Origin of the sequence: Streptomyces sp. NPDC019937, from assembly GCF_040631655.1 — a bacterium.
GTDB lineage: Bacteria > Actinomycetota > Actinomycetes > Streptomycetales > Streptomycetaceae > Streptomyces.
Genome location: NZ_JBEYAL010000036.1, coordinates 1 through 57671 on the forward strand (window position 1 = coordinate 1; position 57671 = coordinate 57671).

The following is a 57671-nucleotide window of genomic DNA, read 5'->3' on the forward strand; positions in this document are numbered from 1 at the left end:
CCGTCACTTCCGTATAGTGCATTTTCAACCCGGGTGCCCTAACAAACAACCCTTCACCCCGACTGCGTGTCCCCGCTACACGGGGCGCGGGGGGGGGGCGCGCGCCCCACCGCCCGTCAGGACCCGCTTGCCTCAGCCGGTCTTGCCGGCCGGCTGCTCCGGCGCGGGCTGATCCACGGTGTCGAGCGCGTCGACGGCCGCGAGCGGCTGGGCGGCGTCCGCGACCGGGATGCCGGTCTTGGCGCGCCGGCCGCGCCGTTCGATCCAGGTGGCCAGGGAGGAGAGGGCGAGACACATCGCGATGTAGATGGTGCCACCGACGATGATCACCGGGACGTAGGGATTGTCGTCGTTGACGACGATGTTCCCGGCGAGCTGCTGGAGCTGGAACAGCAGTTCCTGGTAGGTGATGACGTAGCCGAGCGAGGTGTCCTTCAGGGTCACCACGAGCTGGCTGATGATGGTCGGGAGCATCGCCCGGACGGCCTGCGGGATCAGGACCGTCGTCATGACCTGGGTCTTGCTCATGCCGAGGGCGTAGGCGGCCTCGCTCTGCCCGCGGGGCACCGAGTTGATGCCCGCCCGCAACACCTCGGCCTGCACCGAGCCGTTGTAGACGGTCAGCCCGACGACCAGCGCCCAGAAGCCGGTGCTGTCGCCGGTGAGGCCCAGGTCGGAGCGGTAGGTGAGGAGGAGCACCCACAGCATGTAGATGGTGATCAGCAGCGGGATGGCGCGGAACAGCTCGATGAATCCGGTCGCGGCCCAGCGCACGGGCTTGTGGTCCGAGAGCCGGGCGACCGCGAGTACGACGCCCAGGGCCAGCGAGAGCACCGACGCCACGGCGAACACCTGGAGAGTGGTGAGCACGCCGTCACGGATGCTGGTCCGCACGCCCGCGTAGTTGAAGATCTCCCACATCTCCGGCGCGAACTGCCCCTTGGCGTTCAGCCGCAGGACGACGAAGACGATCAGGCCGAGGACGGCGAGGGTGCCGATGACCGAGTAGACGCGGTTACGGATACGGGCCTTGGGGCCGGGCGCGTCGTACAGGACGCTCGCGCTCATCGGGCCACCTCCAGACGGCTCTCCAGCAGTCGGAAGGCACCGCTGATGGTGAAGGTGATGACGAGGTAGCACAGGGCGATCCACAGGAAGGTCCACCCGATCGCGAAGCCCTTGTCGGTGAGCAGCTTCGAGATGTTGAACAGTTCGGCGTTGCTGAAGGCGCCCGCGATGGCCGTGTTCTTCGTCAGAGCGATGAAGATGCTGCTCATGGGAGGGATCACGGTCCGGGTGGCCTGCGGAAGGACGATCATCCGCAGCGTCTGGGCGAAGGTCATGCCCAGGCTGCGGGCGGCCTCGGCCTGGCCGAGCGGCACGGTGTTGATACCGGACCGCACGGCCTCGCAGACGAAGGACGACGTGTAGCAGCTCAGCGCCAGCATCGCGAGAACGAACGGACTCGTTCCCGGGAAGAAGATCTGCGGGACCACGAAGAAGGCGATCAGGAAGAGCAGGGTCAGCGGGGTATTGCGCAACAGGGTGACCCATGCCGTGCCGAAGGCGCGCAGCGGCGGAATGGGGGACACCCGGAAGCCGGCCATGATGATGCCCAGAACGAGGGCGAGCGCCGCACTGGCCGCCGTGAGGGCGAGGGTTCCGAGGAACCCCTCACGGAACTGGGGCAAATGATCGAGGAGTACGTTCATCGATTCTCCGCGGTAGCGGTCGGGTCAGCGGCGTGCGGAGCGCACCGGCTTCACGGGTGAACGGGGTACCGGGGCCGGACCCGCTCAGTAGCGGGGCAGCGGGGTCTTCGGCGCGACGTAGGAGGAGCCGGACTTGCCGAGCGTGCCTTCGTACGCCTTCTTGTAGTCGCCGTTCTTGATGTGCTTCTCGAGCGAGTCGGTGATCGCGTCGCGCAGCACCTTGTCGTTCTTGTTCATCCCGACGCCGTACGGCTCCTCGGTGAACGGCTTGCCGACCAGCTTGAGCTTGGAGGGGCGCTGGGCCGCGTAGCCCTTGAGGATCGCGTCGTCGGTGGTGACCGCGTCGACCTGGCCGTCGAGGAGCTGCTTGACGCAGAGCGAGTACTTGCTCAGCTCGGTGGTCTCGGCGCCGTACTTCGGCTTCTTGATCTCCTGGAGCGGAGTGGAGCCGACGATCGAGCAGACCTTCTTGCCCTTGACGCTGTCCGGGCCGGTGATGCCCTTCTCGTCCTTGCGGACCAGCAGGTCGGCGCCCGCCTGGTAGTACGGGCCCGCGAAGCCGACCTGCTTCTTGCGCTCGTCGTTGATCGTGTAGGTGCCGACGTAGTAGTCGACCTGGCCCTTGGAGATGGAGGTCTCGCGGACGTTGGTGTCGACCGTCTTCCAGGTGATCTTGTCCGCGGAGAAGCCGAGGTCGGCGGCGATCATCTTGGCGATCTCGATGTCGAAGCCGGAGCGCTTGCCATCGGTGTCCTCGAAGCCCAGGAAGGGCTGGTCGGCCTTGGCACCGATGACGACCTTGCCACGCTTCTGCGCCGCCTTCAGGGCCGGCGAGTCCAGCTTCACGTCCTTGGCGACCGTGTACGAGCCCTCATAGAGCTCGCCGCCCTTCGGCTTGTCGCCGGCGGTGCCCTTCTCGCCGCCACAGGCGGTCGCCGTCACCGCCAGCGCGAGTGCCACCGCTGCGGCCGCTGCCGTGTTACGCATCCTCATGGTGCTGCCCCATCCTTGGTTCCGTACGTCTTCGCGAACGTGGTGACTGTCCTGGCCGCATGGCTCAGTGGTGGAGGATCTTCGAGAGGAAGTCCTTGGCCCGGTCGCTGCGCGGGTTGTTGAAGAACTGGTCCGGCTCGGCTTCTTCGACGATCCGGCCGTCCGCCATGAAGACCACCCGGTTCGCCGCGGAGCGCGCGAAGCCCATCTCGTGGGTGACGACGACCATCGTCATGCCGTCCCGGGCGAGCTGCTGCATCACTTCCAGCACCTCGTTGATCATCTCCGGGTCGAGCGCGGAGGTGGGCTCGTCGAAGAGCATCACCTTCGGGTCCATGGCCAGCGCGCGGGCGATGGCCACGCGCTGCTGCTGGCCGCCGGAGAGCTGGGCGGGGTACTTGTCCGCCTGGGCGCCGACGCCCACCCGGTCGAGCAGCTTGCGTGCCTTGTCCTCGGCGGCCTTCTTGTCCGCCTTGCGGACCTTGATCTGGCCCAGCATCACGTTCTCGAGCACTGTCTTGTGCGCGAAGAGGTTGAAGGACTGGAAGACCATGCCGACGTCCGCGCGCAGACGGGCCAGCTCCCGGCCCTCCTGGGGCAGCGGCTTGCCGTCGATGGTGATGGATCCGGCGTCGATGGTCTCCAGCCGGTTGATCGTGCGACACAGTGTGGACTTGCCGGAACCCGACGGCCCGATGACGACGACCACTTCGCCGCGGGATATGGTCAGGTCGATGTCCTGGAGGACATGCAGCGCGCCGAAGTGCTTATTTACTCCGGACAGCGCGACCAACGCGTTCGCCACTGGTGCGGCGTCCTTGGTCACCGATACTTCGCTCATTCGGCTTTCCGCTCCCGTCCTCCTTGGTTGGGAGGACATTAATGAGCTGTCACGATCAGCGTCATTACATCTGAGCGGAAATTGAGGATAACGATCTGGCTTCGGCTCGCCACTCTGCGTAAAGGCCCGCCGGGGACGTCGTACCGGCTGCATAACGGAAACCTTCCTGTGACTGTATGCGTCTTGACGCATGGGCGTGGATCGGAGTGGATTCCCTGGGGCCGTGTCTTCGGTCACGTTCGGGCCGCGCGCGGCAGAAGGCGCGCACCCATGAGAGGGAAGGTGGAGGAGGGGCTGGTGAGGCTGCTGCTCGTCGAGGACGACAACCATGTCGCCGCGGCTCTGACCGCGGTGCTGTCCCGGCACGGCTTCGACATCACCCACGCCCGCAGCGGCGAGGAGGCATTGCGGGCGCTGCTGCCCGGTGCGGGCGCGCCCTTCGGCGTCGTGCTCCTCGACCTCGGCCTGCCGGACCAGGACGGTTTCGAGGTGTGCGGCCGGATCCGCAAGCTCACCGCGACGCCCGTGATCATGGTGACGGCGCGGGCGGACGTACGGTCCCGCATACACGGGCTCAACCTCGGCGCCGACGACTACGTGGTCAAGCCGTACGACATGATGGAGCTGCTCGCCCGCATCCACGCCGTCAGCAGGCGCACCCTCCCGGCCGACTCCGGCGCCGGAGGCGGGGGCGCGGCCGGCGCCGAGGAGGGCGGGGACGGCCCGCAGCCGCCGCTGCGGCTCGGTCCGGTCACCATCGAACTGCCCACCCGCCAGGTCTCGGTCGACGGCGCGACGATCTCGCTCACCCGCAAGGAGTTCGACCTGCTCGCACTGCTCGCCCAGCGCCCCGGCGTGGTCTTCCGACGTGAGCAGATCATCAGCGAGGTGTGGCGCACCAGTTGGGAGGGGACCGGGCGCACCCTGGAGGTGCACATCGCCTCGCTCCGCTCCAAGCTGCACATGCCCGCCCTGATCGAGACGGTCCGGGGCGTGGGCTACCGTCTCGTCGCCCCGGCCGGCTGAGCGGCCAGGGCTGCCCGCGTGCGCACTCGTCTCCTCCCGCTGCTGATCGTCCTCATGGCGGGCGTACTGCTCGCACTCGGCTTCCCGCTCGCCGTGAGCCTGGCCGCCCGTGAACAGCAGCGCGTGGTCGTCGACCGGATCGACGACACGGCCCGCTTCGCCGCGCTCGCCCAGTTCGTGACCGCCGGTCCGACGGCCGTGGCGAGCGAGGAGGGCAACGAGCGGCTCCATACGCTGAGTTCGGAACTCACCCGCTACCACGACCTGTACGGCATCCGGGCCGGGGTGTTCTACCGGGACGGCCTGCGCATGGCCAAGGCACCGGCCGACTGGCGGCTGCCCCGGAACGGAAACGGCGCCGAGGCCTTCGATGAGGCCCTGGCCGGGCGCCGCAGCCACGATCCGCCGCAGGTGTGGCCCTGGCAGGAGGGCAGGCTCACCGTCGCGTCCCCCGTCGTCCGGGACGGGGACGTGGTGGCCGTCGTCGTGACCGACTCGCCCACCGGCCGGATGCGCTCGCGCATCCTGCACGGCTGGCTGGTCATCGCGGGAGGGGAGTGCGCCGCGATGCTGCTCGCGGTGGGGGCGGCGTTCCGCCTCACCGGCTGGGTGCTGCGGCCGGTACGCATCCTGGACACCGCCACGCACGACATCGCGACCGGGCGTATGCAGTCGCGGGTCGCGGCCGCCTCGGGCCCGCCGGAGCTGCGCCGGCTGGCCCGCTCGTTCAACGAGATGGCCGACAACGTCGAGGAGGTCCTGGAGCAGCAGCGGGCCTTCGTCGCCGACGCCTCCCACCAGCTGCGCAACCCGCTCTCCGCACTGCTGCTGCGCATCGAGCTGCTGGGTCTCGAACTGCCCGAGGGCCATGAGGAGATCGCCTCGGTGCGCACCGAGGGCAAACGCCTGGCCCGCGTCCTGGACGACCTGCTCGACCTCGCCCTGGCCGAGCACACCGCGGCCGACCTGCGGCTGACCGACATCGCCGCACTGGCCGCCGACCGGGTGGACGCCTGGCTTCCGGTCGCCGCCCGCGAGGAGGTCGGTCTCGCCTATACGGGCCCCTCGGCCATCACCGGCTGGGCCGATCCGATCGCCCTGTCCAGCGCGCTGGACGCGGTCGTCGACAACGCGCTGAAGTTCACGCCCCCGGAGTCGCACGTCGAGGTCTCGGCGCGGGCCGACGGCGAGACCATCGCCCTGACCGTCGCCGACGGCGGCCCCGGCCTCACCGAGGACGAGCTGGCCCGGATCGGCGACCGCTTCTGGCGCAGCAACCGGCACCAGAACGTCTCGGGTTCCGGACTGGGCCTGTCCATCTCCCGGGCGCTGCTCATGGCGGGCGGCGCCACCATCGCCTACGCGCCCAACGAGCCCCGCGGACTGCGCGTCACCATCACCGTGCCGCGCGACAAACCGCAGTGAGGCGGCCGCGCCGCCGGGGCCTCAGGGCTTCTCCGAGCGGTAGTAGCGCGCGGCGCCCTGGTGCAGCGGCAGCGGATCGGTGAAAACGGCCGTCCGCAGGTCCACCTTCTGCGCGGCGTGCACCCTCGCCCCGATGCGGTCCCGGTTCTCTATCACCGTGCGGGTGACGCCCTTCGCCAGCTCCGGATCCACCCGGTCCGTGGTGACCAGGAGATTCGGTACCGCGATCGTCTTCACGTCATCCGGCTGGCGTATCTCCTGGTACGCGTCGGCGGGCACCGTCGCCGCCCGGTAGTAGCGCGTCACCCCGCCCTGCCGGTGCAGCGGTCCGGTGAGGTCGCCGAGCTGGACCAGCCGGATCGGATACTCCCGGGCCAGGGTGCGCACCGCGGTGGTCGGCAGGCCGCCCGACCAGAAGAAGGCGTCCAGCTTCCCCTTCCGCAGCAGGGCCGGCATCTTGTCGATACCGGAGCGCACGGCCGTGATGTCCTTGTCGAAGCTCAGCCCCGCCGCCTTGATCAGCCCCCGCGTGATCAGCTGCACGCCCGAGCCGTCGTCCCCGACGCCGACCCGCAGGCCCCGCAGGTCCCGCGCCGAGCGCACCTTCGAGCCGCGCGGCACGACCAGCTGCATGTAGTCGTCGTACAGCCGCGCGCAGGCACGCAGCCGCCCGGCGCCCTTGCCGTGGTAGGCGGCGACGGCGTCGGTGGCGGCGATGGCGAAGGTGGCCCGGCCCCGGGCCAGCCGCTCCACGTTGTCGGGCGACCCCCGGGTCTCCAGGAGGCTGACATCCAGATCGGGCAGGTCACGGGAGAGGTCCCGCTTCAGCATCTCGCCGTAGGTCTGGTAGACCCCGGTGGACACCCCCGTCGCGAAGGTCACCTTCCCCCGGGGCTTCTCCTCGCCGCCGACCGGCAGGAGCCACCACAGCAGCAGCGCGAGGACGACCAGGCCCGCCGCGGCGGACTGCAGGGCGCGGCGCCGGTCCGGGCGCGGAAGTTGGACGGCCATGGGCAGGATCCTGCCAGGACCCGTCCCGGGAAGGGAGGGGCGGGGGAGCGGGACGAACACGTACCCTGGTCGATTGAGATGAGTGCGAAGACTTACGAGGTGCGCACCTACGGGTGCCAGATGAACGTCCACGACTCCGAGCGCCTGTCCGGCCTGCTGGAAGGCGCCGGTTATGTCCGTGCGCCCGAAGGCACCGGTGAGGGTGAGGCTGACATCGTCGTCTTCAACACCTGCGCGGTGCGCGAGAACGCCGACAACCGGCTGTACGGCAATCTCGGCAGGCTCGCACCGATCAAGGCGCGGCGCCCTGGCATGCAGATCGCCGTGGGCGGATGCCTGGCCCAGAAGGACCGCGACACCATCGTCAAGAAGGCCCCCTGGGTCGACGTCGTCTTCGGCACCCACAACATCGGCAGCCTGCCGGTGCTGCTGGAGCGCGCCCGGGTCCAGGAGGAGGCCCAGGTGGAGATCGCCGAGTCCCTCGAGGCGTTCCCCTCCACCCTTCCGACCCGGCGCGAGTCCGCGTACGCCGCGTGGGTCTCCATCTCCGTCGGCTGCAACAACACCTGCACGTTCTGCATCGTCCCCGCGCTGCGCGGCAAGGAGAAGGACCGCCGCCCGGGCGACATCCTCGCCGAGGTGGAAGCGCTGGTCGCCGAGGGCGTCACCGAGATCACCCTGCTCGGCCAGAACGTGAACGCGTACGGCTCCGACATCGGCGACCGCGAGGCGTTCAGCAAGCTGCTGCGCGCCTGCGGAAAGGTGGAGGGGCTGGAGCGGGTCCGGTTCACCTCCCCCCATCCGCGCGACTTCACGGACGACGTCATCGCCGCCATGGCGGAGACGGAGAACGTGATGCCGCAGCTGCACATGCCGCTGCAGTCCGGCTCGGACACCGTGCTGAAGGCGATGCGCCGCTCGTACCGGCAGGAGCGCTTCCTCGGCATCATCGAGAAGGTGCGCGCCGCGATGCCGGACGCCGCCATCTCGACCGACATCATCGTCGGCTTCCCCGGCGAGACCGACGAGGACTTCGAGCAGACGCTGCACGTGGTGCGCGAGGCGCGGTTCGCCCAGGCGTTCACCTTCCAGTACTCCAAGCGGCCCGGGACGCCCGCCGCCGAGATGGACGGGCAGCTGCCGAAGGCGGTCGTCCAGGAGCGGTACGAGCGGCTGGTCGCCCTCCAGGAGGAGATCTCCTGGGAGGAGAACAAGAAGCAGGTGGGCCGCACGCTGGAGGTGCTCGTCGCCGAGGGCGAGGGCCGCAAGGACGACGCCACCCGGCGGCTGTCCGGCCGCGCCCCCGACAACCGCCTGGTGCACTTCGCTCGGCCCGAGGAGCCGGTGCGCCCCGGTGACGTCGTCACCGTCGACATCACCTACGCCGCACCCCACCACCTGCTGGCCGAGGGCCCGGCGCGGGGCGTCCGGCGCACGCGCGCGGGCGATGCCTGGGAGCGGCGGAACACGGCCGAGGAGAAGAAGCCGGCGGGCGTGATGCTGGGGCTGCCCACCATCGGCGCCCCGGCTCCCGCCCCGGTGCCCGCGGCGGGCTGCGGCTGCGACTGACGAGCGGCGGGTGACGCGCGGCGAGCGCGGCGCCGCACAGGACCGACGGGGGACGGGATTACGACGTGGTGGGGCCTGCTGGTCGAGGACTACCTCCAGATCATGGGCCCGGGGGCCCGTAACCACTCGATCACGGCGCTGGGGCATGTCCGGGGGACCCGTGAGGAGGCGCTGGAGGCCCTGCGCGAGCGCGCGCTGCGGTACGAGCCCCGGCACCCGGTGAACCCCTACCGGAAGCTGGTGTACCGGGACGGGGACGTCTTCCTGATGGTCCTGGAGGCCGCGACCGGCAACTACTGCTACCGGTTCAGGGTGGCCGAGCTGCTGTGGGACTCCGCGCCCCGCCCTGAGCCCGCCGGATAAGCTGGCGATCATGCTGATCGCCGCCGCCGTCTGTCCGTGTCCGCCGCTGCTGGTGCCCGAGCTGGCCGCGGGAGCGGCCCCCGAGCTGGACTCGCTGCGCGCGGCGTGTCTGGACGCGGTCGCGGCGCTCGCGGCGGCCCGCCCGGAGCGGCTGATCGTGGCCGGTCCGGCGGAGCACTCCGGGCGCGGGTCCCACCCGCAGGGCGCGACCGGATCCTTCAGCGGATTCGGCGTGGACGTGGAGGTACGGCTCGGGGGCGCGGCGCCCGCGTCGGCGCCGGGGGCGGACCGGGGCGGTGAGACCGGGACTCGTGAGGCCGGGGACGCGGTGACCGGGCGGCCGCTGCCGCCGTCGCTGGCGGTCGGCGCCTGGCTGCTGGAGCGCGCGGGATGGGACGTTTCGCCCGTCGAGGGGCTGGGGGTGGGGGAACCTCTCGCGGCCGAGCGGTGTATCGAAGTCGGAAGGAAGCTCGCCGCGTCGGCGGAGCGGGTCGGGCTGCTGGTCATGGGTGACGGCAGCGCGTGCCGGACGCTGAAGGCGCCGGGCTATCTCGACGAGCGTGCGGCCGCGTTCGACGCCGAGGTGGCGCGGGCGCTGGCGGCGGCCGACACCGCGGCCCTCGCCGCGCTCGACGAGGAGCTGGCCCACGAGCTGAAGGCCGCGGGCCGCGCCCCGCTGCAGGTGCTCGCGGGGGCGGCCGAAGGGGTGGGGCTGAAGGGGGAGTTGCGGTATGACGAGGCGCCATACGGCGTGGGGTATTTCGTGGCCCGCTGGGCGTAGGGCGGGCATCGCCCGGCGCGGGCGCCGCACAAGGGCGCCCCGGGGCGAACCGCTGCCGGAGCGTCGAGACGTGCGGTGGCGAGACGTGCGGTGGCGGGGTGCGGGGGCGCGGGACCGCCGCGGCCGCGAGGCATCCGCTTCGCGGCCGCGTACCGGCGGGGATCAGGCGCTGTCGCCGCCCTGGTCCTTGCCCTCGGTCCGGTTGCGGTCCTCGTTCCGGTGGGAGAGGCGGCTGAGGGCGTCCTTCGCCTTGCCCGTGCCAGTCTCGATCTTCGCGCTGTACTTGCCCTTGGTCCTGGTGTCGACCGTCTTGGCGGCCTTGTCGAGGCCCCGCCCGATCCGGGCCTCGTGCTGCTGGGCGAAGCTGCCGGCCCGGTCCTTCATGAGACCGGCCTTGGCCTTGAGATTGTCCATCAGGCCCATGGGCCACCTTCCCTTGTCGGATCCCTTATGCGCGGGCGTCCTCACCGGCCTCGCTGTCCGCCGACTCGGCCGCGGACTGCTGCTTGGGGATCGTCGCCGCCTCACCCGTCGCGGGCTCCTCCTCGCTCCCCTCCGGCTCCGCTTCGGCGGCGGGCTCGGGGGCCGGTGCCGCCGTCACGGCGTCGGCCGCGGTCTGCTCGGATGACGCCTCTTCGGTCGGACGACTCGTCTCCTTCGACGCACGACGAAACCTGGAAAACACGCCCATATCTACTCCATAGCCTACTCGTGTGGGCGAAATCCCGTGCCGCTCGGAGCGTCCCATTGCGCCGCTCGCGGGGACCGGTTTCCCGAACCGGTCCTCGGAACCTCGCAACTGGCAACGACCGCGAGCCTCCCCCGTCACGTCGCTCGTTCGAGGAGGCGCCCCGGGGTTTGCGAGACTGGGCGGGTGAATACAGCAGGCCATCCGCCGCGAGTCATCGCCGTCGTCGGCCCCACCGCGGCCGGCAAGTCCGATCTGGGCGTCGCACTCGCCCGGCACCTCGACGGCGAGGTCGTCAACGCCGACTCCATGCAGCTCTACCGGGGCATGGACATCGGCACCGCCAAACTGACGGAAGAGGAGCGGCAGGGCGTGCCGCACCGTCTGCTCGGCATCTGGGACGTCACCCAGACGGCCAGCGTCGCCGAATACCAGCGACTGGCCCGCGCCGAGATGGACCGGCTGCTCGCCGAGGGACGTACGCCGATCCTGGTCGGCGGCTCTGGCCTGTACATCCGCGGGGCCATCGACGCGCTCGACTTCCCGGGCACCGACCCCGCCGTGCGGGCCAGGCTCGAGGCCGAACTGGCGGAGCTGGGCCCGGGGGCCCTGCACGCCCGGCTGGCGGCCGCCGACCCCGAGGCGGGCCGGGCGATCCTGCCCAGCAACGGCCGGCGGGTGGTGCGGGCGCTGGAGGTCATCGAGATCACCGGCCGGCCCTTCACCGCCAACCTCCCCGGTCACGAGGCGGTCTACGACACCCTCCAGATCGGCGTGGACGTCGAGCGGCCCGAGCTGGACGAGCGGATCACCGTGCGCGTGGACCGGATGTGGGAGGCCGGGCTGGTGGACGAGGTCAGCCGGCTCGAAGCGGCCGGGCTGCGGGAGGGGCGTACGGCCTCCCGGGCCCTCGGGTATCAGCAGGTGCTCGCCGCCCTCGCCGGAGAGTGCACGCAGGACGAGGCGCGGGCCGAGACCGTGCGCGCCACCAAGCGGTTCGCGCGCCGTCAGGACTCCTGGTTCCGCCGCGATCCGCGGGTCCACTGGCTCAGCGGAGCGGCGGCGGACCGGAGAGAACTCCTGAGTAACGCGCTCGCGTTGGTTGAACGGGCGGTCACAGCCTGATCACGTGATGGCATCGGGACGCTCCGCTCGTCATGGAGGCCCCCGCGGGCATGCCATCATCAAGCTCCGATCGTGGTGTCTGGAGTTGGGAGGGCGCGTGGCGATGGAGGCCGGCCCTCGCAACGCATCGCAGCAAGCAGCGCGGGACTCGCCGCAGGGCGAGCCCGGGCCGCTGACCCCTGACGGCCCCGATGAGGTGCCCGCGCTCCCCGAGCTGTTGGGCCCGGCCCTCGACGAGGCGGAGGAGCTGGGAGAGCCGGGCGAGCCGGGCTCCGGGGAGTCCTTCCGCGAGCTGCGCCCGCCGCGCCGGATGCGGATCTGGCAGATCGCGCCGATCGTCGGCCTCGCCATCCTCGGCTCGCTGATGTTCGCCTTCCCGCTCGCCTTCGAGTTCGGCGACGGAGGCGCGGTCGTGGCCATGCTGGGCCTGCTGCTGAGCTGCTGCGCGGCGGGCTGGGGCCTGATGGCCGCCCGCCGGGTGGGCTACACGTGGCCCGGCCTGCCGCCCCGGGGTTCCGGCCGCCGCCCGGACTGGCGCTTCGTGGTGCTCTACGTGGTGATCGTGGTGCTGCTCGCGACCCTCACCTTCTGGCGCGTGGCCCGCCTGCGCTAGGGGCCTCCCCGTGCCCGTACCGCGCGGAGCGACGGCCCGTGCGGCGCGCCGTAGGATCGAGGGATGAGCAACGCGCCCCGGCTGCGGTTCCTGAAGGGCCACGGCACCGAGAACGACTTCGTCATCGTCCCCGACCCGGACGGTCGGCTGGAGCTGTCCGCCGCCGCCGTCGCCCGGATCTGCGACCGCCGCGCCGGTGTCGGCGGCGACGGGCTGATCCGCGTCGTGCGGTCGTCGGCCCACCCCGAGGCGCGGGCCATGGCCGCCGAGGCCGAGTGGTTCATGGACTACCGCAACGGTGACGGCAGCATCGCCGAGATGTGCGGAAACGGCGTCCGGGTGTTCGCCCGGTATCTGCGGCGGGCGGGGCTCGTCGAGGAGGGCGATCTGACGATCGCGACCCGGGCCGGACTGCGGCACATCCACATCGCCAAGGCCGCCGGGGAGCCCGAGGGCACCTCGGACGGAGGCGCGATCACCGTCGGCATGGGCAAGGCCGTGCTGCCCGAGCCCGGCCCCGACGGCGGTATCACCGTGGCGGTCGGCGACCGGACCTGGTCCGCCCGCAACGTGAACATGGGCAACCCGCACGCGGTCGCCTTCGTCGACGACCTCGCCCAGGCCGGGGACCTGTTCACGGCCCCCGCCGTCCACCCCGCCTCCGCGTACCCGGACGGCGTCAACGTCGAGTTCGTCGTCGACCGCGGGCCGCGGCACGTGGCGATGCGCGTGCACGAGCGCGGCTCCGGCGAGACCCGTTCCTGCGGGACCGGCGCCTGCGCCGTCATGGTGGCCGCCGCCCGCCGCGACGGGGCCGACCCCGGCGTCACCGGTCGGCCCGTCACATACACGGTGGACGTGCCCGGTGGGCGACTTGTGATCAGCGAGCGGCCGGACGGTACGGTGGAGATGACGGGCCCTGCCGTGATCGTCGCCGAGGGGGAGCTTGATCCCGTATGGCTGGACACGGCCCTCGACTGACTCGTCCCTCTCATGGGTGATCCGTTTCACTCTGGGCGAGAGCCGGTCGGCCGTGCGTGGTGGGCTCGATAGCATCAAGCACCGGCCCGGGGGAGTGCCCACGCCGGTTGACGCTCGACGCCGCCGGAGGTGCCCATGAGCGCAGAGGCCCCAGATCAAGCCGCTCTCGGCCGCAGGCGCGGCCTCCCCCGCATCGATCTGCGCAATATCCGCAGATTCGGCCGGGCCGCGCTGCTGGGACCGGCCTCACGGGACCGGCTGCCGGACGCGATCGAACACGTCGCGAAGGTGCACCGCGCCTACCACCCCGGCGCCGATCTGGACGTGCTGCGCAAGGCGTACGTCCTCGCCGAGTCCTCCCACCGCGGCCAGATGCGCAAGAGCGGCGAGCCGTACATCACGCATCCGCTCGCCGTCACGCTCATCCTCGCCGAACTGGGCGCCGAGACCACCACCTTGACCGCGTCCCTGCTCCACGACACGGTCGAGGACACCGAGGTGACGCTCGACCAGGTGGGGGAGGAGTTCGGCGAGGAGGTGCGCTATCTCGTCGACGGCGTCACCAAGTTGGAGAAGGTCGACTACGGGGCGGCGGCCGAGCCCGAGACGTTCCGCAAGATGCTCGTCGCCACCGGCAACGACGTCCGGGTGATGTCGATCAAGCTCGCCGACCGGCTGCACAACATGCGCACCCTCGGCGTGATGCGCCCCGAGAAACAGGTCCGCATCGCCAAGGTCACCCGCGACGTTCTGATCCCGCTGGCCGAACGGCTCGGCGTGCAGGCGCTCAAGACCGAGCTGGAGGACCTGGTCTTCGCGATCCTCCACCCCGAGGAGTACGCCCGCACCCGGGAGCTGCTCCAGGCCCACGCCGGCCGCCCCGACCCGCTCGCCCGCGCCGCCGAGGACGTACGGGCGGTGCTGCAGGAGGCGGGCATCACCGCCGAAGTCCTGGTGCGCCCGCGCCACTTCGTCTCCGTGCACCGCGCCGGGATCAAGCGCGGCGAGCTGACCGGATCCGACCTCGGGCGGCTTCTGGTCCTCGTCGCCGAGGACGCCGACTGTTACGCGGTCCTCGGCGAGCTGCACACCTGTTTCACCCCGGTGATCTCGGAGTTCAAGGACTTCATCGCCGTCCCCAAGTTCAACCTTTACCAGTCGCTGCACACGGCCGTGGCCGGGCGGACGGGCGAGGTCGCCGAAGTCCTCATCCGCACCCACCAGATGCACCGGGTCGCCGAAGCCGGGGTGATCGCCCTCGGCAATCCGTACGCCCCGACCGAGACGGCCGCCGCGCCCGAGGGCGAGCGGGCCGACCCCACCCGCCCCGGCTGGCTGTCCCGGCTGCTCGAATGGCAGAGCGCCACCCCCGACCCCGACATCTTCTGGACCGCGCTGCGCGACGACCTCGCCCAGGACCGGGAGATCACCGTCTTCCGGTCCGACGGCGGCACCCTGGGCCTGCCCGCGGGCGCGAGCTGCGTGGACGCCGCGTACGCCCAGTACGGCGAGGACGCCCACTCCTGTATCGGCGCCAGGGTCAACGGGCGGATCGCGACGCTCAGCACCGTGCTGTGCGACGGCGACACGCTCCAACTGCTCATGGCGGGTGACGCGGCGTCGTCCGGGCCGTCACCGGAATGGCTCGACCACGCCCGTACCCCGGCCGCGCGCATCGCCATCAACCGCTGGCTGGCCGCCCATCCGGCCGACCCGGCGCACGAGCCGCCGCAGGGCGAGGCGCCCGGCGCCGAGCACCTGCACGCTCCCGCGGAGCCGGAGCGGACCGAGCCGGGGGAGGCCGGACCGGACGACTCCGGGCCGGACGACGCCGCGCTGCCCGTGGCCCCCGTCGGCCGCCCGGAGGCGGGCATCGTCGTCGACCTGCCCGGTGTGATCGTACGGCTGGCCCGGTGCTGCACCCCCGTACCGCCGGACGCGATCACCGGCTTCGCGGTGCGCGGCGGCGCCGTCACCGTCCACCGCGAGCGGTGCCCCGCCGTGGCGCGGATGACCGCGGCCGGCCGGGCCCGGGTGGGGGTCCGCTGGTCGGAGGAGTACGACGGGGACGGGGGCGACTACCGGGTCACCCTCTTCGCGGAGGCGTTCAGCAGGCCCCATCTGCTCGCGGACCTCACCGAGGCCATCGCCGCAGAGGGCGCCGAGGTGGTCGCCGCCGCCGTCGAACCGCCGCGTGAGCAGCGGGTCCGCCATACGTACACGCTCCAGCTGTCCGACGCGGGCCGGCTGCCGACGCTGATGCGGGCCATGCGCGACGTCCCCGGGGTCTACGACGTGACCCGGGAGGGCCGCCGCGTGGCGACCGCCCGTTCCTGAACTCCTTCGGGTGGATCGGGCCCGGGTCGGACTGCGCCCCCGCCCGGGCGCTGGTAGCCGTAAGGCATGACGCATTCTCCGGGCCCCCGCCCCGGTCCCCTCCCGCGGAGGGGGCGCCGCAGGACCGCCCTCGTGGCCGTCGCCCTGGCCGCCGTGCTCGCCTCGGTCGGCCCATCCTCCGCCGCCGGGCCGGTCGGCGTAACGGGCCCGCGGCCGCTCGGCATCGGCGACCCGCTCTATCCGCGGCTCGGCAACCCCGGGTACGACGTCACGGCGTACGACATCGCCCTGGACTACCGTCGCCCGGACCGGCCGCTGGACGCCGTCACCACCATCGACGCCCGCGCCACCGCCGGATTGCGCACCCTCAATCTGGACTTCGCCCAGGGCACCGTGCGCTCCGTACAGGTGGACGGCGCGCCCGCCGCGTTCGTCACCGCGGACGAGGACCTGGTCATCACCCCGCGCACCAGGATCGAGCGGGGCGCGGGCTTCCGGGTCACCGTCCGGCACACCAGCGACCCGGGGGACGGCGCGAGCGGCGGCTGGGTCCGCACCCGGGACGGGCTGGCCATGGCCAACCAGGCCGACGCCGCCCACCGGGTCTTCCCGTGCAACGACCATCCGTCCGACAAGGCGCGTTTCACCTTCCGGGTCACCGCGCCGAAGAACCTCACGGTCGTCGCCGGCGGTCTTCCGGACGGGCGCGTCCGCGACGGGGCGCGCACCACCTGGTCGTACCGCCTGGCCCACCCCATGGCCACCGAGCTGGCGCAGGTCTCGATCGGCCGTTCCGCCGTGCTCCACCGCACCGGCCCGCACGGGCTGCCGGTGCGCGACGTGGTGCCCGCCGCGGAACGCAGGAAGCTCGAGAAGTGGCTCGCGCGCACTCCGGGTCAGCTGAGCTGGATGGAGAAGAAGGTCGGACCGTATCCCTTCGAGGACTACGGCGTGCTGATCTCCCACGCCACCACGGGCTTCGAGCTGGAGACCCAGACGCTCTCGCTCTTCGAACGCGGTCTCTTCACCGATGACGAGTTCCCGCGGTGGTACGTGGAGTCGATCATGCTGCACGAGCTGGCGCACCAGTGGTTCGGCGACAGCGTCAGCCCGCGCCGCTGGTCCGATCTGTGGCTCAACGAGGGCCACGCCACCTGGTACGAGGCGCTGTACGCGCAGCAGTACGGCAAGGCGAGCCTGGACCGCCGGATGCGGCTGGCCTACGAGCAGTCCGACGCGTGGCGCGCCGCCGGAGGGCCACCCGCCGCGCCCAGGCCCGCCGAGCCCGGCAAGCAGATCGGGCTCTTCCGGCCGGTCGTCTACGACGGCAGCGCCCTGATCCTGTACGCGCTGCGGCAGCGGATCGGCCCGGCGGACTTCGAGCGGCTGGAGCGGCAGTGGGTGGTCCGCCACCGTGACGGCGTGGCCTCGACCGCCGACTTCGTCCGGCTCGCCTCGGAGGTGGCGGGCCGCGATCTGAACGGCTTCCTGCACCCCTGGCTGTACGGGGAGAAGACGCCGAAGATGCCCGGGCACCCCGACTGGAAGACCGCCCCGGCCCCGGCCCCGGACGCGAAGCCGGGGGCCAAGGCGGGTGCCCAACAAGGGACGAAACCGGGCACCAAGACGGGCACCAAGACGGGCGCCGGGCCCGGGGCCCACTCCGCCCCGCACGGCCCGGCGGCGCGCCGGAGCGCGAAACCCGAGTGACGGCCCTGCCGCCGCGTGCGACCATCGAGGGGTCGGCGTCGCCGCCGGAGCGGTGGGGAATCCCACGGGCCCCTCGTGCGTTGTCGACAGTGACGATGTCCCTCGACGTAAGGATTCCTTTGACCCACTCCTCTTCCCTTCCGCAGGACCGGCAGCGCCTCGCCGAGAGCCTTCGGGCCGACGCCCTGATGGAAGAGGACGTCGCCTGGAGTCACGAGATCGACGGGGAGCGTGACGGCGACCAGTACGACCGCTCCGACCGCGCCGCGCTGCGGCGTGTGGCGGGACTCTCCACCGAGCTCGAGGACGTCACCGAGGTCGAGTACCGGCAGCTGCGCCTGGAGCGCGTGGTGCTGGTCGGCGTCTGGACGTCCGGCACGGTGCACGACGCGGAGAACTCCCTGGCGGAGCTGGCCGCGCTCGCGGAGACCGCGGGCGCCTTGGTGCTCGACGGCGTCATCCAGCGCCGCAACAAGCCCGACCCGGCGACGTACATCGGCTCCGGCAAGGCCGAGGAACTGCGCGATGTCGTGATCGAGACCGGTGCCGACACCGTCGTGTGCGACGGTGAGCTGAGCCCCGGCCAGCTGATCCATCTCGAGGACGTCGTCAAGGTCAAGGTGGTCGACCGCACCGCCCTGATCCTCGACATCTTCGCCCAGCACGCCAAGTCCCGCGAGGGCAAGGCGCAGGTCTCGCTCGCCCAGATGCAGTACATGCTGCCGCGGCTGCGCGGCTGGGGTCAGTCGCTGTCCCGGCAGATGGGTGGCGGTGGCTCCGGATCGTCGGGCGGCGGTATGGCCACCCGTGGTCCCGGTGAGACCAAGATCGAGACGGACCGGCGCCGCATCCGCGAGAAGATGGCGAAGATGCGCCGTGAGATCGCCGAGATGAAGACCGGCCGCGACATCAAGCGGCAGGAGCGCAGGCGCCACAAGGTCCCCTCGGTCGCCATCGCCGGGTACACCAACGCGGGCAAGTCCTCGCTGCTCAACCGGCTCACCGGCGCGGGCGTGCTGGTGGAGAACGCGCTGTTCGCCACCCTGGACCCGACCGTGCGCCGGGCCGAGACGCCCAGCGGGCGGCTGTACACGCTGGCGGACACCGTCGGCTTCGTCCGCCATCTGCCGCACCACCTGGTCGAGGCGTTCCGTTCCACCATGGAGGAGGTCGGCGACGCCGATCTGATCCTCCATGTGGTGGACGGCTCGCATCCGGCGCCGGAGGAGCAACTGGCCGCGGTGCGCGAGGTGATCCGTGACGTGGGCGCGGTCGACGTGCCCGAGATCGTGGTCATCAACAAGGCGGACAAGGCCGATCCGCTCGTGCTGCAGCGGCTGCTGCGCATGGAGCGGCGCGCGATGGCCGTCTCCGCCCGCTCCGGGCAGGGCATCGACGAACTGCTCGCGGTGATCGATGACGAGCTGCCCCGGCCGCAGGTCGAGATCGAGGTCCTGGTGCCGTACACCGACGGCAAGCTGGTCGCGCGGACGCACGCCGACGGCGAGGTGATCTCCGAGGAGCACACCCCGGAGGGCACTCTGCTCAAGGCGCGGGTGCACGAGGAGTTGGCAGCCGAGCTACGGCGGTTCGTACCGGCCGCGGCGGGCACGCGGCAGTAGAACGCAACGGCGCACGCACGGCGAAGGCCCGCCCCCATCCCGGGGGCGGGCCTTCGCCGTTGCCGACCGCGGGTGACTACCGCCCCGCGAACTTCTTGCTGACCGCGTTGTAGACGCCCTTGGCCTCGGGGCCCAGGTGCGGGCCCGCCAGCCAGGTGGCGTTGGACGGGCCGATCGAGGTGTTGGACACCAGCGCGGGCTTGCCGTCCGCACCGTTCGCGACCCAGCCGCCGCCGGAGGAACCGGCGGTCATCGTGCAGCCGATGCGGTACATGGTCGGCTGCTTGGCGTCCAGCGACAGCCTGCCCGGCTTGTCGGCGCACTGGTTCATCTTCTGGCCGTCGAACGGCGGGGCCGCCGGGTAGCCGGTGGCCGTGATCTCGTCTATGGACTTCACGGCCGGGGCGTTGAAGTCGACCGGCAGTGCGCCGCCGACCGTCTCCTCCAGCGACTTACCGCCGCTGACCTCCGGCTTCACATGCATGACCGCGAAGTCGTACGGGGCGCCCTTGCCGCCGGTGGCCGCGCCGCTGTCGATCCACTGGGAGGAGGTCTGCGCCCAGTCGGCCCACCAGACGCCCTTGGGGGCGAGTTCTTCCCGGGTGGCGTTCTCCAGCTCCGCCGCCGACTTGCCGGAGTCGTTGTACGAGGGCACGAACATCAGGTTCTTGTACCAGCCGCCGCCCTTGCCCGCGTGGACGCAGTGGCCCGCCGTCCAGACCATGTTGGACTTGCCGGGGTGGGCGGGGTCCTCGACCACGGTCGCGGAGCAGACCATCGACCCCTCGGGGCCGTCGAAGAAGACCTTGCCCGCGTAGGGAACGCGGGAGCTGTACGGGCTGCCGACCTCCGCGGCCTTCACCGGCTGCGGATCGGGGTCGGTCACACCCTGGTCGTCCGCGATGTCACTGTCGTCGACCGGCTTGTCCGGCTCCTGGGCCTCCCGCATCCGGTCCGGCTTCCACAGCCCCTTGATGATCGGGTTGATGAAGTCGCCCGCCTCGCGGAGCCAGTCGTCCCGGTTCCACTTGTTCCAGGCGCCGTTCTTCCACTGGTCCAGATCGACGCCGAGGTTCTTCAGCTTGTCGTTGAGGTTGTCGGGCAGCTTGATGTCGTCCGCGCCCCGCTGGTCCGAAGATGCGGATGCCTTGGCATCGGCCGAGTCATCCGACGATCCGCACGCGGTGGCGGTGAGCGCCAGCACGGCGGCGACGGCCGCCGTGGCGAGCGCGGGCCGGCGTTTGAAAGGCATGGGCGGGACTCCCCCTGATGATCTGAGCTGCTTCACGGCCTGTCCGGAATTGTCATGCTCCCCCCGACAGTGGGGCGATCCCCCACTATGCCGGTGCCGCCTACGACGGCTACGGGCGGGTCCCTGGTTCCCGGCGGCAAGGATCTTCGGTCAGCCCGTGATCCCGGGCCTGACCCGTCGTTGGTACGTACGGGGGACAGCCGGAGGGTGTTCAGCAGCGAGAGGACCGTGAGCCGTGGCCATGACCCAGCTCCCGCCGATGACGCCGGACCCTTCGCCGCCCGTCGTCGGCGACGGGTGCGGCGAGGACGCTCCGGCCATCCTGCGGCGCCAGTCGCTGCGGGAGTCGGCCGCCCGCACCTACGCCCGGGCGCTGCCCATCGTCCCGGTGCGCGCCCGCGGGCTCACGATCGAGGGGGCCGACGGCCGCCGCTACCTCGACTGCCTCTCCGGGGCCGGGGCGCTGGCGCTCGGACACAACCATCCGGTGGTGCTGGAAGCGATCCGCGCAGTCCTGGACTCGGGAGCCCCGCTCCAGGTCCTGGACCTGGCCACGCCGGTCAAGGACGCCTTCACGAACGGGCTGTTCGCCACGCTGCCACCCGAACTCGCCGCACACGCGCGGGTGCAGTTCTGCGGACCCGCGGGCACGGACGCCGTCGAGGCCGCACTCAAGCTGGTACGGACCGCCACCGGGCGAGACGGCCTGCTGGCCTTCTCCGGGGCCTACCACGGGATGACGGCCGGGGCGCTGGCCGCCTCCGGCGGCGCCCCTGCGGTGAGCGTGACCCGGCTGCCCTTCCCCTACGACTACCGCTGCCCGTTCGGGGTGGGCGGCGAGCGCGGCGCGGAACTCGCGGCGCGCTGGACCGAGCGGCTGCTGGACGACCCGAAGGGCGGGGCGGGCGCACCGGCCGGGATGATCCTCGAACCGGTGCAGGGCGAGGGCGGGGTGATCCCCGCGCCGGACGGCTGGCTGCGCCGGATGCGGCAGATCACCGCGGCCCGCGGTATCCCGCTCATCGCGGACGAAGTGCAGACCGGGGTGGGGCGCACCGGTTCCTTCTGGGCGGTCGGACACAGCGGCGTGGTGCCCGACGTGATGGTCCTGTCCAAGGCCATCGGCGGCAGCCTGCCGCTGGCCGTCGTGGTCTACCGGGAGGAGCTGGACGCCTGGCGGCCCGGCGCCCACGCGGGCACCTTCCGGGGCAACCAGCTGGCGATGGCGGCGGGCGCGGCCACTCTCGCGTATGTCCGCGAGAACGACCTCGCGCAGCGGGCCGCGGTCGTCGGCGAGCGCATGCTGACGCGGCTGCGCGCCCTCGCCGCTCAGTGGCCCCACATCGGGGACGTCCGCGGCCGCGGCCTCATGATCGGCCTGGAACTGGTCGACCCGGCGGAGCCGGGACCCGGTCCTGAGTGCGGTGCCGCCGCCCGTCCCGCCGCCCCGCTGCTGGCGGCCGCCGTGCAAGGGGAGTGCCTGCGCCGCGGCCTGATCGTCGAACTCGGGGGCCGCCACTCCGCCGTGATCCGCCTCCTTCCACCGCTGACCATCACCGACGAGCAGGCCGAAGCCGTACTGGACCGGCTCGCCGATGCCCTGGACGCCGCGATCCGCGCTCTCGGCGACCGCGCCGCCCATGAACTCCCGCCATCCGCCCCGCCTGTCACCGGAGGCCGCCGGTGACTGGCGGGGCGGCCGTAAGACCGCCCCACCACCGCACCATCGAAGGAGGCAGGCGCGAGGCTCCCGGCGTGAAGGCCGTGATGCGAGCGCCGCACCCACCATGCCGCACTCCCCTGGGCGAGCCCCCCTCTATCCCCAGCCGGACCCGGAGGACGGTGCCATGAGCGACCGTACGGCCCGCACTCCCGCCGCCGGGCACCCTCCAGCCGGAGGCGAGGCACCGCTCGCAGTGCCCTCCGCGGCACCAGGGGCGGCCGTGGAGACGACGACGCGCATGCCGCTCGCGACCGCGCTGCCGGAACCGCAGCCGCGGATGTCGCCCCCGGCGGCACCACCCCGGTCCACGGCCCCACCGTCCGAGCCGTCGACACCCCCGGCCGCGCCGCCGACCACCCAGCTCCCCACTGCGCCGCTCGTGCCCCAGCGGCCCGCGGCCGTCGCCGCGGGGGAGGCCGCCGGACTCCCGCCCGCGCCGCCCCGGGTCACGCCGATCCGGCCCGCGCCGGCCCAACCCGCGCCGGCCCAACCCGCATCGGCCCAGGCCACGGCACTCACACCGTCGGCGGCCTCTGCCGGGCCGCCCCTCGTCGTGACGGCCCCGGTGCCGCGCCAGGATCACAGCGGTCCTGACGCTGCCGAAAGCCTCGCCCCCACCGCCGGACAGGACCCGCTCGACCACCCCGACCCACAGCTCGCCGCGGACGCCGCGGGGGTCGAGAACCTGCTGCGCTGCTGGGTACGGGAGACCGCCGCGGGTCCCCCGGACGGCGACGTCCTGCGCATCCCCCTTCCCGCGAGCGGCACCTCCCTCCAGGTGCCCGTGCGCTACTGGTCGGCCACCGGCTGGCACCGCTTCGGCGCACCTGTGCTGGAACACGGCCCCTGGGACGCCCCGGCCGTCGGCGCGGTGGCCCTCGCGGCGCTGCTCACCCGGGAGGCGGCATACGCGGCCCGGCAGGACGAAACCGACGCGGAGGCCTCCGACCTCGTCGGCCGGGTCGCGGACTCCGTACGACGCACCGCCCGATTCCTCGCCCACCGCCGGGCCGTGCCCGCCGACCCCGGCGCCGGCACCCCCTTCCTCAGCGCGGAACAGTCCCTTCTCCTCGGCCACCCCCTCCATCCCACGCCGAAGAGCCGCGAAGGCCTCTCCGACGCCGCGTCACCTGTGTGCTCACCCGAATCGCGTGGCTCCTTTCCCCTGCACTGGCTCGCCGTCGACCGCTCCGCGCTCGCCTGCGAGTCGGCCTGGACCGAACGCGGCAGAACCGTGCCGGCCGAGAGGCTGGCCCTCTCTCTCGCGGGCAGCGGTCTGCATCTGCCCCCCGGAGCCGTGCCCCTGCCCCTGCACCCCTGGCAGGCCCACGAGATCCGGCACCGCCCGCCCGTCGCCGCGCTGTTCGACGCGGGCCTGCTGCACGACCTCGGCCCGGCCGGCGGACACTGGCATCCCACCTCCTCGGTCCGCACCGTCTACCGGCCCGGCGCGCCGGCGATGCTCAAACTCTCCCTCGGGCTGCGGATCACCAACTCCCGCCGCGAGAACCTCCGCAAGGAGCTCCGCCGCGGCGTGGAGGTGCACCGGCTGCTGCGCAGCGGGCTGGCCGAGCAGTGGCGGGCCGCCTTCCCCGGATTCCCCGGCTTCGACATCGTCCGCGACCCGGCCTGGCTCGCGGTGGACGGGCCGGACGGCGAGCCCCTGACCGGGCTCGACGTCGTCATCCGGCACAACCCGTTCGGCCCGGGCGACGACGCCGTCTGCGTCGCCGGGCTCCTCTCGCTCCGGCCCTGGCCGGGACAGCCCGCGATGCGCTCACGGCTGGCCCACCTCGTCGCCCGGCTCGCCGCCCGCACCGGTCGCTCCTCGGCGGCCGTCAGCGCCGAGTGGTTCCTGCGCTATCTGCGCACGGTCGTACGCCCCGTGCTCTGGCTGGACGGAGAGGCAGGCATCGCCCTGGAGGCACACCAGCAGAACACCCTGGTGCTGCTGGACTCGGACGGCTGGCCGGTCGGGGGCCGCTACCGGGACAACCAGGGCTACTACTTCCGAGAGTCCCGATATGACGACCTCCAGCGGCGGCTGCCCGGCATCGGCGGGCGCAGCGACACCTTCGTGTCCGACGAGGTCACCGATGAGCGCTTCGCCTACTACCTCGGCGTCAACAACGTCCTCGGAGTGATCGGAGCGTTCGGGGCGCAGCGGCTCGCCGACGAGCGCGTGCTGCTGGCCGCGTTCCGCCGCTTCCTCGCCGACGCCGCGTCCGGCCCCGGCAAACTCCGCTCGCGGTTGCCCGCCCGCCTCCTCGAGACGCCCACCCTGCGCTGCAAGGCCAATCTGCTCACCCGCCTGCGCGGCCTGGACGAACTCGTGGGACCGGTCGACACCCAGTCCGTCTACGTCACCATCGCCAACCCCCTTGTCACGTCCGCCGCTTCGACGGCATGACGTCCGTCCATCCCGCCGACCACGCCCCTCACGGCGCGTCTGAGATCCATGAGAGGAAAGCGTCGCCGTGCCGCACTCCGACTCCAGCACCGACGACACCATCGACATGCGGATGCGCCAGGAAGAGGACACCGCGCGAATCCCCGAGAACCAGCTGAGCGGCTTGGATGTCGACGGCGGCCCCGACCTCCTCGACCGCATCGCCGAATGGGGCCCCACCAGCACCCCGGTGGGGGCCTTCCAACTGGTCCCGGTCCGCATCGGGCGCGATCTGCGGCTCATCGCCCGATGGATGAACGACCCGTCCGTGGCCGCCTTCTGGGAACTCGACGGCCCGGACGACATCACGGCGAGCCACCTGGGCGGCCAGCTCGACGGTGACGGCCGGAGCGTGCCCTGCCTGGGAGTGCTGGACGGCGTGCCGATGAGCTACTGGGAGGTCTATCGCGCCGATCTCGACCCGCTCGCCCGGTACTACCCGGCCCGGCCGCACGACACCGGCATCCACCTGCTCATCGGCCGCGTCAGCGACCGTGGCCGGGGCCTCGGCGCGACCCTGCTCCGTGCCGCGGCCGACCTGGTGCTCGAACACCGCCCGTCCTGCGCGCGCGTCGTGGCCGAACCCGATCTGCGCAACACCCCCTCCGTCGCGGCCTTCCTCGGCGCCGGTTTCCGCTTCTCCGCCGAGGTGGACCTCCCCGGGAAACGGGCGGCGCTGATGCTGCGCGACCGGTCCCTGCGCCACCTGCTGTGAGCCATCGTGACCCCCTGTGATCCGCGGCGGCCTCTGAACGCCGCCTTTTCCTGTGATACACCGCTCGGCCCGTCCAGGTTCCGCCGCTACCACGGGTTCCCTCCGCGGAGGGTGATGCGGCCGTCAACGGGAGTGATGTCGGTGCCGCGGCGTAGGCTGGCAGCCCTATGACTGACACGTCCTCGCCTCCACTCGCAGACCTGCTGCACGCCGCCGTCACCGCTGTCGGTGGTACCGAACGCCCTGGCCAGACAGCCATGGCCGAAGCCGTGGCCGAGGCGATCGACGACAATTCCCATCTGCTGGTCCAGGCCGGCACCGGCACCGGCAAGTCGCTCGGCTATCTGGTGCCCGCCCTCGCCCAGGGGGAGCGCGTCGTCGTCGCCACGGCGACCCTCGCCCTGCAGCGCCAGCTCGTCGAGCGCGATCTGCCGCGCACGGTCGACGCTCTGCATCCGCTGCTGCGCCGCCGCCCCGAGTTCGCCATGCTCAAGGGGCGCTCCAACTACCTGTGCCTGCACCGCCTCCACGAAGGGGTGCCGCAGGACGACGCCGACGAGGCCGGGCTGTTCGACCCCTTCGAGGCGGCCGCGCCCACCAGCAAGCTGGGCAAGGACCTGCTGCGGCTGCGTGACTGGTCCGACGAGACCGAGACGGGCGACCGCGACGACCTGACCCCCGGCGTCTCCGACCGTGCCTGGTCCCAGGTGTCCGTCACCTCCCGGGAATGCCTCGGCGCGTCCAAATGCGCCTATGGCGCCGAGTGCTTCGCCGAGGCCGCCCGCGAGCGCGCCAAGCTCGCGGAGGTCGTCGTCACCAACCACGCGCTGCTCGCCATCGACGCGATCGAGGGCGCCCCGGTTCTGCCCAGCCACGAGGTGCTGATCGTCGACGAGGCCCATGAGCTGGTCTCCCGCGTCACCGGCGTCGCCAGCGGCGAGCTCACCCCCGGCCAGGTCAACCGGGCCGTGCGGCGCGCCGCCAAGCTGGTCAACGAGAAGGCGGCCGACGCTCTCCAGACCGCCTCGGAGACCTTCGAGCGGATCATGGAGCTGGCCCTGCCCGGCCGCCTCGAGACCATCCCCGAGGACCTGAGCTATGCCCTGATGGCGTTGCGCGACGCGGCCCGTACGGTGATCTCCGCGCTCGGCACCACCCGCGATGCCTCGGTTCAGGACGAGGACGCCGTCCGTAAGCAGGCCCTGGGCGCGGTGGAGAACATCCACCAGGTGGCGGAGCGGATCGTGGAGGGCTCCGAGTTCGACGTCATCTGGTATGAGCGGCACGACCGTTTCGGTGCCTCGCTGCGCGTCGCCCCGCTGTCCGTGTCCGGGCTGCTGCGCGAGAAGCTGTTCGACGACCGCTCGGTGATCCTCACCTCCGCCACGCTCAAGATCGGCGGGGACTTCAACGGTGTGGCCGCGTCGCTCGGCCTCGCTCCCGAGAGCCCGCAGGATCCCGAGGGCGGCGAGGAATCCGCTCCGCGCTGGCAGTCCCTCGATGTCGGCTCGCCCTTCGACTACGCGAAGCAGGGGATCCTCTACGTCGCCAAGCATCTCGCCCAGCCGGGCCGCGAGGGCAGCCGCGGCGACATGCTGGATGAGCTGGCCGAGCTGGTGGAGGCCGCGGGCGGGCGCACACTCGGGCTGTTCTCGTCCATGCGTGCCGCCCAGGCCGCCGCGGAGGAGCTGCGCGGACGGCTCGACATGCCCATCCTCCTCCAGGGCGAGGAGACCCTCGGCGAGCTGATCCGGGCGTTCGCCACCGATCCCAGGACCTGCCTGTTCGGCACGCTGTCGCTGTGGCAGGGCGTGGATGTGCCGGGCCCGAGCTGTCAGTTGGTGGTCATGGACCGGGTGCCCTTCCCGCGCCCCGACGACCCGCTGATGAGCGCCCGCCAGAAGGCCGTGGAGGAGGCCGGTGGGAATGGCTTCATGGCTGTCGCGGCCACGCATGCCGCCCTGCTGATGGCGCAGGGCGCGGGCCGGCTCGTGCGGGCCTCCGGGGACCGCGGCATCGTCGCCGTGCTGGACCCGCGGGTCGAGCGGGCCCGCTACGGCTCGTTCCTGCGGAAGACCATGCCGGACTTCTGGTACACGACCGACCGCAACCAGGTGCGCCGTTCCCTGGCCGCGATCGACGCGGCGGCCAAGGCCGACGGGGCGTAGCGCGCGGGCATACAGCAGGGCCCCGGAACCGGCGCAGTGGTCCCGGGGCCCGGTCGTGGGGCGCGCCGGGGGCGCGCCTCGGTCAGCCGGTTCAGACGCGCCGCAGCACCGCGACGACCTTGCCCAGGATGGTCGCCTCATCCCCGGGAATCGGCTGGTACGCGGCGTTGTGCGGGAGCAGCCAGACATGGCCGTCCTCGCGCTTGAAGCGCTTCACCGTCGCCTCCCCGTCGAGCATCGCGGCGACGATGTCACCGTTTTCGGCGACGGGCTGGCGGCGCACCGTGACCCAGTCCCCGTCACAGATGGCGGCCTCGATCATCGAGTCGCCGACCACCTTCAGGACGAACAGCTCGCCGTCGCCGACCAGCTGGCGGGGGAGGGGGAAGACATCCTCGACCGACTCCTCGGCGAGGATCGGCCCGCCGGCCGCGATCCGGCCGACCAGCGGGACGTAGGAGGCGGCGGGCTTGCCGGTGGTGTCCGTCGGCTGCGTGCTGGGCTGGTCCGAGCCACGGACCTCGTACGCCCGGGGCCGGTGGGGGTCGCGCCGCAGGAAGCCCTTGCGCTCCAGGGCCATCAGCTGATGGGCGACGGACGAGGTGCTGGAGAGGCCCACCGCCTGGCCGATCTCCCGCATGGACGGTGGGTAGCCGCGCCGCTGCACAGAGTCGCGGATGACCTCGATGACCCGACGCTGCCGGTCGGTCAGCCCAGAGCTGTCCGCCCGGATTCCTGGAGGTCGCCCGGGTAGTGATCGGGTCGCCTTCTGCCCCTCCGGGTTCGTGCTCGCGTCGTTGATCGCGTGGGTCTGATTCATCGCGTGCGTCTGTTCGAGTCGGCTCTGGGAGCGCTCCTGGGCGGTAACAGCGGCGCTCTCTGCGGTGGTGGTCACGACGGCCCCTCTCGAGATGTTCTCCCTAGTTGGACAACGGTAGTTGCTTTCGAAAGGTTGCGCCAAACACACGTTCGAGTGAAATATCCCAGTTGAGCTGACGTGATCACAGGCTTGGGTGTATAGGCCGGTTCCGATGCGGGCTGAGGGGTGATCTTCGGCCGTGTCGGCGGGGGTCCCAGTCTCGCACCCGGCTCCCTGTGGAGCCGGGGTCCGTGGGGTTCGCGTAGTCTCGTGCCTGCTCCCGGGGCATGACACGCCATTCGGTGCGATTGAGTGCCGGACACCAGATCTAGTGGTTTGATGGATGTCAGCCACCCACAGCTTGTGGTCCCCGGTGATTCGTTGCCGAGATCTTCGCCTATGCTTGTGGTCGCTCCGGCGGGCCCGCGCGGCCGGTCGGGGCTTATCAGTCATGCGCCGTTCTTGAGGGTGAGGGAGGGTACGGAGTCATGCACTGCCCCTTCTGCAGGCACCCCGACAGCCGCGTCGTCGACAGCCGGACCACGGATGACGGCTGCTCGATCCGCAGGCGCCGCCAGTGCCCCGACTGTTCGCGCCGCTTCACGACCGTGGAGACCGCGTCACTGATGGTGATCAAGCGGAGCGGGGTCACCGAGCCCTTCAGCCGCGACAAGGTCATCTCCGGAGTCCGCAAGGCATGCCAGGGCCGTCCCGTCACCGAGGACGCCCTCGCCAAGCTCGGTCAGCGCGTGGAGGAGGCCGTCCGGGCCACCGGCAGCGCCGAGCTGTCCACCCATGACGTGGGGCTCGCCATACTCGGTCCGCTCCAGGAGCTGGACCTCGTCGCCTACCTCCGCTTCGCCTCCGTCTACCGCGCCTTCGACTCGCTCGAGGACTTCGAGGCCGCGGTCGCGGAGCTGCGTGATCAGCAACGGCCTCCCGCGCGCGACCGCGGGCCCGGCGCCGGGGCCGCGGAGGCCCCCGCGCCCGTCACCGCCGCCGACTGACCGGCGGCCGAAGATCTGCCCGGGGCCTATCGCGCCGCCGGGTGAAAAACAGAGACACCGTGCCCGGGAAGAAATGGGCACATCAGGGCGTTTTCGCCCGTACTGGGAGGCGGAATGACAGAGACGACGAGCGGCCCCGCACGAGGCTCCCGCTCCAAGGGAAGCAAGAACAAGGGTCTGCGTATCGAGCGCGTCCACACCACCCCCGGCGTGCATCCGTACGACGAGGTGGCCTGGGAGCGTCGTGACGTCGTCATGACCAACTGGCGTGACGGCTCGGTCAACTTCGAGCAGCGCGGCGTGGAGTTTCCCGACTTCTGGTCGGTGAACGCGGTCAACATCGTCACGAGCAAGTACTTCCGCGGTGCCGTCGGCTCCCCGGAGCGCGAGGCGAGCCTCAAGCAGCTCATCGACCGGGTGGTGAGCACCTACCGCACCTCCGGTGAGGCCAACGGCTACTTCGCCTCCCCCGCGGACGCCGAGATCTTCGACCACGAGCTCACGTACGCGTTGCTGCACCAGGTCTTCAGCTTCAACTCGCCCGTGTGGTTCAACGTCGGCACCAAGCAGCCGCAGCAGGTCAGCGCCTGCTTCATCCTCTCCGTGGACGACTCCATGGAGTCGATCCTGGACTGGTACAAGGAAGAGGGGATGATCTTCAAGGGCGGCTCCGGCGCCGGCCTGAACCTCTCCCGCATCCGCTCCTCCAAGGAGCTGCTCTCCTCCGGCGGCAACGCCTCCGGGCCCGTCTCCTTCATGCGCGGCGCCGACGCCTCCGCCGGAACGATCAAGTCGGGCGGTGCGACCCGCCGGGCCGCCAAGATGGTCGTTCTCGACGTCGACCACCCGGACGTCGAGGCGTTCATCGAGACCAAGGTCAAGGAGGAGGAGAAGATCCGCGCCCTGCGCGACGCGGGCTTCGACATGGACCTGGGCGGCGACGACATCACGTCCGTCCAGTACCAGAACGCCAACAACTCCGTCCGCGTGAACGACACGTTCATGAAGGCCGTGGAGTCCGGCTCGCCGTTCGGTCTGCGCAGCCGTCTCAACGGTGAGCCCATCGAGGAGGTCGACGCCAAGTCCCTCTTCCGTAAGATGGCCGAGGCGGCCTGGGCCTGCGCCGACCCGGGCATCCAGTACGACGACACGATCAACCACTGGCACACCTCGCCGGAGACGGGCCGGATCACCGCCTCCAACCCGTGCAGCGAGTACATGCACCTGGACAACTCCTCGTGCAACCTGGCCTCGCTCAACCTCATGAAGTTCCTCGAGGACGACGACGCCGGCAACCAGCGCTTCGACGCCGAGCGCTTCGCCAAGGTCGTCGAGCTGGTCATCACCGCGATGGACATCTCCATCTGCTTCGCGGACTTCCCGACCCAGAAGATCGGCGAAACGACCCGCGCCTTCCGCCAGCTGGGCATCGGCTACGCCAACCTCGGCGCCCTGCTGATGGCCACCGGCCACGCCTACGACAGCGACGGCGGCCGGGCCCTGGCCGGAGCCATCACCTCCCTGATGACCGGCACCTCGTACAAGCGCTCCGCCGAGCTGGCGGCCGTCGTCGGCCCGTACGACGGCTACGCGCGCAACGCGGACGCCCACAACCGCGTCATGAAGCAGCACTCGGACGCCAACGCCATCGCCAAGCGCATGGACGACCTGGACACCCCGGTCTGGGCGGCGGCCACGGAGGCATGGCAGGACGTGCTGCGCCTCGGCGAGAAGAGCGGCTTCCGCAACGCCCAGGCGTCGGTGCTCGCCCCCACCGGCACCATCGGCCTGATGATGGACTGCGACACCACGGGCGTCGAGCCGGACCTGGCCCTGGTGAAGTTCAAGAAGCTGGTCGGCGGCGGCTCGATGCAGATCGTGAACAACACGGTCCCCAAGGCGCTCAAGCGGCTCGGCTACCAGCCGGAGCAGGTCGAGGCGATCGTCGCGCACATCGCCGAGCACGGCAACGTGATCGACGCGCCCGGGCTGAAGCCCGAGCACTACGAGGTCTTCGACTGCGCCATGGGCGAGCGCTCCATCTCGCCGATGGGACACGTGCGGATGATGGCCGCCGCCCAGCCGTTCCTGTCCGGCGCGATCTCCAAGACGGTCAACATGCCGGAGTCGGCCTCCGTCGAGGAGATCGAGGAGATCTACTTCGAGGGCTGGAAGCTGGGCCTCAAGGCACTGGCGATCTACCGTGACAACTGCAAGGTCGGTCAGCCGCTCTCCGCCAAGAAGAAGGAGAAGGCGGTCGAGCAGGCCGCGCCGGAGGTCGAGAAGGTCGTCGAGTACCGCCCGGTCCGCAAGCGCCTGCCCAAGGGCCGTCCCGGGATCACCACCTCCTTCACGGTCGGCGGCGCCGAGGGCTACATGACGGCCAACTCCTACCCGGACGACGGGCTCGGCGAGGTCTTCCTGAAGATGTCCAAGCAGGGCTCGACCCTCGCGGGCATGATGGACGCCTTCTCCATCGCCGTCTCGGTCGGCCTCCAGTACGGGGTGCCCCTGGAGACGTACGTCTCGAAGTTCACCAACATGCGCTTCGAGCCGGCCGGTATGACGGACGACCCGGACGTGCGGATGGCCCAGTCGATCGTCGACTACATCTTCCGTCGGCTGGCGCTGGACTTCCTGCCGTTCGAGACCCGGTCGGCGCTCGGCATCCACTCCGCCGAGGAGCGCCAGCGTCACCTGGAGACCGGTTCGTACGAGGCGTCCGAGGACGACGTCGATGTCGAGGGCCTGGCCCAGTCGGCGCCGCGGAGGCTGGAGGCCCCGAAGGCGACCACGACCGCGTCCCAGTCCGAGACGTCCGCCCCGAAGGAGGCCCACAGCTCGACCGAGCTGGTGGAGATCCAGCTGGGCCTGAACGCGGACGCACCGCTGTGCTTCTCCTGCGGCACCAAGATGCGCCGCGCGGGCAGCTGCTACCTGTGCGAGGGCTGCGGCTCGACGAGCGGCTGCAGCTGATCGTCCACCTCGAAGGGTGACCTTCGACGCGGGGCGTGGCCTTCGGGCCGCGCCCCGCTCGCGCGTGTATGGGGGGAGCAGACTGCCGACCGGTGGGAGCCCTGCTCGAGTGCAGGCGTAAGCCGGGGGACTGTAGCGGTTCCGGTATCTCCTGTCACTCGACTTCTCATACGCACCATGAAATTCGGCAACGCCCCGACTGGCGGTGGCTCGTGCGCGACGCTCTGTGCAAGCGGAGCCGCGCGTCGTGCCCAGCACGGCCCATGTGACCGAGGAGGTCTTGCTGTGACTGTCGCCGCCTTCGGCAGCACGGGTAACGCCGCACAGCTTTTCCGGGGCACCAACCACAGTCCGTCGTACTTCATGCTGAATCGCGCGGGAGTTTCAGGCGGCGGACAGGACATCGTGGATTTCTGTATCCCCTGTAATCCCTACTTCCCCACTCCGGGGATGTTCGACGAGTTGTCGGCCATGCTGCGGGACATTCTCACCTATTACCCCAGCTCCGCCGAGACGATCACGGCCGAATTAGCGCATCTGCTCGATCTCCAGCCGCAGACCATGGCGATGGGCAATGGATCGACGGAACTCATCACGTGGATCGACCATCTGCTGGTCAAGGACAGCCTGGCCGTCCCGATCCCCACCTTCGGCCGCTGGACGGATCAGCCGGACGAAACCGGCAAGCGGGTGGACATGTTCCGGTTGCCGGAGCGACACGGCTTCGCCCTCGATCCCGATGCCTTCGTCTACTTCATACGGCAGCGGGGATCACGGGCCGCCGTCATCTGTAATCCCAACAATCCCGACGGCGGCCTCCTCTCCCGCGAGGCCGTCATATCGTTCATGGACTCCCTCTCGGACCTCGATCTGGTCGTCATCGACGAGTCCTTTCTGGAGTTCGCCGACCCTGATTCCGGTCCCTGGCCGAGCGTCGTCGACGAGGCCGTGGTGCGCCCGAACGTCGTCGTCCTGCGCAGTCTGGGAAAGAACTTCGGCCTGCACGGCGTGCGTTTCGGCTACCTGGTGGCGAATCCCTCGCTCGCCGGGAAGATCCGGTCCAGGCTGCCGAAGTGGAACCTCAATTCCTTTGCCGAGATCATCGTCTTCATGCTCAAGGACCATCAGCAGGACTACGAGATGAGCCTGCGGATGCTCGGCCGCGACCGGCAGGAAATGATCGCGCAGCTGGGATGTCTGCCGGGCATGACCGTCTTCCCCTCCCAGGGCAACTTCGTGTTCGTCAAACTGCCGGACGGGGCGAACGGTGTGCAGGTGCGGGACCGGCTGCTGTCCGAACACGGCGTGCTGGTGCGCGAGTGCGGCAACAAGCTCGGCAGCAGCAGCCGGTTCATGCGGCTCGTGGTGAGATCGGAACCCGATGTCCAACGGCTGTTGTCCGGACTCAGCAGCGTCCTGTACGGGAGCGCCTGGTACGCGCCCCTTCCCGGCGGCCAGCGGCTGGAGGCGGCGTACGCGCCGGGTCCGGGCATGCGGCTTCCGGGCCCCGGTGCCGGAATGCCGGGTGCCGGTGCGGGGCTTCCGGGGCCGGGGACGGGGCGCAGGCGGCGCTGACCAAAGGCCCGGGGGAGGCTGGATGCACCCTCTTGTGGCGGCACCCCTTGTCCACCCCCGAAGCCCTGGGTTGACGGTTCGCTGTGTGATGCGGGCCACCGTCGGGGCCGTAGGATGGCGCGGTGCTGGTCAAGTGGATTCGCTGCACCGTGGTGGACCGTCCGGGTTTCGAGCGGGGGCAGCGGAAGTGGGCGGGGCTGCCCGGGGAGCCGGGATTCCGGGGGCAGGGCGGCGGCTGGAGCCGAGGGCGACCGGACGTGGCGCACATCTTCGCGTTCTGGGAGAGCCGGGCGTTCTACGACTCCTTCATGGCGCGATCGCACAACCGGCTGGCGGCCGCCCAGTCGGGCACGTACCGGAACATGCAAGTCCGGCTCTTCGAGCATCGCTTCGATGTGAAGGTCGGCTTCCAGCCGCGGTTCAACGACGCGGACGTGCTGCGGGTCGCGCACTGCCGCGTGCACGCGGAGCGGGTGGACCACTTCACGCTGGTGCAGGAGAAGGTGTGGAATCCGGCGATGGCCGGATCGCCCGGCATGCTGCGCGGGGTCTTCGGCGAGGCGCCGGGCAACGAGTTCCTCGTGCTGTCGATGTGGAATTCGGCTGCCGAGCACGGGAAGTACCGGGTGGAGCGGGTGGAGCGGCTGGGTTTGCGCGCCCAGACGGAGGCGGACGTGGCGGCGATAGCCGGCGATGTCGTGGGCGTCGAGTCCGCCTGGACGGTCTGAGACGGTCCGATACGGCGACCGCGCCCGGATGCGGCATCGGGGCACGCGGACCGATCGTCACCCGGGCGGGAGATACGCCCCGGCCCGGACGGCGGCGGTGACCGCTGCCGCCGACTGGTCGGCCAGCGGTGTGTCGATGGGTTCGCGGGTGACCAGCGCCCGGAAGAACAGCGGGGCGGACACGGCCCGTACGACGGCCCCGGCGTCGGTGCCCACGGGTGCCTCACCGCGCTCGACGGCCCGCGTCACCACGGATTCGCACCGGGCGAGCCGCTCGGCGTAGAAGGCGCGCAGGGCCTCCGCCGCGCGCGGGGACTGGAACGCGGCGGCGACGAAGGCGGTCGGCGCGGCCGCGGCCGGAGCGTCGCCGAACGTCGCGGTCACCTCGCGGGCCAGGGCCCGCAGATCGCCGTCGAGGCTGCCGGTGTCGGGTGGCCGCCAGGAGTCCTCCCCGGCGAGCTGGAGCGCGTCGGCCACCAACCCCTCGACGCTGCCCCAGCGCCGGTAGACCGTCGTCTTGTGGACGCCGGAGTGTTCGGCCACGTACTCGACGGTCAGGCCCGGGTAGCCGTGCTCGGCGAGACCGGTGAGCACGGCGTCGCGCACCGCGGCGCGGGTGCGCGCGGTGCGCCCGCCGGGGCGGACGGTGCCCGGGGTGTGGGCTGTGCTCTCCGCGGACAATCGCAACTCCGATCGCGTTAGTGGGTTTACCGTGCCACTTCGAGGGTAATGCAACTATGGTTGTGTTTACCGGCTCGTCGAACGGGCGGCCCGGTGGCGGACGAGGGAAGCGAGGCGGTCTCCGCGCACCCGCTCTAGGGTGGGCGGCATGGCACGACCCCGGCGCATCATCCTCATACGGCACGGAGAATCGGAGGGGAATGTCGATGACTCGGTGTACGAACGCGTGCCCGACCACGCCCTGAGGCTGACCGAGACCGGGCGGCGGCAGGCGCTCGAGGCGGGCGTCCGGCTGCGGGCCACCTTCGCCGACGAGCGCGTGTCGGTCTATGTGTCGCCGTACCGGCGCACCCACCAGACCCTGGGTCTGCTCGGCCTGGATCCGTCCCGCACCCGGGTCAGGGAGGAGCCGCGGCTGCGTGAGCAGGACTGGGGGAACTGGCAGGACCGCGAGGACGTGCGGAAGCAGAAGTCCTACCGCGACGCCTACGGGCACTTCTTCTACCGCTTCGCGCAGGGTGAGTCCGGGGCCGATGTCTACGACCGGGTGGACGCGTTCCTGGAGAGCCTGTGGCGCAGCTTCGACGACCCGGCCCATCCGCCGAACGTGCTGCTGGTCACCCACGGGCTGACCATGAGGCTGTTCTGCATGCGCTGGCTCCACTGGAGCGTCGCCGAGTTCGAGTCCCTGTCCAATCCGGACAACGCCGAGACACGGATGCTGCTGCTGGGCTCCGACGGCCGCTACCACCTCGACCGGCCCTTCGAGCGCTGGTGCACCCCCGAGCCCTACGGACTCACCGGTTAGAGTGCCCAGCGATGACCGCTGACCGTTACCACCGGGCTCTGGCGAGCCTGCGCGGGCTGTCCGTGGGCGACGCCCTCGGCTCCCAGTTCTTCGTCCCCGCCAACTATCCCTTCCTCAAGCGCCGAGAACTGCCCCCCGCCCCCTGGCAGTGGACCGACGACACCGAGATGGGCTGCTCCGTGCTGACCGCCCTCGCCGAGTACGGCCGGATCGACCAGGACGACCTCGCCCGGTCGTTCGCCGCGCACCATGACTTCGACCGGGGGTACGGCCCAGCCGTGAACCGGATGCTCCGGCTGGTCAGGGAGGGCGGCGACTGGCGTGATCTGGCCGCCGGTCTGTTCCAGGGGCAGGGATCATGGGGTAACGGCGCCGCCATGCGGATCGCCCCGCTGGGCGCCTGGTACGCGGGCGAGGTGGAGCAGGCGACGCATCAGGCGGAGATCTCCGCGTACACCACGCACCAGCACCGGGAGGCCGTGGCGGGGGCGATGGCGGTGGCCGCCGCGGCGGCGGTGGTGGCCGATCCGGCGGGCCACGGCGGGCCGGAAGCCCTGCTGGACCGGGTGGTCGAGGCCGTCCCGCGCAGCGCCGTCCAGGCGGGGCTGCGGCGCGCCCGCGACATGCTGGACTACGGGGACGCCGTCACCGTCGCCGCGGTGCTGGGGTGCGGCCGCCGCACCAGCGCCCATGACACCGTGCCCTTCGCGCTGTGGGCCGCGGCCCGGCACCTGGACTCCTTCGAGGACGCGTTCTGGACGACCGCGCAGGCCGGCGGGGACGTGGACACCACCTGCGCGATCGCCGGCGGAGTCGTCGCGTCCGGGGCCCGCGGCGCACCGCCTCGCGGGTGGCTGGAGCGCACCGAGCCGCTCCCGTCGTGGATCCCGGCGGCGGATTGACGAGCGGCGGCGGGCGTCGTCCCAGCTCAGGGCCGGGAGCGCCGCGGCGCCGAAACAACCGCCCCACATCGCCGGACAACCGCCCCCGCACCGCGTCGGGTTGGGTACGGAGGGCCGCGGCGGCCGTCCGCGACCGGGCCCGTTCCGGCGGCCCGGGGGCGTACCGCCTGATCCGGGTACACGGCGCCGGGGTGAGCGGCGTAATGTTGTCCTCGCCATGGCCTACCAACCGCCCACCCACAGTGTCGAGCGCTCGCTCCGCGCCACGACAGGAGCCAAGATCGTCGTCGGTGTCGACGAGGTCGGGCGAGGGGCCTGGGCAGGTCCGGTGACGGTCTGCGCGGCGGTCACCGGTCTGCGGCGCCCGCCGACCGGGCTCACCGACTCCAAGCTGCTGAGCCCCAAGAGGCGCACGGAGCTGGCGCACGAGTTGGAGTCGTGGGTCACCGCGCACGCCCTGGGTCACTCCTCGCCCGAGGAGATCGACGACCTGGGGATGACGGCCGCCCTCCGGCTCGCCGCGACCCGGGCTCTCGACGGGCTGCCCGTCCGTCCGGACGCGGTGATCCTCGATGGCAAGCACGACTACCTCGGCGCTCCCTGGAGGGTCCGCACGGTCATCAAGGGCGATCAGTCCTGTGTGGCCGTCGCTGCCGCCTCCGTGATCGCCAAGGTGCGGCGGGACGCGTTGATGGCCGAACTGGGGGACGCACACGCGGACTTCCGGTTCGGGGACAACGCCGGATACCCGTCCCCCGTGCACCGCGCCGCCCTGCGGGAACAGGGGCCCACGCCCCACCACCGGCTGTCCTGGGCCTACCTGGACGGGCTGCCCCGCTGGCGGCACCTCAAGCGCGTGCGCAATACACCTGAATCGGTCGAGCTGGAGGTCGGCGGCCAACTCGGCTTCGACTTCTGAGCAGACCGACCGGTTCGAACCACCACCCGCCGGTGCGAGTCGCACCGACGTTTGATAGACATCAGCCCATGCCTCTCATCCCCGAGGAGCCTCAGATTCACGAGAGTGTCCCGGGTCCTCGCGCGACACCGGCCGCAGGCCGCACCGCGCCGACCCCTCGTCCTGTCCCTGGTCCCGGCCCCCGGCCCGCCCCGCGGCGCCCGGGAAGCCCCGGTCCGAACCGTGGTTCCGCCGGGACCTCGTCGGCTCCGTCGCAACGCACCACGAGCGATGCGGCGAAGCCCGCGCCGACCGCCCCGGCGGCCTCGGCTGCCAAGACCGCCCCCGCCTCGACGGCCGCGCCCCAGATCCAGCTGATCCCCGCCTCGGTGGACGGCGCCCTGGACGCGGCGGACGAGGCGGTCGACCTGCTGCTGGACTCCGGCCGGGCGCCAGCCGACATCCTGGTGCTGACCACCGGGGACCAGCATCCGTGGGCGGCGCACGAGTTGTCCTTCGGCGAGGCGTCCTACTGGGCGCAGCACGACGCTGGTGACGACGTCTTCTACGCCGCGGCGGACGCCGATCGACCGGGCGGCCGTCCGGTCGTGGTCGTCGCCGTCAACGGCGGAGCGGACGATGCCGTGGCCGGAGCACTGCCCCGGGCGATGAGCCGTGCCTCGGCGCTGCTGATCGTCTGCGGTGACCCGCAGCGCATCAACAGCCTCATGGCCGCGGGCGTCTGATTCCGCACTTCCCGTACGCCCGGTGCCCGGCAGCCCCTGACGCGCGTCGAGGAGCTGTCCGGCGTCCGGACGGTCGGCGGTCACACGGCCGCTGAGCGGTGCAGCACGCCGCGGGCCCCGCCCAGGGGCCGCGGCAGGGGCGCCGCGTCGCCATCGGGTTCGGGTGCGGGGGCGATCCCCAGTGTGGTCCGGAGCGAAGCGGAGTGCGGCCGACGGCCGCCCCGCCCTTCGCCGAGGACCTGCCAGCCCTCCCGGGTCAGGGTGATGTACGCGCCACAGCGCAGCCCGTGCAGGGTGCAGGCGTCCCGCAGCCCCCACATCCAGGCGCCGTCCTCTTCCGTCCACCGGCTCCCACCCTCGCGGCAGTAGAGCAGCACGGCGGTGCGGACCGGCGAGCGGCGCCGCAGATCGTGCGGGATCACCCGGCGCAGCTGGGCCAGGAGCGCGTTGCGGAACTCCCACCCGTCGGGTGTGGTGGAGCCGTGCTGCCTGAACGAGGCGCTGGCCGTGAGGCGTTCCTCCGGATCGAGGACCGCGACGACGGCCGTCGAGGGAGTCGGCAGATGGCGGCTGTGCAGCCCGTGGACGACCTCGCGCGGATTGCGCAGCAGCGGAATGCCGGCGGCGGCCCATTCGGCGGGTTCGAGCATCCGGCCCAGCCGGACGGCGGGATCGGCGGACGGCGGCGGAGCGAAGCCGAAGGTCACGGTCCTCCCTTCGTCTGCGCGCCCATGGTCCGTGCGAGGGTCGGGCGCGGGCGCACGCCACGACACGGCCCCGTCAGGACCACGAGAGGGCCGGTGCGGGGAGCTTCTGACAATTCTCGCCGGTAGCGCTCGTGTGCGGCAATGAGCAGTTGGCACACCTGGCCGGTTTGCGGGTATGTGCCTCCTATATTCCTCGCCCCCTCCCGGCCACCGCCGTCGCTCAGCCCCGCGCGGCGAGGACCAGCGGAAACACCGCGGCCGCACCGGCCCGGCGGAGCATCCGGGCCGGCGCGGGGCGGCACGGCCGGAGCGAATTGGCCGATTGTCAGTGCCATCGGGTTGCATGGAGCCATGGACAACCTTGAGCTCCGCACCGAAGCCGACGCCATCCTCGCTGAGCTCGTCGGTGCCCCGGAGGGTTCGGCGCGGCTGCGGGAGGATCAGTGGCAGGCGGTGGCGGCTCTGGTGGAGGAGCGTCGCCGGGCCCTGGTGGTGCAGCGGACCGGCTGGGGCAAGTCGGCGGTGTATTTCGTCGCCACCGCTTTGCTGCGGCGGCGTGGCTCGGGTCCTACGGTGATCATCTCGCCGCTGCTGGCCCTGATGCGTAACCAGGTCGACTCGGCGGCGCGTGCCGGTATCCGGGCGCGCACGATCAACTCGGCCAACCCGGAGGAATGGGACACCATCTACGGGGAGGTCGAGCGTGGCGAGACCGACGTTCTCCTCGTCAGTCCGGAGCGTCTCAATTCCGTGGATTTCCGCGACCAGGTGCTGCCCAGGCTTGCGGCCACGACCGGTCTGCTGGTCGTTGACGAGGCGCACTGCATCTCCGACTGGGGGCACGACTTCCGGCCCGATTACCGTCGGTTGCGCACGATGCTGGCGGAGTTGCCGACGGGTGTGCCGGTCCTGGCCACGACGGCGACCGCGAACGCGCGGGTGACCGCGGACGTGGCCGAGCAGCTGGGCACGGGAGGTGCGGGGGCTCTGGTGCTGCGGGGGCCGCTGGACCGGGAGAGCCTGCGGTTGGGGGTGCTGGAGCTGCCGGACGCGGCGCATCGGCTGGCGTGGCTGGGGGAGCGGCTGGCGGATCTGCCGGGTTCGGGGATCATTTACACGCTGACGGTGGCGGCGGCGGAGGAGGTCGCGGCGTTCCTGCGGCAGCGCGGGTATCCGGTGGCCTCCTACACGGGGAAGACGGAGAACGCCGACCGGTTGCAGGCGGAGGAGGACCTGCTGGCGAACCGGGTGAAGGCGCTGGTGGCGACCTCGGCGCTGGGGATGGGCTTCGACAAGCCGGACCTGGGGTTCGTGGTGCACCTGGGGTCGCCCTCATCCCCGATCGCCTATTACCAGCAAGTGGGCCGTGCGGGGCGTGGTGTGGACCATGCGGATGTGCTGCTGCTGCCGGGGCGGGAGGACGAGGCGATCTGGGCGTACTTCGCGTCGGTGGGCTTCCCGCCCGAGGAGCAGGTGCGGCGCACGCTGGGGGTTCTGGAGCAGGCGGGTCGTCCGTTGTCGCTGCCCGCGCTGGAGCCGTTGGTGGATCTTCGGCGGTCGCGGCTGGAGACGATGCTGAAGGTCCTGGACGTGGACGGGGCGGTCAAGCGGGTGAAGGGGGGCTGGACCGCCACCGGCGAGCCGTGGGTGTACGACGCGGAGCGGTATGCGTGGGTGGCCCGGCAGCGGGAGGCGGAGCGGCAGGCCATGCGGGACTACGTGGCGACCACGGGGTGCCGGATGGAGTTCCTGCAGCGGCAGCTCGACGACGAGAAGGCGGCTCCGTGCGGTCGCTGCGACACCTGCGCCGGGCCCTGGCTCGATACCGCCGTCTCGCCCGGAGCCCTCGCTGCGGCGACAGGCGAGCTGGAGCGCCCGGGAGTCGAGGTCGAGCCACGCCGCATGTGGCCCTCGGGTATGGCCGCGGTCGGGGTCGACCTCAAGGGCCGTATCCCGGCGGCCCAGCAGGCGGCCCCCGGGCGCGCGCTCGGCAGGCTCTCGGACATCGGCTGGGGCAACCGCCTGCGTCCGCTGCTGTCGGAGCAGGCCACGGACGGACCGGTCCCGGACGACGTACTGGCTGCCGTCGTGACGACGGTTGCCGACTGGGCCCGCTCCCCGGGCGGCTGGGCCGGCGGCGGCCCTGACGCGGCGGCACGGCCGGTGGGGATCGTCGCCATGCCCTCCCGCACCCGGCCGCAGCTGGTCGCCTCACTGGCCGGGGGCCTGGCGAGGGTGGGCAGGCTCCCCCTGCTGGGCAGCCTGACGTACACCCCGCAGGCCGACGAGTTCGCGGCGCACCGCAGCAACTCCGCCCAGCGGCTGCGAGCCCTGGCCGCCTCGTTCGCCGTGCCCGACGAACTCACCGCCGCCCTGGCCGGCACCCCCGGTCCGGTCCTGCTCGTCGACGACTACACCGACTCCGGCTGGACCCTGGCCGTAGGCGCACGCCTCCTGCGGCAGAAGGGAGCCGATCAGGTGCTCCCACTCGTCCTCGCTCTGGCCGGGTAGGCGTGCCTCGCTGCCCGGCCGGGGACCGGAGAACGTCCGCCGCTTCAGCCGTCCCCCGCGGCGATCGCCGAGCTCACGAGCTTGCTCGCGCCCGGCGCAAGCCGCCGCTGAGCCGCGTTCCTTGATCCTTCTCGGTGGCCACGGCGAAGGCGGACAGAAGCGTCGCGGCGGCGAGGCTGCCCCAGAGGACGGCCGAGCCGTGGGAGGCGAGAGTGGTGATGATCGCCGGGGAGATGGCGAGGCCGAAGCCCCAGGAGAGCTGGAAGCGGGCGAGGGCGCGTCCCAGGACATGGGCCGGGGCGAGTGCGGTGACGAGCGGGGTCGCGCTGCCGGTATAGATGATCTCGCCGATGGTGCAGACCACGGACACCAAGGCGACGGCCGGGGCACCCCAGCCGTCTCCCAGTGAGGTGGCCGCGAGGAAGCCGAGGTAGGACACGGCGAGCACCACCCCGGCAAGAGCCATCGCGGTCCGCCGGGAGAAGCGGGACATCAGGACGGTGACCGGAACCTGCAGGGTGACCACCAGCACGGTGTTCGTCACGAAGATGGCCGCCGACCACACCGGGGACGCGTGTAGCTGTGTCACCAGGATCAGGGGCAGCGCGATTTCGGGGACGTTGAGGCAGAAGACGTAGACCACGTTGGCGGCCAGCAGCATGCGCATCCGGGGTGCGGGCCCGTCGGCCTTGTCCTTGGCCGAACCAGCGGCCGGATGCGTGTGCACGTGCACCGACCATGCCAAGACCGCCGCAGCGAAATAGGCGACCCCGGTGACGGCCGCCAGCACCTGTAACGCGGTGGTGCCGCCCGCCAGGCATGCGGTGGCGATGAGCGCGCCGACGCCCAGGCCGGCGTTGCGCAGTGCGCGGCCTGCCGAGAGGGCCGCGTCGCGTTCCCGGCCGTGGGCGACCGTGGCGACGAGAGCCGCGTGGGCGGCCGGCCAGGCCTGGTTGCCGATGCCGAGGAAGAGTGCCGCCGTCGCGAACAGCCCGACGTGTCCCGCCGGGGTGGCGAGGAGCAGTGCCACGCCCAGTACCCGCACCAGCATCGACGCGGCCACGACCGTGCTGCGCGCGCCGTGGTCCAGCCATCGGCCCACCGCGGGCATGCACACCAGTCCCGCCACGATGCCGGCCGTCATGGTGATGCCGGTGGCCTCCGCGGACAGCCTCAGCACTGTTATCCCGTAGAGCAGCAGAAAGGGCCGCAGCAGGCCGGTGCCGAGCGCGTCCACGGCCAGGGCGACGGCATAGCGGGGGCCTCCGGAGGCCCGGACGAGGGCGCGCGGCTGGATCTTGGTGGTGGTTACCATGGTGTCAATCGTGTGTTCGGCCGCCGGGCCGACTGTGTCGGTTGACGGACATCGTCAGTTGTTGTGGTCGTCGGCCATCCGGCCGGCGATGATGTGGGGATGATGGTGAGGCTCGACATCGGTGGCCTGTCGTCCGGTTGACCCCGGTTCGCTGCCATCGTCCGACTCGGCCCCCCCGTTCCTCGGCGTGATCTTCGCCTGGCGCGGCGACAGCGACCAACACGGCCCCTCCATGGGGGAGACATTCCACTGACGTTCCGAGCCGCACCCCAAGTGCCTTCGCGTTGACACTCGCTGACGCGCCATGGGGAGGAGTCCTCGCTGGTACTGCTCGCTGAGCAGGCGGACGACCACCACTGATGGGACGGCGTGCCCTGTCGATCAGTGCGCCGGGGGGAAGCGGGAATCCTCCTCCACACGGCAGTGCTCCGGTTCCATGTGGAAGGGATGCGCCCGGAAGAAGATCCCAATGCGGGCCGCTCAGGAAGCGAGGTCGACATCTTGGGCATAGAGGGCGGCCTGAGTGCGGTGGGCGGCGCCGATCTTGAGATATATGCTGCTGAGATGGTTCTTAACGGTCTTCTCGGATATGTCGAGTCTTCGGGCGATCAACCGGTTGCTTAACCCCCGGGCCAGCAGGCAGAGTACGGCCCGTTCGCGTGCGGTGAGGGAGGGGCCGGCGGGCGGCGCATCGTTCTCGGGGACGGGAGCGGACGGAGCCGCTTCCTCGAGGTCGGTCAGGCCGACGTGTCGGGCGTAGAGGGCGGCCTGAATGCGGTCGGTGGCGCCGATCTTCGAGTAAATGCTGCTGAGGTGGTTCTTCGCGGTCTTCTCGGATATGTCGAGGCTTCGGGCGATGAGCCGGTTGCTTAACCCCCGGGCCAGCAGGCGGAGTACGTCCAACTCCCGGCAGGTGAGGTTTACGGCCGGTGCTTCTTCCACGTCTTGCCTCTTCCTTGCTTCTCCGAAAGGGCGTGAGAAAAACGTCCAAGGGCTTCATTCACCCGGCACCCCTGGCGCGGAGCGGTGAGCGGTGAGCGGTGAGCGCCGGCAGGTCACCTGACAGGCGGCGGTCGCGGCGGGCGGCCCGGCGTCTCGCCGAGCCGGGCCGTTCAGGCCGGGGAGCGCAGGACGTCGGTGTGGCCCCGGGGGAAGGTATGAAAGGAGGAGGAGCCGCGCGTGACCCGGTGCCGGGGCGCCGGGCCACGGGCGCTGGTGTGGACGTCCGTGTCACCGCGCGGTGCGAGGGCGGGGGCGGCCTCGCACCGCGCGAGGAGGCGGAGGTCCTGCGAAGTGGTATCTACGAGCCGCCGCCCCGGGCCCCTTGTCGAGCAATCCCCGACTCCGCCGGGTAGGCCGACTTTCGCTGATGGACGGACGACCCTCATCGTGGAAATCTCGCCATGAATGTCGAAGCCCAGCGGAACGGTGAAAAGCGCATATGGGCATGACGTCAAAGCAATCTCCCCTATGTAAGCACGCCAAATCCTTCGCAGACGAAATGGCAACGCTGCGAAGAATCGGTGGCGCGACTGCAAAGCGGCACGTGTCTGGCCGGCGACGGCGTCCCCCTTGACGCTCGCTCGAGGCGCAGACTGAAACTGCTCAAGCGTCGTTAAGATACATGGTTGCGTGAGCAATTGACCAGGGTTCCTACGATCGAATATTGGGTTGCGCTAATGCTCCAGCCGTAGATCCTGACCTTGCTGGTGGGATCTGGCCCGAGAACGGGTACGGCCACCATTGATCATCGATCAATGGTGGCCGTAAGTCCGAACACGGCGCTGGGCTGGGGAAACGCCTCCGCATGGCCTGCGGCATCGGCTGTGCCGGGCCTCCTGGCCGTTCGTCACGCTGGTCATCCCGCCGCCGGCCGATGCGGCCTCGGCCGTCCGCAAGCCACTGGGGAACGGCAAGCCGCAGGTCGGACTTCAGGGTGACTGAATCGTCAAAATGGTTTACGCCCCGGATAAAGGGTCGGCGAAATCTGGCCACAGGGAGAGTAATGCGCCAGCGGCTACGCCCGAAGCTGGTTTGCGCATCGATCCAGCACGGCGGATCCAACTCCGCATGGCTGCTGCGGCAGAAGTCGAAGCGTCCTCGGGCGGAACCCGCCCGAGGACGCCATCTGCGCTGCCTGCCTCTGCCCGCTTCACTACCGATCGCGCTGGAGGCCCGCGGTCTTCGGCGGGGGTCTCACACCCGCCAGTCGCCCACGATCTTCAGCAGATGGTCGTTCTCCTCGGGAGTACCGATGGTGATCCGTACTCCCTCGTCGCCGAAGGGGCGCACCATGACACCCGCCGCCTCGCACGCGTCGGCGAACGCCGGTGTCTGTGTGCCGAGGCGCAGCCAGACGAAGTTGGCCTGGCTGTCAGGAACGCTCCAGCCCGCGGCCCGCAGCGCACGGGTGACCCGGGCGCGCTCGGCCACCAGGGTCTGTACCCGCTCCAGCAGTTCGGGTCCCGCCTTCAGTGAGGCCCGCGCGGCGGCCTGGGCGAGTCCGCTGACACCGAACGGCACGGCGCAGGCCCGCAGCGCCGCAGCGACCGGCGGATGCGCGACCGCGTAGCCGACGCGCAGTCGCGCGAGCCCGTACGCCTTGGAGAAGGTGCGCAGAACGGCGACGTTGGGACGGTCGCGGTACAACGCGATGCCGTCCGGTACATCGGTGTCGTCGACGAACTCGCGGTACGCCTCGTCGAGCACCACCAGCACATGGCCGGGCACCCGGTCGAGGAAGCGCTCGAGCTCACCGCGGTGCACGGCCGTGCCGGTCGGGTTGTTGGGGTTGCACACGAAGACCACGCGGGTGCGGTCCGTCACCGCATCGGCCATGGCTTCCAGATCGTGCCGCTCGTCACGCAGCGGAATCTGCACGGGAGTTGCCCCGGTGGCCCAGGTGAGCTGCGCGTACGCCTCGAACGAGCGCCAGGCGAACAGCACTTCGTCCCCTTCGCCGGCCGCGGCGCGCAACAGGTCCCTGGTGACCCCGAGGGATCCGGTGCCGGGCACGAGGTGCTCCGGGGGCACAGCGAGGACCGCGGACAGGTCCGTGATCAGTTCGCGGTTCGTCGGATCGGGGTAGCGGTTGACGCGCCCCAGCTCCTCGCGCATCGCGGCGACGACCGACGGCAGCGGGGGATAGGGGTTCTCGTTCGACGACAACTTGTCCACCAGGTCGCTGGGAGCGGCCCGGCCGGGAACGTAGCGAGGCAATCCGGAGACATCGGCGCGCAGGCGGGGGGCGGGTGCAGGGGGCATCGAGGGAACTTCCTGAACGGGGGAGCGGACGGTCGTGCGAGGGGTGTCGTTCATCGGAGGGCTCCGAGAGCTCCGGGGGCCCGGGTCACGCACCGCGACGGGGCGCGCGGGCGTGAGATCCAGCCCGCGCGCCGACACACCTCTGCCATGGTCAGCTGCGTATCTCGCTCACCTCCCGGGTCCGGCGGCGCGCGCCACTGCGGCACAGCGGACCACCGGGGGGTGTCGCAGACAGGGTCAGCCGACGACCTCGGCGGGCGCGTTCTCCTCCTCAACGGCCGTGGTCCGTACTCCCGCCTTGGCGAACTCCTCCAGGAAGGTGGGGAAGGACAGCCGGACGTCTTCGAAGCCGGAGAACCGGTTGGCGGACTGCATCCGCAGGCCTGCCACGAACAGCGACATGAAGATGCGGTGGTCGCCCCAACTGGACAGGGTCACTCCGCCGGGGTACGTCCCCGCGCCGCGGACCTCGAAGCCGTCGCAGATCCCGTCGTCGTACAGGACCTCGATGTCCACGCCCGCACGGGTCAGTTCGGCGGCCATGGCCTCGATGCGTGACGCCTTGTGGAAGCGGGTGAGGCGTCCGCCGGTCACCCGCAGGCTGCCCTGCACGTACGCCCCGAGGGCGGCGAGCGTGGGCACGATGTTGGGGCAGTCCTGCACATCCACCTCGAAGGCGCCGCACAGGCTGCCCGGCGGGTTGTCGACGATCAGCGACGAGGTGGCCCGGTCGAAGGTGACGCTCACCCCGAGCTTCTCCAGGATCGGGACGATCGCGAACTCGCCCTGCATGCTGTCGCCGTACACGTTGCTCAGGACGGTCCGGCCCGGGAAGAGCGCGGCGGCGGCCAGCAGGTACGAGGCCGAGGTGTAGTCCTCGCGAATGGTGACGTCCTGGGCCTGGAAGGAGGAGGGCTCCACCTGGTAGTGACGCATGTCATCCGACGCGGAGACCTTGATGCCCGCGTCCGTCAGGCTCGCCAGCGTCTGCCGGATGTATGACTGGGAATAGACCTCACCCGTCACCTCGATTTCCACCGGGCCGTCGGCCAGCGGCGCGGCGAACAGGATGGCGGTGATGAACTGCGAGCTGATGTCGCCCGGCAGCCGGCAAGTGCCGCCCTTCAGGCCGCGTCCCCAGTTGACGACCGGGGCCTTGTTCTCGCCGACGATCGACTCGATGTCCGCGCCGAGTTCGCGCAGCGCCTGCAGCAGCGGCTCCATCACCCGGTTGCGCAGGGTCGCGTCGCCCGTCACCACGACCGGCGACGGCAGTACGGAAGCCAGCGCGGTCACGACGCGGAACACCAGACCCGAGCCGCGGGACTGGATGACGCGCCCGATGTGCGGAAGCGACCGTCCGATGCCCTGGATCTCCAGGTATCCGTCGTGCTCGGTTATCTTGGCGCCGAAGGCACGGCAGGCGTTCTTCATGGTCTCCGTCTCGTCGCAACGGAGATCATTGAAGACCCGTGACGTGCCATCGGCCAGCGTGCCGGTCAGAATTGCCCGTTGCGTCTCCGGTTTCGAAGAAGGCACGCGGAACGTTCCGGAAAAGGAATCGACCGGATCAACCTTGAGCAGCATCCTCGTATCTCCCGTTTCCCATCATTCGCCGTCTGATACCTTTGCAAGCGATGTCGCTTTGACGTCCGGGCCGGCGATGTCCGCGGAGCGAGAACATGTCATCCCACCGCTTGGCGCTTCGATGTCGGGCGGCAGTTCGGGAAAAGCCTCCTGGCGCGCACGACAGCCCTCCTTCGGCAGTGGGGGCGCGATAAGAATTCTGTGTCCCGTACGGCGCGCGGGCAATAGGTCCATCTGCCCATGGCGTTTCCGGCACGAGGTGGTCCGGACCCTCTTTACCGCCGAGATGTTGCCACGCCGGCGGACATGAGATGACCTTGGTCGGAGTGAGGAAGGGGCCGGTGGTAGCGGGTGAGTCGCCGCCCTGCAAGGACAGTGGCGCCCGACGGAAATACCGCCGGAAACCGCAAGGGCTGTGCGTCATGAACCATTGGGGTTCCCGCGCCCTCACCCAGGCGCGCGCCCGGCACCGGGCCGATCAGGATGGTATGGTCCCCGGCCGGATGCCGGGCGTTCGGGACAGGCCGTCCGATGCGAACGTGTCGGCGCCTTGGGGCGTGAACTGCTCTGCCGGCTGCCTGCGTTCGGGCCCCAGCACGCTCACCGCGAAGTACCCGCGCGGCCCCCGCCGTCGTCCGGAGCCGTCACCACCACGACCCCGGCCGAGAACCGGGCCATCGTCGCCCGGAAGTCCCCGGAGCTCACCCGCCGTGCCGTCTCCGGCCCCTCCGGCGCGGCAGCACGACCATCTGTCCCGCGGAATCGAGGCCGGTTTCGGAAAGCCTCCTGGCGCGCACGAGAGCCCTCCTCCGGTGGTTGGGGGCGATAAGAATTCTGTGTCCCGTGCGGCGGGCGGGCAATAGGTCCATCTGCCCATGGCGTTTCCGGCGCAAGGTGGTCCGGACCCTCTTTACCGCCGGGATCAACGCACTGATCGACCGCGAACATGCCCCGCCGATCTGGCCGTCCCGGCCATCGGCCGGGACCGGCGGCGAGGCCCGGTTTGCCACCCTCGGGCATCTCTCCTCGCGCATCGGGGCCCGGCCGGAGTTGAACGAATCCGCCGGTGTCACCATGCACAAACTCGCCATCGCGATCTGGCACGTCCTCGCCTCGGCGCCGGCCAGCAGGACCTTGACACGGACTACTCCGCCCGCCGCGACCCCGAACGCCCATGTGGAGCATGGCCAAGGAAGTTGAACCGCACACTCACCCAATGGCAACGCCGCGGGCGCCGGGACTTAGGTCCTATTCTGACCAAGCCGGTCCCATGCGAGGCTGAGGCAGTGAGAACAACGCGTGGTGGGCCGTTCCCGGATTCAGGTTCGGGTTCATTCTTCGGTTCCGAAAGGCCCGCCGTCGCCGTCAACCGGCCCCCGGCCGGGCACGTCCATGCATCCTGTGAACCGTGAGGACGACATCCATGTCCGGCGCAATCCTGTTTTTGAACCGCTGGCCCTTGTACGAGGACGAGCGGCGCTGGGAGAACCGCCTCGCCGCTCCCGAGATCGTCTTCCGCCCGGAGACCGACCGCGTCACGTACATCTGCGACGAGGGCGGCCGCAGCGGAGTGCCCGCCGACGCCGAACGGGTCCACGTCGTACCGGATTTCGGCAACCTGGACGGCGTGCTGGAGCTCGTCGACTCCGTCGTACGCGACGAAGGCCCCTTCGACCACGTCATCGGCTTCTCCGAGAACCTCCTCGACCTCGCGGCGACCCTGCGCGAGCGGTACGGCATCCCGGGCTCCAGCTCGGAGGAGACCTCCCGGCTCCGCGACAAGACCGTCATGAAGGAGACGGTGTCGCGGGCCGGTATCCGAGTGCCGCGTTGGGCGCCCTGCCGCACCGAGGAGCAGGTCCTCGCGGCCGCCGAGGAGTTCGGCTACCCCGTGATCGTCAAGCCGGTGCGAGGGGCGTCCAGCCAGGGTGTGCGCAAGATCGCCTCGGCCGGGGAGCTGCGGGCCTTGTGCGCCGAACGGAGCCTGCGCGACCTCGAGATCGAGGAGTTCGTACGGGGCGAGATCCTGCACGTCGACGGTGTCCTGGACGCGGCGGGCAAACCGCTGTTCCTGTGTACCTCGCGCTACGTCTCCAGCTGCCTGGACTTCGAGCTCCTGGGCGAACCGCTCGGCTCCGTCTTCCAGACGGAAGCCGCGGTGCGCGGCCGCTGTGAGGACTTCGCCGTGCGCTGCCTGACCGCGCTCGGCCTGCGGAGCTCCGCCTTCCACCTCGAACTCTTCGACACCGGCGACGAGCTGGTGTTCCTGGAGGTCGGAGCCCGGGTGCCAGGCGCCGACGTGCCGTACGTCATCCACGACGTCCATGGCGTCAATCTGTTCCGGTTGTGGGTCGACGTGCTGCTGGGCCGCCTGGTGGACCCGCCGGCCCCCGACCCGGAGCTGAGCGGCGGCTGGCTGATCATCCCAGGTCCCAAGCCGCTGCCCCAGAAGGTCACCTCCGCCACCTCGCTCGTGGGCGAAGTGCCCTATTTGTACCGCGAGTTGGTGCCGAGGGCGGGTGAGGTTCTGGTCTCCCGGCCCGGCTCGTACGCCACGCTCCAAGGCGGCCGCTTCCTTTTCCGGGGCGGCACCCAGGAGCAGATCGAGGAGGCCGTGCGCCAGGTGCGTACGCAGTACCGCCTGACGACCGAGCCTGTCCCCTAGACCGCCCGAACCATCTCGTGCCATCGAAAAACGAACCGTCGAGTCCGTGGAGGAAGACGTGGATCAGTTAAGCCATGCGGAGCTGGTCGACAAGAACTTCGTGCTGTTCGCCGAGGGGTGCTTCGGACTCTTCACGAGCAAGATCGCCGCCTCGATCATCCGCTACCGCGGGGACCGCTGCGTCGCCGTGATCGACAGCCGCAAGGCCGGCCAAACCGTCCAGGACGTCCTCGGCTACGGCGGCGCGATCCCGATCGTCAGCCGCGTCGAGCACGTGGTGAACCTGCGCCCCGAGGTCATGGTCATCGGCAAGGGCCTGCACTCCGCCGAGCTGCCCTCCGGCTGGAAGCCGCACATCCTCGCGGCCGTCCAGAACGGCCTCCACCTGATCAACTCGATCCACTTCCGGCTCACGAGCGACCCGGACATCGGCCGCGCCATCCGTGAGAAGGGCATCACCGTCTGGGAGACGAAGGACGCCCCGACGGTGGCGCTCAACAAGGCCCGCGTCCTGGACCTGGACACCTGGGTCATCCACACGTGCGGCAGCGACTCCAACATCGGCAAGAAGACCGCCGGCCTGGAGATCTGGAACGAGGCCAACCGTCGCGGCATCAGCACCGGTTTCGCCGCCACCGGCCAGAGCGGCATGCTGATCTCCGGCCATGGCGTCGCGGTCGACGGCGTGCCCGGCGACTTCATGGCCGGCGCCGTCGAGCATGTCGTCATGGAGGCCGCCGCCGGCAACGAATGGGTCGTCGTCGAGGGCCAGGGTTCCCTCAACCACATCGGGTTCAGCAGCGTCGCCCTCGCCATCCTCCACGGCGCCCTGCCGCACGCCCTGGTCTTCTGCCACCGCCTCGGCGCCGAGCGCACCAAGGTCTGGGAGACGCCCATCATCCCCATCCCCGAGCTCATCCGCATCAACGAGGAGCTCACCGTCTTCGAACGGCCCGCCAAGGTCGCCGCCGTCAGCGTCAACAGCTTCGGCTTCTCCGAGGACGACTACCGCCGCGAGGCCGAGAAGCTGGAGGCCGATACCGGTCTTCCCGTCGTCGACCCGGTCCGTGAGGGCGGCGCCGCACGGCTCGTGGACATCCTGCGCGCCCACCAGCGCGAGACCGCGGACCGGCTGCCGGCCCGTCGGCGCTGAGAGTGGACCCGGAACTCCAAGGAGGTGGACAGATGAAGAGAGCGGTCCTGCTCCTCATGCACCAGGGCAAGTCGTACACCGAGGAGGTCGCCGCGGCCACCGCCGGGCTCGGCCTGACCTTGGTCGCCCTCAGCTCCCGGCCGGAGAAGCCGGAGGTCCTGGACGCGAGCCGCCGCCACGTGGCGGACTGCGTGGTCACCGAGGAACCCGAACTGCGCTCCAGCGACGTCGAGAAGGCCGTTCGCGAACTCGCCGACCGGGGCTACCGGGTCCAGGCCGCCATCGCCACCTTCGAGGGCTACCGGCTCCTGATGGCCGAGCTCAACGAGCGGCTCGGCGCGCGCGACTCCGCCGAGCCGGCGCTGCGCCTCTGCCTCGACAAGTACGAACTGCGCCGGTACCTCTTCGCCGAGGGACTGAGCGAGGTCCGGCTCCACCGTCTCGCCCCCGGCGCGACCCCCGAACTCGACTCCTCCGCACGCTGGTTCGTCAAGCCGGTGCGCGGCGCGTCGTCCTTCGCGACCTTCATCCTGGAGGACGCCGACGACCTGGCCGACCTGCCCGCGATCCAGGAGCAGATGCGCGCCGACCGGCGCATGAAGGCGATCTTCATGGACCGGTTCGACTTCCTCGTCGAGGAGTACGTCGAGGGCCCGGAGTTCAGCTTCGAGACCCTCGTCCTCGACGGGCGGGTCCACCACCTGTGCGTCCACGAGAAGGCCCGCGTGGAACGCCTGGAACGGACCACCCTGGAGGGAATGTCGGTCAGCCCGCCCGCCACCCTCGGCCGTGACCTCGTCCTGGAAGGATCCGACTACGTCACCCGCTGCCTGTCCGCGCTGGCGGGGCACGGGCTGACCGCCGGAGCCTTCCACATCGAGGTCAAGTACTGGGAGTCGAAGAAGCGCTGGGAGATCATCGAGATCAACCCCCGGGTGGGCGGCAGCCTCATCGACTCCAGCATCCAGGCCGTCACCGGGTACTCCCTCCTCGACCTGTGGGCCGAGTCCCTGCTGCTGCCCGACGGTGAACGGGACGCCTTCCACGACCGGCTCACCCGCGCCTCCCAGGTGGAGGCGCTGCGCACCGGCGCGCCCACCCGGGCGACCGTGTTCCTCAGCAAGTACGGAGAGAAGGGGCGGACCGTCGACGCGATCGGCTTCGACCCGCCCACCCGGCCGCCCCGGATCCTGCGCATCCACGTGGCGGAGGGAACCCGACTCGATGTGTCCGACCGGGCGATCTGCCTGATGGACGCCCTGTGGGACGTGGCGGCCGACGACCTGGACGCCGAGACCGCCTTCCTCGACCAGCACGCGACGGAGCATTTCCATGTCCGGTACCGCTGAGCCGGCGACCCGGTCCCCGGCCTGGCGGATCGCTCGCGACCCGGCCACCGTCCCGCTGTGCGGCACCACACTCTGAACCTTCCGTGAACGCCCCTCGAAACCTCTCGTCAAGGAGAACGCGATGAACCGCGTGCAGAACACCGGGATCACCCACCCGAAGCCGTTCTACAACGAGGAGCAGAGCCGTCTGAAGAAGGCCGAGCTCGACCGCTACTTGGACAAGAAGATGGCGGAGTGGAAGGCCACCGTCCCCTTCGCGTCCCACCTGTCCGAGCCCGAGCTCCACCAGGCGTACTACCGCCGCACCCTCATCGAGCACGTGTGGCGGATCCGCCTCTCCCGGGTCAGCCAGTCCAAGGCCATCTACAAGATCGCCCAGGTCGCGCCCAGGGCCGCCCGCGACTACGCGCAGTACCAGGCCGACGAAATGCTCCACGACAAGCTGTACATCAGCGACGCCGCGGCCGCCGGCGTCACCGAGGAGGAGATCCTCGCCACCGAGCCCTACCTCTCCACCCGCCTGTTCGAGGGCTACTTCTACTACGCCCTGGAGCACGAGTCGGCCCTCGCCCCGGTCGTCTCCAACTACCTGGTCGAGTACACCCAGATCAAGCTCCAGCCGGCCATCGTCGACAACCTTCAGAAGCGGCTCGGCAAGGAGAACGTCAAGGGGCAGGCCGCCCACCTCCACGTCGACAGCACCGAAGACCACTCCCAGGAGATGTGGGACATCCTCCACCAGCTGATCTTCAGCGAGGAGGACTTCCAGAAGGTGTTCAAGTACATCGACGACGTCCAGGAGATCCTCGCGATGTTCTTCCGGGAGATCTACGAGGACACCGTCGCCAAGCACCAGAAGACCGCTGTGTGACCCGTACGCCCCGGGCCCACCGCCGACGACAGGACCAGCACGCGGAGACCTCATGCGCCTGAGGGCTGAACCGATCGAGGGCTTCACGGGGACGTTCCGCGTCCCCGCCTCGAAGCCGGAGACACAGCGGGCGATCCTGGCGAGCGCCCTGGCCGAGGGACGCTCCCGGCCGCCTTGCCCGGCCCGCGCGGGGCCCAGCTGCGATGCCGGTCGGTGGCGCCTCTGAGCCAACGCGGGTCCGCCGGGCAGTCGTCGCCCGGCGGACCCGTTCGGACCCCACCCCACCACACCGCATCCCACCGCATCCCCGCCGCCCAGCAGAGAGGAACCCCGCGCATGTCCGCACCCAACACCGACGCGCTCGTCAAGGAGTACCGCGAGAACGGCTTCGCGGTCGCCGAGCGTCTCTTCGATCCGAGTGAAGTCGCCGAACTCAACACCGCCATCACGGAGATCCTGAACGTTCCCGACATCGGCTCCGTCGCCGAAGTGGAGCCGGGCGACAACGGCATGGCCCGCCGGATCTGGTCGCCCACCAAACAGCACTCCGCGTTCGAGCGGGCCGCCGCCCACCCCAAGCTGCTCGACCACGTCGAGGCACTCATCGGCCCCGACATCCTGTTCCACTACAGCAAGCTCCACCTCAAGGCCCCGCAGGTGGGCAGTGTCGTGGAGTGGCACCAGGACTTCGCCTACTACCCCCACACCAACACCGACCTGGTGACGGCCCTCGTCTACCTCGACGACACCACCACCGAGAACTCCGCCCTCCAGGCCGTCCCCGGCTCTCACCTGCGCGGCCTCGCCGACCACTACGTCGACGGCTACTTCCGCGGCAAGGTGGCGGGTGCCGGCGCCCCCGACCCGGCGCTCGCCGTGCCCATCGAGGCGCCCGCCGGCAGCGTGGTCTTCATCCACTGCCTGCTCCTGCACTACTCCTCCCCGAACCGCTCCGACCGGTACCGCCGCGCCTTCCTGCCGGCCTACCGGGCGGCCGACGCCTACCCGATCCACTTCGGCGCGCACGCCGGCCACAACGAGCCCGGAGTGAAGCTGCTGCGCGGTAACGTGTCGGACACGGCACGTGTGGAGGCCGGGGCGTGGCGCCTCCCGCTCGCGGAGCGCCCCTTCGGCTCGCTCTTCCAGCTCCAAGAGGGTGCCAACCAGGCCGAGACCGCGGCGACCACCGGGTACGCCACGCTGGAGGATGCGAAGTGACAGCCCCGTGAGCACGCCGAACGTGACGGTCGTCCGCGCCTGCCTGCGGGGCGGCGCGGGCGGCAGCCCCACGGCCGTCGTGCTGGAGGACGACGCGGACGGCCCGCCGCCGGGCGACGACGAGCGGCGCCGGATCCCCGTCGCACGGGGCACCTCGCACGCCGTGTACGTACGTCACACCGGCGACACGACCGAGCTGCGCTTCTTCACCGCGGAAGGGGAACTGCCCGCCTGCGGTCACGGCACGGTCGCCGCCCTCGCCCTCCTCGCGGCACGGCACGGCGGTGCGGGGCCCTACCGGGCCACCCTCCGTGCCGGGGGGCGGGTCTTCACCGGGCGGGCCGAGCGTTCAGGCGAGCTGATCACCGCCTCCTTCGACCCCGGGCCCGTTGACCTGCGCGAACCTACCGCAGAGGAACGCGCCCTCGTTCTTCCGGCCCTCGGTCTCGCGCCGGACGAGGCCGGGCCGGACGTCCGGATCGCCGGCGTGGGCCGCGAACGCGTTCTGGTGCCCGTCCCCACCCGGACCGCGCTCGCCGCGCTACGCCCGGACCTCGACCGCCTCAGGGCGGCCTGCGACCGGTTCGGCCTGCTCGGCGCGTACGTCCACTCGGAACCGTCGTCCGAGGGCGCGCTCGCGGCCCGGATGTTCGCCCCTTCGATCGGCGTCCCGGAGGACCTCGCCAACGTCAACAGCACGGCCTGTCTCGTCGCACACCTGGCCGGCCGGGGCGTCCACCGGATCGCCGTCGACATGGGCGACTCCCTCGGCAGCCCCGCCACCATCACCGCCACGGCGGGACCGGACCTGCGCGTCGCACTCGGCGGCGCCGCACGGGTCCTGACGGAGTAACCGATACCGGCGCGCGGTCGGCCGGGATGCGCAGATCTTCGTCGCTCATGCGCCCATGCAACCCGGTCCCGCGGCAACGCGCGAACGGGGCCCGCAGCCTGTGGATAACGTTATCCACAGGGCTGGCGGAGCCGGCCGGGCTGGGGGACTGTCGGGCCATGACTCGAGACAACGACACGGCCGGCCTGTCCGGCGAGGAGCAGGTCACCCTCCGCAGCCCCGCCGAGCTCGCCGACGCCCTGCCCTATGTCCTGGGCTTCCACCCCGATGACAGCGTCGTGATGATCGCGCTGCACGGCCCGCGCGGCCGGTTCGGCGGCAGGCTCAGGCTCGGCATCCCCCGCGCCCGCGAGGAGTGGCCCGAGGTGTGCGATCAGCTCGCCGAGTGCCTGATCGGGGGCAGTGAGCGGCGTGGTGACCGGCCGGATGGGATCGTGCTGTTCCTGTGCCAGGAACCGGCCGGGGGCGAGTCCGGGCGGGATGTGATGGAGCGGCTGCGGCCCCTCGCGCAGCGTCTGCGCACCGCGTGCGGCGGCTTCGAGGTGCCGGTCTTCGAGGCGCTGTGCATTTCCGACGGCCGGTTCTGGTCGTACGTCTGCCCCGACCGGCGCTGCTGTCCGCCGGAAGGGGTGCCGCTCGCCATGCCGGGCACCTCGGTGATGGCCGCGGCGGCGACCTTCGCGGGGGTGCATGTGCGCGGTTCGCTGCGCGAGATGGAGGCCAGGCTCGCGCCGCTCACCGGGGTCCGCGTGGAGGGGCAGGAGCGGGCGCTGGACATGGCCGGGAGCCGGCTCGTACCGAAGATCCTGGGCGGGATGGACTGTGCCGCGGTGCGGGAGGAGACCCTGGGCCTCGCGCGCCGGATGATGGACCGCCTGCGTGGCGCGCCGCCGATCGCCGACCCCCGCGCGGCCGATACCCGCGACGACGGCCTGCTGGACGACGAGGAGGCCGCCTCGGTGATCATCGGGCTGCAGGACCGGGTGGCGCGGGACAGGGCCGCCCAGTGGATGGAAGAGCCGGACGCCGCGTCGGCGCTGCGGCTGTGGCGCGCGCTGGCCCGCCGCTGCGTCGGCTCGTACGGGGAGCACGCCGCGGCGCCGCTCACCCTCGCCGGCTGGGTCGCCTGGTCCTCCGGTGACGAGCCCTCGGCCCGGGTCGCGCTCGGCCGGGCACTGCGGGTCGATCCGCACTACCTCTTCGCCAAGCTGCTCCATCAGGCGTGCAACGAGGGGCTCGATCCGGAGCTGTTGCGCCAGTGTCTGCGCCGGGACAGTGCGGACCGCGCGGTGCACGCCGCGGTCCACGAGGAGCTGCGGCGTCTGGGCGGCACGGCCACCGAGGCCGCTCCCGGGCCCGCGGGGGCGGAACCCCCGGCGGCGGACGGCGGAGGGCATTCCGAGCGCGCCGGGCGGCGATGGCCGGTTCGCTCCGCAGGACCGGGCGGCCCCACCGGGCCGGGCGCGTCGGGCGCCAGGCGCCGGCCGGAGGGCAGGGCACGGACCCGGCGCAGGACGGGCGGGCGCGGCACCCGCAGCCGCCGCTGACCACGGGCGGCGTCCGACGGGCCGTCAGGAACGACGCGAGGGGGGATCGCCTCATGCGGCAGGAGGTGCGAGCGCCGAACGGGAAAACGCCTGGGAGAGCGGCTTCGGGAACATCGCGGATCATGCTCAAGAGCCTGATTATCGTCAGGCAGACGACTATGATCGTCCCATGCCCTACGACCCATCGGCCTTCCCGGCTTTCGCCGTCACCGTGGATCTGGTCGTGCTCACCGTGCGGCGGCACGCGCTGTGTGCGCTGGCCGTCCGCCGAGGCGAGCCACCCTTCAAGGGGCGATGGGCACTGCCCGGCGGATTCGTCCGCGCCGACGAGGACCTGTCGGCCGCCG

Annotated in this window: 45 protein-coding genes and 3 pseudogenes (1 of these 48 running past the window's edge); 32 read left to right on the forward strand and 16 right to left on the reverse strand. The window is 71.0% G+C overall.

Annotation, left to right across the window (positions count from 1 at the left end; translation table 11 throughout):
- Positions 1 to 132: 132 nt before the first annotated feature.
- From ABZ562_RS30505 to ABZ562_RS30520, 4 genes are all read right to left on the reverse strand, one after another.
- Complete coding sequence (locus tag ABZ562_RS30505; RefSeq protein WP_361485695.1) at positions 133 to 1068, reverse strand: amino acid ABC transporter permease; 936 nt, start codon at positions 1066 to 1068, stop codon at positions 133 to 135.
- The gene (locus ABZ562_RS30510; RefSeq protein WP_361485697.1) at positions 1065 to 1712 is read right to left on the reverse strand and encodes an amino acid ABC transporter permease; all 648 of its coding nucleotides are present in this window, start codon (positions 1710 to 1712) and stop codon (positions 1065 to 1067) included. The genes ABZ562_RS30505 and ABZ562_RS30510 overlap by 4 nt, the downstream gene beginning before the upstream one ends.
- Before the next feature lie 84 nt (positions 1713 to 1796).
- Positions 1797 to 2705, reverse strand: coding sequence for a glutamate ABC transporter substrate-binding protein (locus tag ABZ562_RS30515; RefSeq protein ID WP_361485699.1), 909 nt, complete (start codon positions 2703 to 2705; stop codon positions 1797 to 1799).
- A 64-nt stretch (positions 2706 to 2769) separates the two neighbouring features.
- On the reverse strand, positions 2770 to 3546 hold the full coding sequence (locus ABZ562_RS30520) for an amino acid ABC transporter ATP-binding protein (RefSeq protein WP_361485701.1): 777 nt from the start codon (positions 3544 to 3546) through the stop codon (positions 2770 to 2772).
- Between the two features lie 297 nt (positions 3547 to 3843).
- Here ABZ562_RS30520 and ABZ562_RS30525 point away from each other — a divergent pair, with 297 nt between their 5' ends.
- Both ABZ562_RS30525 and ABZ562_RS30530 read left to right on the forward strand, forming a co-directional pair.
- Positions 3844 to 4572, forward strand: a complete 729-nt coding sequence (locus ABZ562_RS30525; RefSeq protein WP_361485812.1) for a response regulator transcription factor — start codon at positions 3844 to 3846, stop codon at positions 4570 to 4572.
- An 18-nt stretch (positions 4573 to 4590) separates the two neighbouring features.
- Positions 4591 to 5997 carry a HAMP domain-containing sensor histidine kinase gene (locus ABZ562_RS30530; protein WP_361485703.1) on the forward strand — a complete coding sequence of 469 codons (1407 nt, stop codon included), beginning with the start codon at positions 4591 to 4593 and terminating at the stop codon, positions 5995 to 5997.
- A gap of 21 nt (positions 5998 to 6018) precedes the next feature.
- Here the strand turns inward: ABZ562_RS30530 and ABZ562_RS30535 are convergent, their stop codons facing one another.
- A complete protein-coding gene (locus ABZ562_RS30535) occupies positions 6019 to 7008 on the reverse strand; it encodes a TAXI family TRAP transporter solute-binding subunit (RefSeq protein WP_361485705.1) in 990 nt (329 codons plus the stop codon).
- A gap of 78 nt (positions 7009 to 7086) precedes the next feature.
- On the opposite strand from ABZ562_RS30535, the gene miaB reads away from it, so the two are divergent.
- From miaB to ABZ562_RS30550, 3 genes are all read left to right on the forward strand, one after another.
- On the forward strand, positions 7087 to 8577 hold the full coding sequence (miaB, locus tag ABZ562_RS30540; protein WP_361485707.1) for a tRNA (N6-isopentenyl adenosine(37)-C2)-methylthiotransferase MiaB: 1491 nt from the start codon (positions 7087 to 7089) through the stop codon (positions 8575 to 8577).
- A gap of 102 nt (positions 8578 to 8679) precedes the next feature.
- Positions 8680 to 8940 carry a hypothetical protein gene (locus ABZ562_RS30545; RefSeq protein WP_361485709.1) on the forward strand — a complete coding sequence of 87 codons (261 nt, stop codon included), beginning with the start codon at positions 8680 to 8682 and terminating at the stop codon, positions 8938 to 8940.
- Positions 8941 to 8950: 10 nt separating this feature from the next.
- Positions 8951 to 9721: a class III extradiol dioxygenase subunit B-like domain-containing protein gene (locus ABZ562_RS30550; protein ID WP_361485711.1), complete on the forward strand. Its 771-nt coding sequence runs from the start codon at positions 8951 to 8953 to the stop codon at positions 9719 to 9721.
- A 162-nt stretch (positions 9722 to 9883) separates the two neighbouring features.
- Here the strand turns inward: ABZ562_RS30550 and ABZ562_RS30555 are convergent, their stop codons facing one another.
- A complete protein-coding gene (locus ABZ562_RS30555; protein WP_361485712.1) occupies positions 9884 to 10144 on the reverse strand; it encodes an antitoxin in 261 nt (86 codons plus the stop codon).
- A gap of 25 nt (positions 10145 to 10169) precedes the next feature.
- On the reverse strand, positions 10170 to 10412 hold the full coding sequence (locus ABZ562_RS30560) for a hypothetical protein (protein ID WP_361485714.1): 243 nt from the start codon (positions 10410 to 10412) through the stop codon (positions 10170 to 10172).
- Positions 10413 to 10595: 183 nt separating this feature from the next.
- Here ABZ562_RS30560 and miaA point away from each other — a divergent pair, with 183 nt between their 5' ends.
- From miaA to hflX, 6 genes are all read left to right on the forward strand, one after another.
- A complete protein-coding gene (gene miaA / locus ABZ562_RS30565) occupies positions 10596 to 11534 on the forward strand; it encodes a tRNA (adenosine(37)-N6)-dimethylallyltransferase MiaA (RefSeq protein ID WP_361485716.1) in 939 nt (312 codons plus the stop codon).
- 103 nt (positions 11535 to 11637) lie between these two features.
- Entirely contained in the window at positions 11638 to 12147 is a 510-nt protein-coding gene (locus ABZ562_RS30570) for a hypothetical protein (RefSeq protein ID WP_361485814.1), read from the forward strand.
- A gap of 63 nt (positions 12148 to 12210) precedes the next feature.
- Positions 12211 to 13128, forward strand: a complete 918-nt coding sequence (dapF, locus tag ABZ562_RS30575) for a diaminopimelate epimerase (RefSeq protein WP_361485718.1) — start codon at positions 12211 to 12213, stop codon at positions 13126 to 13128.
- Positions 13129 to 13263: 135 nt separating this feature from the next.
- Positions 13264 to 15465, forward strand: coding sequence for an HD domain-containing protein (locus ABZ562_RS30580; protein WP_361485720.1), 2202 nt, complete (start codon positions 13264 to 13266; stop codon positions 15463 to 15465).
- 66 nt (positions 15466 to 15531) lie between these two features.
- Positions 15532 to 17175, forward strand: a complete 1644-nt coding sequence (locus ABZ562_RS30585; protein ID WP_361485722.1) for a M1 family metallopeptidase — start codon at positions 15532 to 15534, stop codon at positions 17173 to 17175.
- A 119-nt stretch (positions 17176 to 17294) separates the two neighbouring features.
- On the forward strand, positions 17295 to 18797 hold the full coding sequence (gene hflX, locus ABZ562_RS30590) for a GTPase HflX (protein WP_361485724.1): 1503 nt from the start codon (positions 17295 to 17297) through the stop codon (positions 18795 to 18797).
- 76 nt (positions 18798 to 18873) lie between these two features.
- On the opposite strand, the gene ABZ562_RS30595 is transcribed toward hflX, so the two are convergent.
- Entirely contained in the window at positions 18874 to 20049 is a 1176-nt protein-coding gene (locus ABZ562_RS30595; protein WP_361485726.1) for a hypothetical protein, read from the reverse strand.
- A gap of 259 nt (positions 20050 to 20308) precedes the next feature.
- Between ABZ562_RS30595 and ABZ562_RS30600 the strand changes: the two genes are divergently transcribed.
- The 4 genes from ABZ562_RS30600 to ABZ562_RS30615 all read left to right on the forward strand — a co-directional run bounded on the left by ABZ562_RS30600 (position 20309) and on the right by ABZ562_RS30615 (position 27104).
- Positions 20309 to 21736, forward strand: coding sequence for a diaminobutyrate--2-oxoglutarate transaminase family protein (locus ABZ562_RS30600; RefSeq protein ID WP_361485816.1), 1428 nt, complete (start codon positions 20309 to 20311; stop codon positions 21734 to 21736).
- A gap of 256 nt (positions 21737 to 21992) precedes the next feature.
- A complete protein-coding gene (locus ABZ562_RS30605; protein ID WP_361485727.1) occupies positions 21993 to 24182 on the forward strand; it encodes an IucA/IucC family protein in 2190 nt (729 codons plus the stop codon).
- A 67-nt stretch (positions 24183 to 24249) separates the two neighbouring features.
- Entirely contained in the window at positions 24250 to 24936 is a 687-nt protein-coding gene (locus ABZ562_RS30610) for a GNAT family N-acetyltransferase (RefSeq protein ID WP_361485729.1), read from the forward strand.
- Positions 24937 to 25103: 167 nt separating this feature from the next.
- Positions 25104 to 27104, forward strand: a complete 2001-nt coding sequence (locus ABZ562_RS30615) for an ATP-dependent DNA helicase (protein WP_361485731.1) — start codon at positions 25104 to 25106, stop codon at positions 27102 to 27104.
- Between the two features lie 91 nt (positions 27105 to 27195).
- Here ABZ562_RS30615 and lexA read toward each other — a convergent pair whose 3' ends face one another.
- Positions 27196 to 27999 carry a transcriptional repressor LexA gene (lexA, locus tag ABZ562_RS30620; protein ID WP_361485733.1) on the reverse strand — a complete coding sequence of 268 codons (804 nt, stop codon included), beginning with the start codon at positions 27997 to 27999 and terminating at the stop codon, positions 27196 to 27198.
- Positions 28000 to 28451: 452 nt separating this feature from the next.
- On the opposite strand from lexA, the gene nrdR reads away from it, so the two are divergent.
- The 4 genes and pseudogenes from nrdR to ABZ562_RS30640 all read left to right on the forward strand — a co-directional run bounded on the left by nrdR (position 28452) and on the right by ABZ562_RS30640 (position 34249).
- Positions 28452 to 28970, forward strand: coding sequence for a transcriptional regulator NrdR (gene nrdR / locus ABZ562_RS30625; protein ID WP_361485735.1), 519 nt, complete (start codon positions 28452 to 28454; stop codon positions 28968 to 28970).
- 114 nt (positions 28971 to 29084) lie between these two features.
- A complete protein-coding gene (locus tag ABZ562_RS30630) occupies positions 29085 to 31946 on the forward strand; it encodes a vitamin B12-dependent ribonucleotide reductase (protein ID WP_361485737.1) in 2862 nt (953 codons plus the stop codon).
- Positions 31947 to 32309: 363 nt separating this feature from the next.
- Positions 32310 to 33374, forward strand: a pseudogene (locus ABZ562_RS30635) (histidinol-phosphate transaminase); the annotation flags it as partial.
- Positions 33375 to 33643: 269 nt separating this feature from the next.
- The gene (locus ABZ562_RS30640) at positions 33644 to 34249 is read left to right on the forward strand and encodes a YdbC family protein (protein WP_361485739.1); all 606 of its coding nucleotides are present in this window, start codon (positions 33644 to 33646) and stop codon (positions 34247 to 34249) included.
- A gap of 57 nt (positions 34250 to 34306) precedes the next feature.
- Here the strand turns inward: ABZ562_RS30640 and ABZ562_RS30645 are convergent, their stop codons facing one another.
- Positions 34307 to 34936 carry a TetR/AcrR family transcriptional regulator gene (locus ABZ562_RS30645; RefSeq protein ID WP_361485741.1) on the reverse strand — a complete coding sequence of 210 codons (630 nt, stop codon included), beginning with the start codon at positions 34934 to 34936 and terminating at the stop codon, positions 34307 to 34309.
- A gap of 142 nt (positions 34937 to 35078) precedes the next feature.
- Between ABZ562_RS30645 and ABZ562_RS30650 the strand changes: the two genes are divergently transcribed.
- The 4 genes from ABZ562_RS30650 to ABZ562_RS30665 all read left to right on the forward strand — a co-directional run bounded on the left by ABZ562_RS30650 (position 35079) and on the right by ABZ562_RS30665 (position 38284).
- On the forward strand, positions 35079 to 35738 hold the full coding sequence (locus ABZ562_RS30650; protein WP_055550080.1) for a histidine phosphatase family protein: 660 nt from the start codon (positions 35079 to 35081) through the stop codon (positions 35736 to 35738).
- A gap of 11 nt (positions 35739 to 35749) precedes the next feature.
- Positions 35750 to 36640, forward strand: coding sequence for an ADP-ribosylglycohydrolase family protein (locus ABZ562_RS30655; RefSeq protein ID WP_361485743.1), 891 nt, complete (start codon positions 35750 to 35752; stop codon positions 36638 to 36640).
- Positions 36641 to 36857: 217 nt separating this feature from the next.
- On the forward strand, positions 36858 to 37559 hold the full coding sequence (locus tag ABZ562_RS30660; RefSeq protein ID WP_055549863.1) for a ribonuclease HII: 702 nt from the start codon (positions 36858 to 36860) through the stop codon (positions 37557 to 37559).
- Positions 37560 to 37627: 68 nt separating this feature from the next.
- A complete protein-coding gene (locus ABZ562_RS30665; protein ID WP_361485745.1) occupies positions 37628 to 38284 on the forward strand; it encodes a hypothetical protein in 657 nt (218 codons plus the stop codon).
- An 80-nt stretch (positions 38285 to 38364) separates the two neighbouring features.
- Here ABZ562_RS30665 and ABZ562_RS30670 read toward each other — a convergent pair whose 3' ends face one another.
- A complete protein-coding gene (locus tag ABZ562_RS30670; protein WP_361485818.1) occupies positions 38365 to 38934 on the reverse strand; it encodes a hypothetical protein in 570 nt (189 codons plus the stop codon).
- 408 nt (positions 38935 to 39342) lie between these two features.
- Between ABZ562_RS30670 and ABZ562_RS30675 the strand changes: the two genes are divergently transcribed.
- The gene (locus ABZ562_RS30675; protein ID WP_361485747.1) at positions 39343 to 41502 is read left to right on the forward strand and encodes a RecQ family ATP-dependent DNA helicase; all 2160 of its coding nucleotides are present in this window, start codon (positions 39343 to 39345) and stop codon (positions 41500 to 41502) included.
- Between the two features lie 73 nt (positions 41503 to 41575).
- Here ABZ562_RS30675 and ABZ562_RS30680 read toward each other — a convergent pair whose 3' ends face one another.
- The 5 genes and pseudogenes from ABZ562_RS30680 to aroA form a co-directional block, all read right to left on the reverse strand.
- Positions 41576 to 42817, reverse strand: coding sequence for an MFS transporter (locus tag ABZ562_RS30680; protein WP_361485749.1), 1242 nt, complete (start codon positions 42815 to 42817; stop codon positions 41576 to 41578).
- A gap of 480 nt (positions 42818 to 43297) precedes the next feature.
- A pseudogene (locus ABZ562_RS30685) lies at positions 43298 to 43495 on the reverse strand (helix-turn-helix transcriptional regulator); the annotation flags it as partial.
- 87 nt (positions 43496 to 43582) lie between these two features.
- Positions 43583 to 43759 (reverse strand): annotated as a pseudogene (locus tag ABZ562_RS30690) (LuxR C-terminal-related transcriptional regulator); the annotation flags it as partial.
- A gap of 1254 nt (positions 43760 to 45013) precedes the next feature.
- The gene (hisC, locus tag ABZ562_RS30695; protein WP_361485751.1) at positions 45014 to 46081 is read right to left on the reverse strand and encodes a histidinol-phosphate transaminase; all 1068 of its coding nucleotides are present in this window, start codon (positions 46079 to 46081) and stop codon (positions 45014 to 45016) included.
- Positions 46082 to 46318: 237 nt separating this feature from the next.
- Positions 46319 to 47668 (reverse strand): 3-phosphoshikimate 1-carboxyvinyltransferase, encoded by a 1350-nt coding sequence (gene aroA, locus ABZ562_RS30700; RefSeq protein WP_361485753.1) that lies wholly within the window; start codon positions 47666 to 47668, stop codon positions 46319 to 46321.
- Between the two features lie 1423 nt (positions 47669 to 49091).
- Between aroA and ABZ562_RS30705 the strand changes: the two genes are divergently transcribed.
- The 8 genes from ABZ562_RS30705 to ABZ562_RS30740 form a co-directional block, all read left to right on the forward strand.
- The gene (locus ABZ562_RS30705) at positions 49092 to 50333 is read left to right on the forward strand and encodes an ATP-grasp domain-containing protein (protein ID WP_361485755.1); all 1242 of its coding nucleotides are present in this window, start codon (positions 49092 to 49094) and stop codon (positions 50331 to 50333) included.
- A 58-nt stretch (positions 50334 to 50391) separates the two neighbouring features.
- Positions 50392 to 51486: a DUF1611 domain-containing protein gene (locus ABZ562_RS30710; protein ID WP_361485757.1), complete on the forward strand. Its 1095-nt coding sequence runs from the start codon at positions 50392 to 50394 to the stop codon at positions 51484 to 51486.
- Between the two features lie 32 nt (positions 51487 to 51518).
- A complete protein-coding gene (locus ABZ562_RS30715; RefSeq protein ID WP_361485759.1) occupies positions 51519 to 52835 on the forward strand; it encodes an ATP-grasp domain-containing protein in 1317 nt (438 codons plus the stop codon).
- A 121-nt stretch (positions 52836 to 52956) separates the two neighbouring features.
- Entirely contained in the window at positions 52957 to 53706 is a 750-nt protein-coding gene (locus tag ABZ562_RS30720) for an iron-containing redox enzyme family protein (protein WP_055549838.1), read from the forward strand.
- Between the two features lie 336 nt (positions 53707 to 54042).
- The gene (locus ABZ562_RS30725; RefSeq protein WP_361485761.1) at positions 54043 to 54924 is read left to right on the forward strand and encodes a phytanoyl-CoA dioxygenase family protein; all 882 of its coding nucleotides are present in this window, start codon (positions 54043 to 54045) and stop codon (positions 54922 to 54924) included.
- Positions 54925 to 54931: 7 nt separating this feature from the next.
- The gene (locus tag ABZ562_RS30730) at positions 54932 to 55777 is read left to right on the forward strand and encodes a PhzF family phenazine biosynthesis protein (protein ID WP_361485763.1); all 846 of its coding nucleotides are present in this window, start codon (positions 54932 to 54934) and stop codon (positions 55775 to 55777) included.
- Positions 55778 to 55935: 158 nt separating this feature from the next.
- Entirely contained in the window at positions 55936 to 57324 is a 1389-nt protein-coding gene (locus tag ABZ562_RS30735) for a DUF4192 domain-containing protein (RefSeq protein ID WP_361485765.1), read from the forward strand.
- A gap of 169 nt (positions 57325 to 57493) precedes the next feature.
- Positions 57494 to 57671, forward strand: partial view of an NUDIX domain-containing protein gene (locus ABZ562_RS30740; RefSeq protein WP_361485767.1) — the start only. Its footprint extends 584 nt past the window's final position; the window shows 178 of its 762 coding nt (coding positions 1-178); it begins with the start codon at positions 57494 to 57496; its stop codon lies beyond the right edge, outside the window.

Bases quoted from the DNA above. Each gene is read 5' to 3' on its own strand.
- ABZ562_RS30535 (WP_361485705.1), bottom strand. From the start codon at position 7,008: ATGGCCGTCCAACTTCCGCGCCCGGACCGGCGCCGCGCCCTGCAGTCC.
- ABZ562_RS30560 (WP_361485714.1), bottom strand. From the start codon at position 10,412: ATGGGCGTGTTTTCCAGGTTTCGTCGTGCGTCGAAGGAGACGAGTCGT.
- ABZ562_RS30515 (WP_361485699.1), bottom strand. From the start codon at position 2,705: ATGAGGATGCGTAACACGGCAGCGGCCGCAGCGGTGGCACTCGCGCTG.
- hisC (WP_361485751.1), bottom strand. From the start codon at position 46,081: ATGCCCCCTGCACCCGCCCCCCGCCTGCGCGCCGATGTCTCCGGATTG.
- ABZ562_RS30680 (WP_361485749.1), bottom strand. From the start codon at position 42,817: ATGGTAACCACCACCAAGATCCAGCCGCGCGCCCTCGTCCGGGCCTCC.
- ABZ562_RS30660 (WP_055549863.1), top strand. From the start codon at position 36,858: ATGGCCTACCAACCGCCCACCCACAGTGTCGAGCGCTCGCTCCGCGCC.
- ABZ562_RS30550 (WP_361485711.1), top strand. From the start codon at position 8,951: ATGCTGATCGCCGCCGCCGTCTGTCCGTGTCCGCCGCTGCTGGTGCCC.
- ABZ562_RS30545 (WP_361485709.1), top strand. From the start codon at position 8,680: ATGGGCCCGGGGGCCCGTAACCACTCGATCACGGCGCTGGGGCATGTC.
- ABZ562_RS30670 (WP_361485818.1), bottom strand. From the start codon at position 38,934: ATGCTCGAACCCGCCGAATGGGCCGCCGCCGGCATTCCGCTGCTGCGC.
- ABZ562_RS30510 (WP_361485697.1), bottom strand. From the start codon at position 1,712: ATGAACGTACTCCTCGATCATTTGCCCCAGTTCCGTGAGGGGTTCCTC.
- ABZ562_RS30705 (WP_361485755.1), top strand. From the start codon at position 49,092: ATGTCCGGCGCAATCCTGTTTTTGAACCGCTGGCCCTTGTACGAGGAC.
- ABZ562_RS30600 (WP_361485816.1), top strand. From the start codon at position 20,309: ATGACGCCGGACCCTTCGCCGCCCGTCGTCGGCGACGGGTGCGGCGAG.
- dapF (WP_361485718.1), top strand. From the start codon at position 12,211: ATGAGCAACGCGCCCCGGCTGCGGTTCCTGAAGGGCCACGGCACCGAG.
- nrdR (WP_361485735.1), top strand. From the start codon at position 28,452: ATGCACTGCCCCTTCTGCAGGCACCCCGACAGCCGCGTCGTCGACAGC.
- ABZ562_RS30715 (WP_361485759.1), top strand. From the start codon at position 51,519: ATGAAGAGAGCGGTCCTGCTCCTCATGCACCAGGGCAAGTCGTACACC.
- ABZ562_RS30735 (WP_361485765.1), top strand. From the start codon at position 55,936: ATGACTCGAGACAACGACACGGCCGGCCTGTCCGGCGAGGAGCAGGTC.
- ABZ562_RS30580 (WP_361485720.1), top strand. From the start codon at position 13,264: ATGAGCGCAGAGGCCCCAGATCAAGCCGCTCTCGGCCGCAGGCGCGGC.
- ABZ562_RS30595 (WP_361485726.1), bottom strand. From the start codon at position 20,049: ATGCCTTTCAAACGCCGGCCCGCGCTCGCCACGGCGGCCGTCGCCGCC.
- ABZ562_RS30555 (WP_361485712.1), bottom strand. From the start codon at position 10,144: ATGGGCCTGATGGACAATCTCAAGGCCAAGGCCGGTCTCATGAAGGAC.
- ABZ562_RS30650 (WP_055550080.1), top strand. From the start codon at position 35,079: ATGGCACGACCCCGGCGCATCATCCTCATACGGCACGGAGAATCGGAG.
- ABZ562_RS30720 (WP_055549838.1), top strand. From the start codon at position 52,957: ATGAACCGCGTGCAGAACACCGGGATCACCCACCCGAAGCCGTTCTAC.
- ABZ562_RS30505 (WP_361485695.1), bottom strand. From the start codon at position 1,068: ATGAGCGCGAGCGTCCTGTACGACGCGCCCGGCCCCAAGGCCCGTATC.
- ABZ562_RS30520 (WP_361485701.1), bottom strand. From the start codon at position 3,546: ATGAGCGAAGTATCGGTGACCAAGGACGCCGCACCAGTGGCGAACGCG.
- aroA (WP_361485753.1), bottom strand. From the start codon at position 47,668: ATGCTGCTCAAGGTTGATCCGGTCGATTCCTTTTCCGGAACGTTCCGC.
- ABZ562_RS30675 (WP_361485747.1), top strand. From the start codon at position 39,343: ATGGACAACCTTGAGCTCCGCACCGAAGCCGACGCCATCCTCGCTGAG.
- ABZ562_RS30665 (WP_361485745.1), top strand. From the start codon at position 37,628: ATGCCTCTCATCCCCGAGGAGCCTCAGATTCACGAGAGTGTCCCGGGT.
- ABZ562_RS30570 (WP_361485814.1), top strand. From the start codon at position 11,638: ATGGAGGCCGGCCCTCGCAACGCATCGCAGCAAGCAGCGCGGGACTCG.
- ABZ562_RS30615 (WP_361485731.1), top strand. From the start codon at position 25,104: ATGACTGACACGTCCTCGCCTCCACTCGCAGACCTGCTGCACGCCGCC.
- ABZ562_RS30725 (WP_361485761.1), top strand. From the start codon at position 54,043: ATGTCCGCACCCAACACCGACGCGCTCGTCAAGGAGTACCGCGAGAAC.
- miaB (WP_361485707.1), top strand. From the start codon at position 7,087: ATGAGTGCGAAGACTTACGAGGTGCGCACCTACGGGTGCCAGATGAAC.
- ABZ562_RS30585 (WP_361485722.1), top strand. From the start codon at position 15,532: ATGACGCATTCTCCGGGCCCCCGCCCCGGTCCCCTCCCGCGGAGGGGG.
- ABZ562_RS30630 (WP_361485737.1), top strand. From the start codon at position 29,085: ATGACAGAGACGACGAGCGGCCCCGCACGAGGCTCCCGCTCCAAGGGA.
- ABZ562_RS30655 (WP_361485743.1), top strand. From the start codon at position 35,750: ATGACCGCTGACCGTTACCACCGGGCTCTGGCGAGCCTGCGCGGGCTG.